Below are 57,153 nucleotides of genomic sequence, written 5' to 3'. Positions count from 1 at the left end.
GCCGAGCACTGCCAGGCCGATACCCAGGGCCTGGATAGGGCGGGTGCGGTCGCCCAGCATCAGCCAGGCCAGCAGGGCCACGAAGATGGGGATGGTGGCGTTGATCAGGGCGATGTTGGTGGCGGTCGTGGTGATGGCAGCGTAGTACAGCAACGAGTTGAACGCGGCCACGCTGAAGGTGGCCAGCGCCACCATGGAGCCGAGGTGCTGGCGGATCACCTGCCGGTGGTGCAAGACCCCGGGCAGGCCAAAGGGCAACAGGATCGCCAGGGCGATGATCCAACGCCAGAACGACATGGACAGGGGGGGTATGTCCTGCACGGTGCCCCGGGCAACCACGGCATTACCGGCCCAGAACAGGGGCGTCAGCACCAGCCCGGTGTAGGCCAGTGCCTTGGATTTCGAGAAGGACTGTGACGAAGCCAAGAGCGGTTCTCCCGTCGTTTTTCATCCGCTGGGTGAAAAAACGACTAGCATACTACTCTCCTGGCACTTCTGCCTCCGTACCAATGTGGTAGGCGGCAAAGCCGGCCATCACCACCTGGTCCACCGCCATGCCGATGATTCGGCCATTGGCACTGGAGCGGATCGGATGCTGGGCATTGGTGATCGGGTCGGCGACATAACCGAGTATTTCGCCCTCGGTGACCCGGTCTCCCAGCTTCACCTCGCTGAAGAGAATGCCGCCATGAGCAGCGCGTATCCAGTCCGAATCGTAATAGATCGGCTCCGGATCCCCCCAGACGAACATCCTGGAGATCATGCCCTGCTTTTCCATCAGGCTGGTGAGGCTGTTCACACCGGCCTCGATCTGGTGTTCCTGGATGCGATGGGATTCACCGGCTTCCAGGGTAACCGTGGTGATCCCCGCCTCGACCGCGGCAGTGCGGAGCATGCCCGGCGATCCGGTGCTGTGCACCACTGCCATGCGGTCGAAGCCCTGAGTGAAAGTAGCCACATCCGGGTTGTTCATGTCGGCCCGAAGTTGCGGCAGGTTGGTGCGTTTCAGCGAACCGGTGTGGATATCCACCAGCATATTGCAGCGGCGGATAATGTTCTCGAACAGGGAATGGGCAATCCGGTCCGCCAGGCTGCCGTCCTCGCTGCCGGGGAAGTGCCGGTTCAGGTCCCTCCGGTCCGGGAGGTAGCGGCTGCCTTGCTGGAACCCCGGCAGGTTGACGATGGGGATACCCACGACGCGGCCGTTGAGCTTGTCGGGATTGAGATCATAGACCGTACGGCGGATGATCTCGATGCCATTGAGCTCATCCCCGTGGATCGCCCCGGTCAGGCAAAGAGTGGGGCCGGCATTGGCGCCGTTGACCACCAGTACCGGCGTGGGCTGTGACAGCCCTGCGATCTGGATGCCTGGGGACCAGGCCAGTCGGGTCGAAGTGCCCGGCAGTACCTCATTGCCGAGCAGGGTAAAGCTGGTGGCCTTCGCCGGCACCGGCTCGGGCTCGGGCTTGGTCTGGGCGGTTTCCGGTGCCGCTTCCTTTTCGCTTTCCCGGCCGGCTTCGGGTTCAGGTGTGGTCACGGTAGCTGACGGCGTGGGCTCGGGCACGACTTCTTTCAGGTCAATGTTCGGGGCAACCTTCTGGGCCGGCTCTTCTTGCGTGGCCTGCTGTTTGGCGCCGGTATCGGGGCCGGACTCCGGTTCCGTTCGCGTTTCCGTTGTGGTTGATTCCAGAGGTTCGGATTGCTCTATGTCCTCGACATCCTCATCCTCCGCCAGTTCAGCCACCCGGACCTCCTTCGGGGCCGTCTCGCTGGTGGAGTTGGCAGGGGAGTCCTCGGCCAGCGCGGGCAGAGAGGAGAGACCTAGCGTGGCGGCCAGTGCCAACAGGAAGCCCGGTGTTCGGGAGGCGTCAAACAGCATAGTTCCTCAACGTTCGTGGTTTGGCGCTAAAGGATAGAGTCACATTGGCCGCGATGGATACAGCTGTGACAAAGGTTTAATGCCCGTTTCATTAATCAGAGGCTCCTTGAACCCGGGCAGGCTGCCATGATCAGGTGTGATCATTACCGAACCACTGCCCCTCCTCTTCCCGGGCACGACCATCGGCTTCCAGCTTCAACAGGTGCGCAAGCGCCGAGCGCGCGGCCAGACCATGAATCGCCGCCGGTACATCGTCGTAGGCCCTGGCAGTCAGGTCTTTCAGGCCGACCGGGGACAACTCCTTGAGGGCCTTGGCCACCTTGTGCTCACGGGACAGGCGGTGAGTGATGAGGAAGTCGATCACCGCTTCGGGACGGGCCATCAGGAAACCGTGGGCGGGCGCGATGTAACTCAAAGGTTCCGTCAGCAGCTCATAGAGTGACTCGATGTACGCCTTCATGTCGCCATCCGGCGGATTAATGACCACGGTCGAACCCTGCATGATGTGATCACCGGAAAACAACAGCTCCTGGTCCACCAGCAGGTAGCACAGATGATTCGAGGCATGGCCGGGGGTATGGAGCACCTTGAGAAGTCCGGCCCCGGTGACAATCAGATCGCCGTGCTCCGGCTGGTCGTCCGGCGCAAACGACTGGTCCTGGGAGGCACCGGCAGGCGCGGGCCAGCCGAAGACACGGCAACCGGTCTTTTCTTTCAGCGTGGCGGTACCCGGCGAGTGGTCGATGTGGGTGTGGGTCACCACCACCTGATCGATCACGCCCCCGGTCAGCTCCAGAATCCGCTCTATATGGATTGGATCATCCGGGCCCGGGTCCAGAACCGTAAACCGCTCATGCCCCAGCAGGTAAGTATTGGTGCCCGGACCGGTCATCATGCCCGGGTTTGGCGCGGTAAGCCGTACCACACCGGCGGCAATCTCCACCGCTTCCCCGGGCACGATCTCCGCCTGTGTGGATCCCTCGCCTTCCGGATCCAGCTTGGCCGCTTCATCATAAGCCGGCGAGCCGGGCTCCAGGGTGACCGGCTTGCCCTTGCGCACCGCCGGCCACGGTTGACTGGGATAGGGTTCCGGCGGATTGGCGTGGGCATAGCGCATGACCGCTTCGGTGGTGTCAAAATCGCTGAGCACCCGCAGCGTCCGGATCGTCGGCAGCCCCAGCAACCGCTTGCCGCTGCGATGCTCCTCCAGGGCCTCGGCCGGATCGATCCAGACATGATCAATGGTCTCTACCCCGTCATGGGAAGCATCCTGCCCCTCCGGCGCCGCCGCCACAAAAAACCGGGTATCAAACCTCCGCGGCGGTCCGGGTGGCGTAATCCAGTGGCTCAGATAAGCCACCCGGTCCAGGGGAATCGTCAGGGCATTTTTCTGACACAATTCTGCGAGCGAAACCTCACCCTTGAACAGCGGTATCCGCTCCTTCCGGACCGGGTGATCGGCGTCGACCAGCGACCCCTGCTCATCCAGCGCGAGCAGAATCCCTGCCTCCTCGAAACACTCCCGGACGGCAGCCAGCATATAATCGGCACCACCTTCATCCAGGCTCATGATTTGGCTGATCTCGGCATCGGCCGGACCTATGGCGTGTTCACGGCCATGGGGTTCCTGAACGTCCACCGCCCCACCAGGAAAAACAAAGTACCCGGGCATGAAAGCGGCTTTCCAGGTCCGTTGCAGGAGCAGAACCTGAAGCCCCTCGGATGTGTCTCGTAGGAGGATCAGTGTGGCGGCAGGGCGTATATCCATAGTGTTTCCGTTATGTACATTACGTCAGTGCGCGTCAGGGGGCTGGGTGGTGATCGGGGTGAGCTTTCCAAAACTGTGCGGAGCCAAGGATGGCGGAGCTCAAGCGCCACATGGACGTGCTCGAGCGGGTTTTGGAAAGCTCACCCCGATCGCCACTCGCTCCAAATGTCGATGCGCGGAGATAAGATAAAGAGCAAGATAACTGAATTTGCCACAGGGTGAACAGTAAAACCCAAGAGCGTATGATTCGCGGCAACAGCAACCCGCATCCAGACAGGTGACCAATCGTGGCCCGAATCAAACTCTCCTTCCCGGACGACGCCTTCGTCTTCGAAACCAGAATGCCCGTGCGCATCACCGACATCAACGGCGCCAACCACCTCGGCAACGACGCCCTCATCTCCATGCTGTCCGAAGCCCGGGCCCAGTTCCTCGTGGAATACGGCGTGGAAGAAAGCGACCGGCAGGACATCGGCATCATCATCACCGACCTCGCCACCATGTACCAGTCCGAATCCTTCTACCCGGACATGCTGCGCTTCGAGGTCGGCCTGATGGATTTCAACAAGTACGGCGGTGACTTCGTATTCCGGGTCACCAAGGCCGACGGCGGCCAACCCGTCGCTCTGGCCAAGTATGGTTTTGTCTTCTTCGACTACCAGCGCCGGCAAGTGGCACCCATGCCGGACAGCTTCCGGTCACGCTTCGCGGGGAGCGAATCAGGGGATTCCTGAATCCGTCGGTTCAGCAAGTGCCCGCAATCAGGCGGGCGCTTCCTGCTGGCGGAGATGGGTCATGCCCTGACGGTACAGGAAATAGGCGGTGGTGCCGGCCAGCAGGTTGCCCACCAGCGCCCCTGACATCAGCCCGGTAAGCCCGGAGATCTGCGAGCCCAGCCACAGCATCGGCAGGTACCAGGCGAACAGCCGCAGGGTGGAAATCAGCAGTGCGCGCATCGGCAGCCCGAGGGCATTGTTCACCGAGACCATCAGCATACACACCCCCAACCCGCTGTAACTCAGCGGTACCCGCAGCAGATAGTTCACCAGTATGTCCTGGACATCTGCGTCCCGGGTAAACAGCGTCGAAACCAGACCGGAAGCCGCCAGCCAGATCAGTGCCAGGGCCAGTTGCCAGACCACGATAAACCGGACCGCAATGCGCACCAGTCGGCGGATGGTCTCCACTTCACCGGCCCCCAGCAGACGCCCGATCATCGGCGGCATGGACATGGTCAGAGCCAGCACCACCACGATCGAGAAAAATTCGAGCCGGGTACCCAGCCCCCAGGCCGCCACTGCCGCCGAACCGAAACCGGCCACCAGCGCCGTGGCCAGCATGGCCGAGACCGGTGGCATCAACTGACTGACCATGGCCGGTGCCATGATGCTGCCAAGCTGTCGCAGGGCTGCGGCCAATTTCAGCTGGAGCAGATCAAACCTGAGCCAGTGGCGCCTTATCAGGGCCGGGTAGACCACCAGCGCGCCCAGCCCGAAAGCGGTAATTGTGGCCCAGGCCGCACCCGGCAGACCCCAGCCGAAAACAAAGATGTACAGCGGATCCAGGGCGATGTTGATCAGGCTGGTGGCAATCATCATGTAGCCGGGCAGTTTGGTATCGCCATTGGAGCGGCAGACGGCGTAACCGAAATACAGCATGGCTCCGGTCCAGGCCGACACCAGCCAGGGCGCCCAGTACTCCCGGATCACCGGCCGCAGGGCGGTCTCGGCCCCCAATAGGTCGAGGATCACCGTCTGAAGCAGCCATACCGACAGGCACAGGATCATCGCCAGGCTGGCACCGATAGTGACAACCAGCCCACCCAGGCGTTGGGCCCGGATCTCGTCGCCCTGGCCCAGCGTGCGGGAGATGATGGCGGTGGTAGCGATGCCGAGGCCCACATACATGCCGCTGACCAGTTGCTGCATAGGCACGGTGAACCCCAGTGCGGCCAGCGGATCGCGCCCGAGCTGACCCACGAAGGCGCTGTCGGCCAGGTGGAAGGTCATCAGGGACAGAACGCCGAACAGCATGGGCCAGGTCATGTCATAGAGCTGACGGCCTAGGCTCGTGTTTTCGGGTGTCTGGTTCAAAACAGCCTGCGTGGTTTCAGGAGTGAGTGAAAAGGCAGGAGAGTATAACGCAGATAAGATGTCGGGTCCGGGGGATCACCCCGAACCCGATCGGGAGGGTATCAGAGTGCGTTCAGGGCAGCGTCGTAGTCCGGCTCGTTCTTGATCTCGTTCACCAGCTCGCTGTGCAGCACCTTGTTGTTTTCGTCCAGCACCACAACGGCACGGGCACACAGGCCGGCCAGCGGGCCATCCTGGATGGCGACGCCGTAGTCCTGCTGGAACGAGTAGTTACGGAAGGTGGACAGGGTTTCCACATCCTTCAGGCCTTCGGCACCACAGAAGCGTGAGGCGGCGAAGGGCAGGTCGGCGGAGACAACCAGTACGACAGTGTTGTCCAGATTGCCGGCTTTCTCGTTGAATTTGCGGGTGGAGGCGGCACAGACACCGGTGTCGATACTGGGAATGATGTTCAGGATCTTTCGCTTGCCGTTCCAGTTGTCGAGTTTGACTTCTTCCAGGCCGCTGTTGGTCAGGGTGAAGGGGGGAGCGTTGTCGCCCGGTTGGGGGAATTTGCCGCTCAGTTCGATGGGGTTGCCGTCCAGGGTGACTTTGCTCATTTTGGCTCCTTGTTGAGTCCGGTTTGGGGTTTTACTGATCTACTCCTCCCAGACTAGTTTGGATGACTTTGATTGTCATTATCGCTGTTTTGGTTGGGTGCCAGTCCGGGTAGGGGCCTGCTTTCCAAAACACGCTCCTTCGCACCCCTCCGGGGTCCAGCCTGCAATCATAGATTGCAGTCGTTCGGCTGTCGCATGAAGCTTCGCTTCATAAACGCTCGGCCTCACCCCTGTGGCGCTTGAGCTCCGCCATCCATGGCTCCGCACAGTTTTGGAAAGCATGGCCCTGATCGCCCCCCGAACCTCGAAGCAGCCCGCAACGAAAATCGGAGCTTTATTTATCGAGTGGACGCACTTTGCGGCTCGAAGCCGGGAGCCGGGTGGCGTTGGACCAGGATCAGGTAGCAGGCCATGGCGATGGCGGAGCATACGGCGATGATGCTGGCCATGACCAGGGAGGTGCCGTCGTGGAAGTGGCCGACGAGGCCTCCGGCTATGGCGGCGAGGGCCATCTGGATGAAGCCGAAGAGGGCGGAGGCGGAGCCGGCCATGGTGGGGAAGTTGGCCAGGGCGCCGGCCATGGTCTGGGGGAGGACCATGCCGGTTCCGATCATGAACAGGGCCTGGGGCAGGATGACGGCCCAGACGTTGTACATTTCCTCGTATGCCAGGATAGCCATGGTGGTTCCGCCGGCTACGGCAACTATCAGTCCCCGAACGAGGATTTGATCGGTCAGGAGATGGCGACCGAGGCGCACGGCGGTGAGGTTGCCGATGATGAAGCCGGCAACCATGCAGGCAAAGTAGAGGCCGAAGTGCCGGGGATCGACACCGAGGAAATCGATCAGTACGAAAGAGGAACCGGACAGGAACGCAAACAGTCCGGCGAAGATCGCGGCGTTGGTGAGCGAATAGCCCAGGAAGCTGACGTCCGTGATGATGCGACGATAGTTATGGACCAGGGCTCGGGGTTTGAGCGGCTGCCGATGCTCCGGGCGCATGGGCTCGGGGATGCCGTAGGCGACCACCACCGCCATGATCAGTGCGTAAGCGCCGAGCGCAATGAAGATGGACGACCAGCCCAGGCCGGTCACCAGTACACCGCCGATGGTTGGTGCGACCGCCGGTGCCACGGCCATGATGCTGGCCAGGATGGCGAGGATCTTCGCGGCTTCGCGCGGGGTGTAGATGTCCCGGATCGCAGCACGGCCGAGGACCGGCCCGGCGGAACCGCCCAGAGCCTGCAGGAAGCGGCAGACCTGGAGGGTTTCAATGTTGGTGGCCAGGGCACAACCGAGGCTGGCCAGTGCGAACAGGACAAACCCGCCAATCATGATCGGTTTGCGGCCAAACCGGTCGGCAAGAGGTCCGCAGATCAGCTGGGCAATGGCAAAGCCCGCCATGTAAAGGCTCAGTGTCAGCTGGACCTGGTCGGTGCCGGTACCGAAGTCGCTGCCGATTTGCGGCAGCGCAGGCAGGTACATGTCCGTCGCCAGGGGGCCCAGGGCGACGGCCGCTGCCAATAAAATCGTTGTCCAGACACTAGTGAGTGTGAGCATCGCGGTCCTGTTGCGTTATCAAAAGAGTTCGACAGGCCGGGTTGGGATAGCCTTTCCGAAACTGTGCGGAGCCATGGATGGCGGAGCTCAAGCGTCACATGGACGTGCCGCAAGGAGCGTGTTTCGGAAAGGCTATCCCAACCTGGCCGACCTACTACGTGTTGGAAGTCTAGGGTGGAAGGAGGCGAAAGATAACGGGGCTATCGTTCATAGGATATATGAACAAAACTAATTGATTAGCCGTCAAGCTTGTTCATGGTGGCTGCAACCGCGTTCACCTGGTTTCTCAGCCACTTATGGGCCGGATCGTTCTGGTTGCGGCGATGCCAGAGCATCAGCAGCGTGAAGGGCTTGAAATCGAAGGGCAGCGGCACCCAGGCAAAATCCCGCATCAGGTGGTTGCTCATCCGCTCCGGTGCCGTTGCCAGCATATCGGTGCCCCGGAGGAATTCGGGAAGCCCGGAGAAGTTGGAGACCGTGACCACATTGCGCCGAGTGAGGCCCCGTGCCGAGATCGAGATATCGAGACTGGGTTTCTCGCCGGTGGCGAACAGCAGGGCGATGTGATCGGCCTTGAGGTAGTCCGCCAGATCATTAGGTGGCTCGCGATGGGAAGGGTCATAGAACACCACCATGCGATCGGCCATCAGCCCCCGCTGCATGATGTCCGTGGCTTCCGGCGGGTGGGGTGAAATGATCAGGTCGCACACGCCCTTGCGCAGCATATCGGCATTCGGAATGCCGGATGGAATTACCTGCAAACTGATCCCCGGTGCTTCCCGCCGCAGGATTTTGACCAGGCCCGGAAGTAACAGGTCTCTCTGGTAATCGTTGGCGGCAATGGTGAACGTGAACTCGGCAGTGGCCGGGCTGAACGGCGGGCCGGCGGAGAGTGACTGCAGGTCGTCCAGAATCTGCCGAATATGCGGCCCCGCCTGCAGGGCATAGCGGGTTGGCACGATGCCCCGACCGGATTTCACGAACAGCGGATCCCCCAGCGCCTGCCGGAGTCGCTCCAGCGTATGACTGACCGCCGACTGGGTCACGCCCAGCCGCACGGCGGCCCGCGACACACTGCCCTCGTCCAGAACGGCGAGGAAGGTACTGAGCGCGCGAAAATCCAGGTTCAATGTATCAATCGGGTTCATGAATGGCAGTGTAACCCGTGCCCGGGTGGTCGGCCATCTCTGCGCTTTGAGTGTTTATTCAAAAATGTGGGACTTCTGTAGTACGGTTAGGCGTAACGGACAAGACAACTACACGAAACGAGGCTCATTCTATGACCATGCATCTGGCGTTCGACGTCTACGGCACCCTGGTGGATCCCATGGGCATGTCCGACCTGTTACGGCAAGACGCCGGGGACCAGGCGGAATCGGTAGCCGCTCTCTGGCGTGAGAAACAGCTGGAGTTCTCGTTCCGCAAAGGCCTGATGAAAGCCTACGAAGATTTCGGCGTCTGCACCCGCCAGGCCCTGCGCTACGCTATGGCCACCCGAAAGCTGGAACTGTCCCAGGACCGGGAAGACGAACTGATGGCCGCCTATCTGGCGTTACCCGCGTTCGAGGATTCCCAGCCCGCGCTACAGGCGCTGAAGGGTAAATACCCGCTGTTCGCGTTCTCCAACGGCAGTTACCCGGCGCTGGAGAAGGTGCTGGGGCACAACAACCTGCTGGACCAGTTCGACGGCCTGGTCTCGGTCGACGACATCAAGAGCTTCAAACCGGACCCGGCCGTCTACACCTACGCACGGCGGGCTACGGGAGCGTGGGATCAGCCGTTATGCCTCGTTTCCAGTAATGCCTGGGATGTGATTGGTGCAAGGGCTGCGGGTTTGCAAGCTATCTGGGTGCAGCGCGACTCTGACAAGGTTTTTGAAGACTGGGGGATAGAACCGTCTGCTGTGATAAGTAACCTCGCCGAGCTGCCCACAACTTTGGCAAACTTACAAGGTTAGCGGAGGCGTGGGTTGGACAGGGACTTCCAAAACTGTGCGGAGCCATGGATGGCGGAGCTCAAGCGTCACAGGGACGTGCCGAAGGAGCGGGTTTTGGAAGTCCCTGTCCAACCCATGCCGCCATGCTCGGAGTCGGAAGCCTGAAGACCGGATAACCTAGTCAGACCGCTGAGCCAACCACTCTGCCATCTTTAACCAGCTCTCCTTGGGCGCCTTACTCCCAGCCAGAATCCCCATATGCCCCCCGGGCACAACCCGAAACGTCTTGTCCCCGGAACTCACATGATCCATCACCCGCTTGGCCGCCCCCGGCGTCACCATCGTATCCTCACTACCGGCAACCGCCAGTAAGTTGGCACTCACGTTCTCCAGCCGTGCAATATCCTCGCCGATCTGGATCTCCCCCTTCGACAACTGATTGTCAATCCACACCCGAACCACCGTGTCCTGAATAATCCCGCCGGGATAGGCCACCATTCGATCCAGGAACGCGGAGGTCGTGGCATGGTTGGTTACGAACTCCCGGTCCCCCAGACGCACAATCAGCTCCCAGTACCCCATCACGCTGCCGACCGGATTGGTCAGCTTGAACCCAAGGGTATTCGCCCAGCCGGGCGTGTGAAACCAGTGCGGCTTGAGGTTGTGGATGCGAAACCCCGTACGCTTGCGAACCACCTCGGCCGCCTCGGCAATGGCCTGGGACGCCACCCCCATGAATCCGGAAGCGTGACTGTCGATGGGTGAACCCAGCACAATGGCATTGCGCACATGCTGGTCCTGGCTCAGGGCAGAATAGAACAGAGTGAACATCCCGCCCATGCTCCAGCCATGCAGGGACAGCTCCTGCTCACCGCTGTGTTCCCTTACCCGATTCAGGTAGGCGGGAAGCAGCTCTGCCACATAGGTGTGAAGGTTGTAGTGGCTGTGTTCGCGCTTCGGCACGCCCCAGTCAATCAGGTAAACCTCGAAACCCTTGGCGCGCAGGAAACGGACCAGACTGCGCTGAGGGAAAAGGTCATAGATGAGCATGTTGACCGCCAGTGGCGGGATGATGACGATCGGAGTGCGGTGGGTGGTCCGTTCCACCGGGATCGTCAGATCGTCCAGTTCAATGAAGTCTTCCTGCAACGGCGGGTAGTAGCGCAGGCTGACCAGGCCGTCCGAATGGAGAGTCTCAAAGGGTGTCTGTCCGGCCTGGACCAGGCTGGCGGCCCGGAACACCCGGTCGAAGGCATTGCCGGCATAAATCGCAGTCTGGCGGGTCAGGCCCGAAGATTTGTCGAGCACTGACTTGAACGGATTGGGCATCGGGATATCCATGGAACAGTGGGTCTTACCAGTTTAGAGAAAACAGGCGGGAAGGCTAACCCCGGAAGAGGGCGGTGCCTATGGCAAAACCGTCCACCCCGCCTGGCAAACCGGTCACATCGGGCCACTGCCCATTATCGTCGGCCCTTGCTATCATGCGGAGCCATCGGACACAAAAACCAAAAGCAGGAAAGCCATGCTCAGTTTCCTACCGGCCCCGGTCAAGGGCGTACTCAATTCCATCCTCCTCGGCATCAATACTCTTTTCTGGTGCATCCTGCTGTACATCCCGGCAACCCTGAAGCTGATCATTCCGATCAAGGGGTTCCGCGTCCTGTGCACCCGCTGGATCATCGCCATCGCCGAAGCCTGGGTCGCCTGCAATATTGGCTGGATGAAGCTCACCCACGGGACCCGCTGGGATGTGAAAGGTGCCGATGAACTGGAACGGGAGAGCTGGTACCTGGTGCTGAGCAACCACCAGAGCTGGGTCGACATCCTGGCCATGCAGCGGGTATTCAACCGGCGGGCCCCATTCCTGAAGTTCTTCCTGAAGCAGCAACTGATCTGGGTGCCGGTGATCGGCCTGGCCTGGTGGGGCCTGGATTTCCCGTTCATGAAGCGCTACACCCGGGAATACCTGATCAAGCACCCTGAAAAACGGGGTGAGGACCTCAAGGCCACCCGCCACGCCTGCGAGAAGTTCCGCTTCACCCCGGTGAGCGTCATGAACTTCGTCGAAGGCACACGGTTTACCCAGGCCAAACACGACAAACAGAAATCTCCCTATCAGCACCTGCTGACTCCCAAGGCTGGCGGTGTGGCCTTTGTGCTGGACGCCATGGGAGATTCCATCGAGACCCTGGTGGACGTCACCATTGCCTATCCTGATGGCGCACCCACCTTCTGGGAGTTTCTCTGTGGCAAGGTGAAGGCTATCCGGATGGAGATCCACACCCAGACCATCCCGGAACACCTCAAGGGCAGGGACTATGCAGCCGATGCCGAGCATCGTCGTAACGTGAAGAACTGGCTGGCGGAACTCTGGCAGGCGAAGGACGCGCGGCTGGAGAGAATGCTGGGGGATCAGTAAACGGACGGGGACGACTCAGTCATCGTCCCCGTCTTCTACTTCATCGGGATGCTCGCGCTTGTAACGCTCCCACTCTTCCCAGTCATGGGGCGTGCCGGCATGGGGCCGGCGCAGATGCCTGGCATGCTCCATGGCGTTATGCCTCAGGCTGTGGTCCGGCTCTTCCTCTTCCTTGTCAAAGCCGTATTTCTTCAGGAACTCTTGCGGGCTGATGGGCATGGCGCACCTCCGTTAAAAGGCTTTGTCCTCATACCTACGATGCGCCTGCCTGGTCGGTTTTTCAACGCTCCGTGGCGTCCTTGCCGTTCTGGATTTCCTCGGCGTCCACCAGCTTGAAGTTGATCTGGCGACGCTCGTCATCCACGCCCGCAAAGGTCACATTTACCCGCTGCTCCAGCTGGAAGATCCGGCCGTTTTTGTTGTGCACCAGGCGCAGGGTGACCGGATCGAAACTGAACTTGCCCTCCAGGTCCCGGCAGCTGACAAAGCCTTCCAGACCATTGCAGTCCAGGCGGACAAAGAAGCCAGAGGGAACGGTCCGGCTGATGGTACCGGCCATGGGTTCCTCCTTGAGGGCCCTGGCATAGTCGCTCTTGAGCCAGGCTTCCAGTGAATTGGCCGCCTGGCGAGCCCGGATCTGGCTGGCCTGCAGGGCTTCAAGCTGCTGGGCACTGAGCGGCTTGATTGGAGTCTCCCAAAGACTCGATTTGATCAGCCGATGCACGTAGAAGTCGGAGAACTTGCGCAGCGGCGAGGTGAAGGTGGTGTAAGCACCCAGACCCATGCCCTGGTGCGGGGCCGCCTCGAAGCCCAACTCGGCCCGGGCCAGTTGCCGGGAGATGATCGCCTTCACCGGCACTTCCGCCTCCAGTTCTTCGGTCTGTTTCATCAGGGCCTTGAAGCCCTCGGCAGAATTGGCATCCAGGTCCGCCAGGTGCGGCGCGTGGCTTTCCAGCAGTTTTCGGATATTCTCGGCACGGTCGTCGCGCAGGCCCGGATGCTGGATGAACAGACCTCCGCCTTGTGCCTGCAGGAAGTCCGCAGCGCAACGGTTGGCCGCCACCATACACTCTTCCACAAGACGATGCGCCTCGTTCGGGACCGCAGGTTCAATCAGCCGGATCCGCTTGTTTTCGTCCAGACGCAGGCGGAATTCCGGCCGATCGGCGCTCAGCAGGGCATGTTCGCTGCGCCACTTGCGCAGGGCTGTAGCGGCCTGATGCAGCTGGTCCAGACTGTTGGCGACTACATCGGGCAGGGCCTTGATCTCGTCGTCCTCACGGCCCTCGATCAGGTGAGATACCAGATCGTAGCTGAGCTTGCCCCGGGAGCGGATCACCGCCTGGTGGAAGCTGTAATCGCCCAGGCTGCCATCGTTGTTGACCTGCAAGTCACACACCAGGGCCAGTCGCTTCACCTCCGGCATCAACGAACACAGACGGGTACTGATGGCGTCCGGCAGCATGGGCAGGGGCTCGCCGGGGAAATAGATCGCCGTGGCCCGGTTGAACGCTTCTTCCTCGGCCGGAGTGCCCGGTTTGACCACCGCGGTGGGATCGGCGATGGCGATGGAGAGCGTCCAGCCGGTGGCATTCGGTGTCGCCATCAGGGCGTCGTCCATGTCCTGGGTGCCCGGGCTGTCGATGGTGACATAGGGCTGGTCGGTACGATCCTCGCGGCCCTCCATGTGGGCTTCCAGACTATCCTCATTCAGGCTGTCCGCCTGTTTCTGAACCGAGTCCGGCCAGGCGTCGGCCAGGTCGAAGCTGGCGAGGGTGAAAGACCGCTCGATGCCTGGCTCGCCGGCCTTGCCGATGATCCGCAGCACCCGGGCCTGGCCCTTGCCATCCTTGAACGGGTGGCGGTGGATCTGGCAGTAGATGTAGTCGTCGGGCTGGGCGCCCTTGCGCTCCTTGGGCGGAATGAAAATCCACCGGTTGATGCCTGGCGTATCCGGCGCCACGAAGTGGCCCTTGCCCTTGATCAGGTAACGACCGACAAAGGTGGTGAGGTGGGTTTCCAGCACTTCGTCCACCACGCCCTGGGTCTTGCCTTTCTCCACCTCGTGCTCGGTGACGTTGATGCGGTCGCCCGGCAGCACTTTCTGCATCTCCTCGGGGGGAAGAAACACATCTCGACCCTCATCGAGGGCAACAAAGCCGAAGCGCCCGTTGGTGGCCTTCACGGTGCCGGGGAAGACCACCTTGTTTTCCTTGATATCGGTTTTGAGCTGGCGCAATTGACTGAGAGCGTCGGCGTTGAGCATGTTAAGAGGAACCTGGCTGCAAAAATTGGATGTTGGGGCGGAGTATAACGGTTATGAAAGCAGCCGTCAGATACGGTGTGGTAACCCCGCTCACTCCTAGATTTCCGCCCAGAACCTCTGCAGGTTCGCCAGGGATTTGGTCAGCAGATCAAATTCCGCCGTTTTGCCTTCACGCTCAAAGATCTGGCGGCGGGCGGTGTCGAGGTCAAAAAGCACTTCACGTTGGGCAGGGTCGCGGATGGTGCTCTGGATCCAGCCGATGGCCACCCGTCGCTGGCCCCTTGTCACCGGTTCAACCCGGTGCAGTGTGGATGAAGGATAGATCACAGCCGAGCCCGCCGGCAGCTTGTAAGACTGCTCGCCAGCGGTGGTGTCCGTTACCAGCTCGCCGCCGTCGTAACTTTCCGGATCATCGAGGAAGAGGGTGAAGGAAATGTCGGTACGGATGCGGTTCTCGCCCCGGCCCATGACCGGATCATCCACATGGTTGCCATAGGTCATCCCGTCCCGATAGCGGCTGAACAGGATGGGCGTCATCTTTCGGGGGCGAACGGCCATCTGGAAGACCGGGTGGCCGGTCAGTGCTGTCTCGACTTCTGTCCGGAGCGCTTTCGCCTGGTCCGTGGTGAATGCCATCTGTTCATTATTTTTGACCAGACGTGCGTGCCAGCCCGCGGTTTTGCGGCCGTCCTGGAACTGGCCAGCGTCCAGCGCCGCCCGAATCCGCGAAACCTGCTCTGGTGTGAGTATGTTGCCTATACACAGAATCATGGTCACTCCATAGGATAATGGGAATAATTTGCAATTAGATAACGGTTTGAAGCATCATGCCGCAACTGGTACCAGTCATCAATGTCGCTGTCGATTCGATAGCGGGCGGACGGTTAAAAGGAGCATTCTGCATGAAAGACCAGAAACTGAAACTCTGGATGGGCATCGGTGTGGCCACCGTACTGGCCGGCTCGGGCGCCTGGGCCGGGGAAGGTGGTGAATCCGGCCATGAGGAAATGGTGAAGGCTGCTGACCATGGTGGTGAAGGTGGCGAGACCCATGGTGGCGAAGGCGGTGAAAACCACGGTGGAGAGGGTGGCGAAAGCCATGGTGGCGAAGGCGGTGAACACCATGGTGGTGAAATGGGCGACGCCTTCAGTTACTTTGCTTCCGGCGGAGAAGGCGGAGAAGGCGGAGAAGGCGGAGAAGGCGGAGAAGGTGGAGCCGCCGTTTCGCCAGTGGCTTCCGATGGCGCCCAGATCGCAATGATCCACATGATGCAGGGGCATCTGATGGCCGCACGGGAGCTGATCAAGGCGGGCGAGGTTGCCGAGGGTCGTCCACACCTGACCCATCCCTGGATTGAAGTCTACCCGATGGCAAAGCGTGGCCTGGAAGCCCACGGTCAGGATCGGCTCGGCGAACGCCTGAAAACACTGGCGGAGGAAGCTGGTAAGGTCGGGAAATGGTCGGAGGTCAGTGCCGACTTCAACGCTGCCTGGAAGTCGCTGGAGCAGGCCGTTGCTGCTGTTTCCGGGGACCAGCCCGAGTCTCCGGCCACGGTGGCAAAAGTGATGCTCTCTCTGACCAAACAGGCTGTGCTCGAGTACGACGAGGCCCTTGAGGATGGTCGCTTCGTCGCGGTTCACGAATACCAGGATGGCCGTGGTTTTGTGCTGGCTGCCCGGGAATACCTCGAGCGTAACAAGGCTGGCATGGTGAAACATAACAAGGAAGCCTGGCGTGATGCCAACAAGGTGCTGGACGAGCTGCAGAAGGCCTGGCCGACAGCCATGCCGCCGGCCGCACCAGCGGTTGAAGTTGCCAATCTGTACGCCTCCCAGGCACGACTGGAACTGGCGTTGGCACCCTACCTGTACTGATGTGAAACCGGCCGGGGCGACAGCCCCGGTTCACACCCCCGGCGACACGGTGGTTTCGTCGGGGCGGGTAATACAGACCCGGTTGCGACCCTGGTCCTTGGCCGCATACAGAGCACGGTCTGCCAGTTGGAGGATGGTGTCACTGTTTTCCCCTGGCTGGCAGAGATGACCGCCGATGCTGACGGTTATCGGCAATCCGGTCTTGCGGCTTTCTTCTTCTACGCTGGCACGGATGCGATCGGCAATCTGCTCCAGGGTTGCGGTATCACAGGGAGACAACAGCACCACAAACTCGTCTCCTCCCCACCGACCGGGATGGTCATAGGGCCGCACATTGGCCTTGAGCCACAACGCGACACGACAGAGAATCTCGTCCCCGGCCTGATGCCCGTTCCTGTCATTGATGGTCTTGAAGTGATCGATATCCAGCCAGATCAGTCCAAAAGCCCGGTTATCTCTCCGCGCCCGTTCAATCTCCTCGGCCAGAAGCTCGTCGACTCCCCGGCGGTTCTTCAGGCCGGTCAGAGTGTCAATCCTTGCCAGCCGATGCAGCTCTTTCGTGCGGTGGGCAACCTGCTGTTCCAGATCCCGGGTGTTAAGCTGAACCCGGTTGGCCATGGTTTCGAAGTGGTCCACCAGGCGCCCGATCTCGTTGTCCGGTTTGGGCAGGTAGGGCAGATTGAAACTGCCCTCCCGAAGGCGCTTGACGGCATCTTCCAGTGCCAGCACGGGCCGGAGGATGCGGGACTGGATGATCAGGTGGAACAGTAGGAGTGAGATCAGCAGGCTCACCAGGAATACTGCAACCAGGGGCCAGAGATAACTGGTTGGGATCAGGGTATTGAGGTCCAGCAGGGTGATTTCGAACCAGCCAATGGTTGGCAGAAAGGCAACGCCGGCCAGATGCTTGCGGCCATCCACGGTCACGAATCCGCTTTCAACCGCACCGACCCGGCCTTCCCGCTGCTTGAGCATCTGCAGCATGCCCAGGATCTGTTGCTTGTCCTGGGGATCGTCGAACAGCAGGTCGACCGTGTTCTTCTGGCCTTCCGGCTTGATGATACTGGCGAAATCGATGTAGTTGCGGTCCCGGTAGAGCTGGATGGCACCGTTGTAGTCGACAAACAGGGTAGTTATGCCGTCCTGCCCGATATCCACGATATCCTGCAGGAAATCGTCCAGATTCAGGCCGGTACCCACCATCCCGAGTATTTCCCCCCGGGCATTGCGCATCAATACGTCAATCCAGAGTTTGGTCACGCCCAGCTCCACATCCGGATTCACGTTCAGGTGAAAATCCCGCCCTTCTTCAATGAGCTGGAAGAACCAGGCGTCCTCGGGCTTGTTGGCGTCCAGGGTGTAGCGGTACTGGTTGCCGGCGTATTCGTTCGCGGCGTTGTTGTAGTAATAGTGCCCGTTCTTGCGCAGTGCGACGAAGTAGCTGTTGTCCCGGAAATTGGAGCGAAAGCTCTCCATCTGCCGGATGGCTTCGGCCTCCAGATCAGGGTTGTCGGGGGACTGCGCCCACTGGATCAGGGTTGACGAGTTCGCCATCTGCCTCGCGAGACCGATCTCACGCTCCAGGGATTGCAGCAAACGGGCGCTGTCATAACGGACCTGTATTTCTGCGACTTGCTGGCCCCAGCGTTCGATGATGTCTTCTGACAGCTCACGGTAAGCCAGCCAGGATGCACTCGCCGCCACGATGATGAGTGTTGCAGCGAGGCCAAGGATGCGGGTTTTGAGACTCAAGGGGTGTCCTTGCCAGTGTTCCAGTTGAGACCTGATTCTCATCATAGAACACTGGCAAACGACAGTGTAGGAAAAATAGACAGAAGTCGGAGCCTGCCGTAAGTGACAGGCCTCCGTCGGCCGTTAATTGTACTCGGAGAAAACCCGGGTCTGGCCGGCACCGTTGAACATGATCACCTTGTAGTGGTCCTTGCGGTCACCGACCTCCATGCCGGGAGAGCCAAGCGGCATCCCGGGTACACTCAGGCCCCTGGCTTTCGGTGCTTCGGAGATCAGGCGCTGAATGTCACTGGCCGGTACGTGGCCCTCGATCACATAGTCACCGACAAACGCTGTGTGGCAGCTTGCCAGGGCCGGCGTGAGCCCAGCCTGGATCTTGATCGGGTTCAGGTCGTTGGTTTCGGTAACCTTCACCTCAAACCCGTTTTCCTCCAGGTGATCGACCCAGTCCGCACAACAGCCACAGGTCGGGGACTTGTACACGTGGATATTCTGGGCAGCACCACCGGCCAGGGCCGCGGTGCTGAAGCCGAGGGCGGCGGCAAGGCCGAGGGCAAGAGTATGTCTGTTCATGGTATTCACCTCAATGATGTTGGTGTTCGTCAGAGCCTGTGCTGCCGGAGCCAGTCAGCCAGAACCACCAGACAATGGCGGCCATCAGGGCAAGTCCTCCAGCATTGACCAGAAAAGTGTCCATCAGTTCTCCTCCTTGGATTCATGGCGTTCCGGCTTGTGACTGGTCTGGAACAGTCGCAGTCGGTTGGCGTTGGAGACCACAGTGACCGAAGACAGGGACATGGCGGCGCCGGCCAGGATCGGATTCATCAGGATGCCCCATAAAGGATAGAGCAGGCCCGCGGCCACCGGTATACCCAGGGAGTTGTATATGAAGGCCCCGAACAGGTTCTGATGAATGTTCTTTACCGTGGCCCGGGAAATCTCGATGGCATCGGGTACCCCGTGCAGGGAGCCACGCATCAGCGTGATGGCGGCACTCTCGATGGCCACATCCGTGCCGGTGCCGATGGCGAAGCCCACATCGGCTGCCGCCAGTGCCGGCGCATCGTTGATACCGTCCCCGACCATGGCGACGGTATGGCCTTTGCCCCGCATCTCGCTGACCACCTCGGCTTTGTCCTCGGGCAGAACTTCCGCCCGGTAATCGTCAATGCCCGCCTTGCTGGCTATGGCCCTTGCGGTTGCCGCCACATCACCAGTAACCATCATGACCTTGATGCCGGCGTTGTGTAGCCGTTTGATGGCGGCTTTTGAGTCGGGTTTGATGGCGTCCGCGACTCCGATCACCCCCAGCACCTCATCGCCAAGGGCCAGGAACAGGGGGGTGCCGGCCTCTTCCGCAATGGTATCGGCGGCCTCGGAGAGGCTGTCCAGCGTCAGGCCCTCGCCTTCAAGCCAGCGGCGATTGCCGAGGCGTACGGTCTGCCCATCCAGCTCACCCCGGACGCCTTTGCCATTGATGGCCTCGAAGCCGGAAACCTTTTCAGGTTCGACGCCCTCATCCCGGGTCCTTGCCAGAACCGCCTCCGCCAGCGGATGCTCCGAATGCTGCTCCAGGCCGGCGGCCAGGGCCAACAGCCGGTTTTCGCCGCCGTTGGCGGAATGCACGCGGGTGACCGCAGGATGCCCCTCGGTGATGGTGCCGGTCTTGTCGAGGATTACCAGATCCAGCTTGCCGGCGGTCTGCAGGGCATCCCCCTGGCGGATCAGGGCGCCATATTCGGCCGCCTTGCCGACACCGACCATCACCGACATCGGCGTGGCCAGACCCAGTGCACAGGGGCAGGCAATGATCAGCACCGTGGTGGCAGCCACCATCATGTGCACCACCGCCGGCTCCGGCCCGACGTTGTACCAGACCAGCGCCGAAAAGACGGCGATGATCATCACCGTGGGTACGAACACCGACGAGATCTTGTCCGCCAGACGACCGATGGCGGGCTTGGAACCCTGGGCCTTTTTCACCAGCCGGATGATCTGCGCCAGGGCAGTCTCGCTACCGACTCGGGTGGCCTCATAGATCATTGAGCCGTGGGTATTCAGAGTACCGGCGGAGACCTCGTCACCTTCGGCTTTGCTGACCGGCATGGGCTCACCCGTCAGCATGCTCTCGTCCACCCGGCTGCTGCCCTCGCGGATGAGGCCATCTACCGGAATCTTCTCGCCCGGACGGACCCGGACCCGGTCGCCCTTGCGCACCTCTTCCACCGGAATGTCCTGCTCCTGGCCGTCCCGGATCACCCGGGCGGTCTTCGCCCTCAGATCCAGCAGGCGCCGGACCGCCTCGGAAGTCTTGCCCTTGGCCCGCAGTTCCAGTGCCTGGCCCAGATTGATCAGACCGATGATCATCGCCGAGGCCTCGAAGTAAACGTGCCTCGCCATCTCGGGCAAAAGTTCCGGCACACTGGCCACAACAATGGAATACAGCCAGGCAGTCCCGGTGCCGACGGCAATCAGAGTATCCATATTGGCGTTGTGATGCCGGAATGCCTTCCAGGCCCCGGTGTAAAAGTGCCCGCCGGTGGCAGCCATCACGATAAACGTCAGTACCCCGAGCCCCAGCCAGGTGGTCTGATTGGCCTCGGTCACCATCATCGAGCCGAAGCCCATGCCCCAGATCATCAGGCCCAGACCCAGGGACAGGCTCACCGCCATTTTGATCAGCAGCGACTGGTATTGCTTGCGATCCTCCGCCTGCTTGCGCTCATCGGCATCGTCGGCATTCTCGATCACACTGGCGCCATAGCCGGCACTCTCGATGGCTTTCGCCAACGCCTCAGGGTCCGCCTCCCCGGTCGCTGTTGCGGTATTATCCGCCAGGTTCATATGGGCATGAGTGACACCGGATACCGACATCATCGCCTTCTCGATGGTGTTCACGCAGGAGGCGCAGGTAGCTCCCGAGACTGAAAGGCTGATCTGGTCACCCCCGGTCGGCGCTTCTGTGGCACCCTGATCCGACTCTTCCGCTTGGTGCCCGGAGTAGTCCTGGTGAGGTTGCTCGTCAGAATCCTCCGCCTTCGCCTTGCCGGCGCAACAACTGGCCGGTTGTTCACTGGTCTCTTTGACCGGCTCAGCCGGGTAGCCTGCGTCCGTCACCCGGCGCGCCGCATCCGCGACGTCGATACCCTCGGGCAATGCGACGGTCTGCTCTTCCAGGTTCACCTCCACCAAATCAGTGTCACCGGTCAGAGGTTCCAGGGCATTACGAATCTTTTTGGCACAGCCCTGACAGGATGCCCCTGAAATGGACAATGCCCGGTGCAGTTCGGTTATCTCACTCATCTGTTTACTCCTCCCCGCTGGTGGCGAGAGCCATATCATCCCAATGCTCGATCAGCCGACAGATCGTATGACCGTCCGGCGTTCCATCCGGCATTTCCCGCCAGATCCCGAGGGCACTCTTCATCCGCTCCCGCAGCTGCTGCAACTCGGCAATCTCCCGCTCGACCTCAGCCAGCCGCTTCTCGAATACCTCTCGCACCATCGGGCAAGGCGAATGGTGATCATCGGCCTGATTCAGGATCGACCGGATCTCCGGCAGCGAAAACCCCAGTTGGCGTGCCTTGCGGGCAAACCGCAGCCGGCGCAGGTCATCGGCATCGTATTGCTGGTAGTTGTTGTCCGGGTTGCGGGCCGGATTGAGCAGCCCCTCCCGGGTATAGAAGCGGACGGTGTCGGGATTCACACCGGCGGCCTGGGCGATCTCTTTGACTTTCATCGGCTCAGTCACTCTGCGTTTGGGTCGGGAGCGTTGATCCTTGAAGCTTGCGGAGCGGTGGGTGTGGTGCCTGTTCCGAAAATGCTCGGAGCCAGGGATGGCGGAGAGCAAGCGTACATGGGTGAGGCAGAGCGCTTATGAAGCAAAGCTTCATGCGACGGCCGCACGACAGTAATCTATGATTGCTGGCTGGACCCCGGAGGGGTACTCGCAGCGGTTTTCGGAACAGGCACCACACCCGGCGCGGCATGCTCCAGAATCAAATCATAAATATAGGCTAAAACCTGTGAGCAACTCACAGGTCAAAGGTTTTTTTGAGGAAGGAGAGGTCAGCGCCCCTTGGCGCGCAGGAAGGTTCCGCAGGTCTTGCACTGATCCGGCGCCATCAGCTTCGCCTGCCAGCCGATCTTGTGGCCACAGGCCGGGCACCGCAGCCGCAGCTGGAGCATGATGATCGGTGCGATCAGGGCCGCAATCAGAACCCCCAGTGAGCCCCAATTTTCGCCACTGGACAGCCCCAACTGGCTACTGAACACCAGAACCACCGTCAGCGCCACAAACGCAAAAATGAAGTAATTGCGGTTCCAGCGCTCCCACCGCCGGATTTGCGCATCCTGATCGGGAGTCAGATACTTCGCTGCCATAAAACACACGCCATAGAATTGTTCCAGACATCATGGGGATAACGACCGGCCATTACAATCCGGTGCTCTCCGGAGTGCCGAGATTCAAAAGCCCCGCCTCAAGGGCTCTCTCCAGCTCTGCGGCAGGAATCGGTCGGCTGATCAGGTAGCCCTGGACCAGGTTACAACCGTGCTGCCTGAGGAAATCCAGCTGTTCCTCGGTCTCCACGCCCTCGGCAATCACCCGGATGCCCAGGTTGTGGGCCAGATTGATCACCGCCCGGGTAATCACCGAGTCATCGTGGCGCTCGGTCACCGAAGTAATGAACGACCGGTCGATCTTCAGCAGATCCACCGGGAAGTCCCGCAGGTAGCCCAGGGAGGAATAGCCCACACCGAAATCATCAATGGCAAGATTGACGCCAAGCTCGTGGAGCCGGCCCAGCTGATTGCGGTTATGCTCAATATTCTGAATGAAGATCTCTTCCGTCAGCTCCACTTCCAGATGATTGGCGGGTACGTGCTCGGCTTCCAGGGTCTCGCGGATGTCATCCACCAGGTGCTCATCGTCCAGTTCCCGCCCGGACAGGTTGATGGCAATACGCAGGTCCTCGCAGGACGTGCCTTTCCACGCGGCGAGCTGGCGACACGCGGCCGCCACCACCCAGCGGCCGATCTCCGTGATGCGCCCGCTTTCCTCCGCCAGGGGAATGAACTCCACCGGTGACAACAGGCCGCGGCGTGGGTGTTGCCAGCGGATCAGCGCCTCGACACTGTTGATCTCGCCGGTTTCCAGATCGATCTGTGGCTGGAAATGCAGTACGAACTCATTGTTGGCCAGCGCCTTGTCCAGATCCTTGTCCAGCTCCAGGCGGGTGACTTCCCGTTCCTGCATGCCCTCGGTATAGAACTGGTAGGAATTGCGACCCTGCTCCTTGGCACGGTAGAGGGCGACATCGGCATTGCGTAACAGGGTATCGGCATCCTGCCCGCTCTGGGGGTAGATCGCCACGCCCATGGTGGCAGTAATCCGGTGGCCTTCGCCGTGGACCTCGAAGGGCGCTTCGAAGCAATGCTTGATGTGCCCGAGCAGATGGATGACGTCATCGATATTCTCCACCTGCTGCTGGCAGAACATGAACTCGTCGCCCCCGGAATAGGCCACCAGGATCCGCTCATCGCTCAGCTGGTTCAGCCGCTCGGCAACCCTGACCAGGAGCTCGTCACCGAACTGGTGGCCAAGGGAGTCGTTGAGCATCTGGAACCGGTCCAGGTCCAGCATGATTAGCGCAACCTGCCGGTTCTGGCGCCCGGCAATGCCCAGCGAGTGAGTCAGGTCCTCCATGAAGAACCGGCGGTTGGCCAGCCCGGTCAGGGTATCGGTGGATTCCAGGCGAGCCAGGTCCTCCTGGATCTCCTTGCGCTGGTCAATCTCCTGCTCCAGTTCCCGGCGGGTTTTCAGCAGTGCCCGGTTGCGCTTGAGAATCAGCTGGGCCATCAGGGTGGTCAGACTGGTCAGCAGGCCCATGAACAGGACAGCGGTGAAGGTCCGCCATGGCCAGTCGCTGCGCTGGCTCGCCACCCAGATGCTGGTGGGCCTGATGGTCAGAGTCCAATCCAGGGTCGGCAGGTCGACCGTTTCGGTATGGGCGAAAGTTCCGCTGGTCTCCGCCAGCCTGTTCAGCTGGTAGCTGAGCACACCCTTGTCCCGGATGCCCACCTGGAATGACTGCAGCACCCGGCTGGTCAGAAGTTGCTGGACCAGGGTCTCGATCTGGAAGACGCCGGCAATGAAGCCGTTGTTGTTGGCGCCGGAGCCCACCGGCGCGTAGATCACCATGCCCTTACCACCCTGTTTCAGGTCGATGATCCCGGAAATGTCATACTGGCCGGTGGTACGCGCCGTCTCCAGGGCCTGGCGACGGCGGTCGGAGAAGGCGACGTTGTAACCCACAACACTTTGGTTGCCGGAAACCGGCTCGAGCCAGCGTATGATGAAATCCCGGTCAATCCATTCGATGGCCTGGTAGACCCCGAAATCGTTGAGATAGTGGCGGGCATCAGCGCGCCAGGCGGCCTCGGTGGTTTCTGGTTCGACCTGAAGCCGGGCAGCCATCCGGTTGATGGCCTGGGCGTGGATGGTGAACTCCCGCTCAAGGTGGTCCACCATGGCGACCGCTTCGTTGGCCAGGTTGGCCCGGATCTGGTGGTTGTCCTGCTGAATCATTCCATAGCGCAACCCGGCCGCCAGGGCCAGGAACGCCAGCAGGATGAGCGCCGGGAAAACAGGGCTCAGCAGGGCGCGGGCGAGAGTGTTATTAGAGGGGGCCATTATCGCCCCTCAATGGCTTTTGGTGATGCCCAGGCGCGGGATGTCCTGTTTCGGGCAGCGGTCCATCACCACCGTAAGACCGGCGTCCTCGGCCCGGGCCGCACCCGGCTGGTTGATGACGCCGATCTGCATCCATACCACGGGAATTTTCAACTCGATTGCCTGGTCGATGACTGCATCGGTACGTTCGGGGGCCAGGAACAGGTCTGCCATGTCCACCGTCTGCGGGACGGACTTCAGGTCTGGAAATACGGTCTCGCCCAAAAGAGTCTTGCCGGCCAACCGGGGATTGACCGGGATCACCCGGTAGCCCTGGTGCTGGAGAAATTCCATGACCTCATGGGAAGGCCGGTTGGTCTTTTCGCTGGCGCCCACCAAGGCAATGGTGTGCACGTTTTCCAGGATGGAGCGGATCTGTTCCGGGGAATTGCTGGGCATGGAAGCTTCTCTGATACGGATTAACGGTGCGCCTCAAGGCACACAGACACGGATTCGGCATAGCGTAACGCGTGGGGCTTGTCGATTTCCACCTGCGCCCATTGTACCGCCTCGTGCTCCATGACAATGCTCAGCACTTCATGGGTCAGACGTTCCAGCAGCGCAAACCGGTTGCCATCCACATGAGCGATGATCTGTTTGGTGATGGTGCGATAATTCAGCGCCGCCTCAATCTCGTTCTGGTGAATGGCATCACCGGCATCGTAAGTCAGCTCAACGTTGATTACCACGTCCTGCTGGTTGTTGATCTCTTCTTCCTTGATGCCAATATAGGCGCGCAGCAACAGGTTCTTGATACGCACCCGGGCCTGTTTATTGCCGATAACGTCTGTCATACGGTCTTCCTTACCCGGTGGGGGCTCAGCGGTTGTTGCCGATCAGGTTGAGGAACTCTGTACGGGTCGCCTGGGATTTCCGGAACTGCCCCAGCATCATCGAGGTTTTCATGCGGGAGTTCTGTTTTTCCACGCCGCGCATCATCATGCACATGTGCTGCGCCTCGATCACCACGGCAACACCCTTGGCGTGGGTGACACTCTCGATAGCCTCGGCGATCTGCCGGGTCAGGTTTTCCTGGATCTGCAGACGACGGGCATACATGTCGACGATGCGTGCGAACTTCGACAGGCCCAATACCTTTCCCTGGGGCAGGTAGGCAATGTGGCACTTGCCGATGAATGGCAGCATGTGGTGTTCACACATGCTGTACAGCTCGATATCCTGGACCACCACCATTTCGTCCATGGCCGATTCAAATACGGCATTGTTGACCAGGTCGCCGAGATCCTGCTGGTAGCCTCGGGTCAGGAACTGCATGGCCTTGGCCGCGCGCATGGGGGTGTCCTGCAGACCTTCGCGGTCGGGGTCTTCGCCGAGTCCGTCAATGATGGCACGGTAGTGGCCCGCGAGGTCGTCAAGGAGTTTGCTCATAATCGTTTCCGGTTGGCTGTCACTTTCAAGGGCCAAAGCTTAAGGCAATTCGCCCCTCATCTCTACGCTTTACGCAGCTGGCGGGAGAAAAGACCACTTTGTCGGAATGCCATGCCGACAGGCACGTGCAGCCTATGGCGGGTTCCGGTTCTTTGCTTTAAAGTTTCAGGCATTCAGTCACATGTCGGGGACGACCCATGGATCACGTGATAGCCGGAACCGGGGCAGGTGCCCAGGTGCGCGAGGCGGAGAGTCTCGAGGGATGGCAGCAGGGAGGCAAGTGGTTCAGCTACGGCGGCCACGCCATTTTCAGCCGGATGGCCGGTCAGGGCGAGCCGTTGGTGCTCCTGCACGGGTTTCCCACCGCCAGTTGGGACTGGAGCAGGATCTGGCCGATGCTGGTCCAGCAACACTCGGTACTGGTGCTGGACATGCTGGGTTTTGGCTTTTCCGACAAACCCACCGGTTACCATTACAGTATCGAAGATCAGGCGGATCTGGTTCAGGGCTGGCTTGAGGGGTTGGGGCTGGGCTCGGTGCACCTTTTTGCCCACGATTACGGTTGCAGCGTGGTCCAGGAGTTGCTGGCCCGGGATCAGGAGGAGCGACTGCATTTCCGGATCGGTTCGGTCTGTTTCCTCAATGGCGCACTTTTCCCGGAGGTCCACAACCCGTTGCTGATCCAGCGGGTGTTGCGCAGTCCTCTGGGTGGCCTGATCAGCCGTGGCCTCACCCGTCGCGCCTTCGAGTACAACTTCCGGCGACTGTTTGGCCCCCAGAATCCGCCGGATCGCCAGGACCTTGAGGATTTCTGGCACCTGCTGACCTACAACAACGGCCGCGGCATCCTGCACCATCTGATCCAGTTCATGGAAGAGCGTCGCTGTCACCGGAACCGGTGGGTGGGTGCGCTCCAGTCGGCCCGCCAGCCCATGCGGCTGATCTCCGGCACCGCAGATCCGGTCTCCGGTGTCGCCATGGCCAGGCGTTACCGCGAGCTGATCCGGGAGCCGGATGTGGTCAGCCTGCGCAATGTTGGCCATTATCCCCACTTTGAAAGCCCCTGGGACGCGTTCACCGCATACCGGGATTTCCGCAAGCAGGTGGCTAGCGATTAGCCGGTAACGGGGTCCGGAATTCCGTTGTCGGGTTCAGGGGTACTGGCGGGCTCCGGTCGGCCGGCATTGATCACCTGGTTACGTCCGCGGGACTTCGCTTCATAAAGTGCCTGATCGGCCCGGTTCAGCCACACGGACCAGGTTTCGCCCCGGCTGACTTCCGCCACGCTGGCGCTGGCGCTCAGCTTGATATTGTCGAGAAACGGTTTGCCGCTGATGCCGGCAAGCAGCTGGTGGGCCAGGGTATTGGCATCCGGCTCGCCGGTCTCTGGCAGCACGATCATGAATTCCTCGCCGCCGATCCGGAACAGTTTGTCGTTTTCCCGTAATCGTTTGCGCAACCGCAACGCCATTTCCTTGAGGACCTTGTCGCCGGCCAGGTGTCCCCATTGGTCGTTGATGCTCTTGAAGTAGTCCAGATCGAGCAGGACCAGGCTCGATATCCGGTCATAGCGCTCCCGCATCTGTATCTGACTGTTCAGCACATCGGAGAGCTGGGACCGATTCAGGCACCCGGTCAGGGGATCCGTAGTTGCCAAACGGGTGAGTTCCTGCTGGAGCTTACCTACGAGCCAGGCGAAAATCCCGGCAAACAGGCAGGTCAGTCCGAGAGAGAAGGTAATACGCCAGAAATCTGCCTCCGGAAATTTCAGGAATGACACCACGGCCATGGTTGCGACAAAGACCATGTTGCTGACAACGGCCTCATTCAATGGCAACAGAAAAAACAGCGCGGTGGCCGCAGGATAGGCCCAGTACAGACCGGCATGGCCATTTATGCTGGTGGAGTAGGCGGCACAGATCACGGCCAGCAGCGGGAACAGCCTCCCTTTCAGAAAATAGCTGCCCCTCAGGCGCAGGAAGGCAATCACGAGCAGCGCATTGAGGCAGAACAGGAAAAGCAACCCGGACAGCACACGGTGGTCCTGCTTCCACTGCACCAGCACCAGCGGAGCCACGGCTATGAATGCCCAGAAGTGAAGGTGATACACCAACTGGCGCTTGAACCCGAGAACCGCAAGGGTCGGGGTTGGTGCCAGCGAACTGTCGGACGGCGTGATGTTCAAAACCTTCTCCCGGTGGTGTTCCAAGCTTACATTCCGTGAAAGCATGCAGGTCCGCTCTCGATCTCTGCTTATTAATGAAGCAGAAAGCGCGGTTTATGGCCACCATTAGTTTTGTTCAGTTGGCCGCTACTCATGCCTTTCGATACACTCCCCGGCACTGAAACAGGGAGTCTGCCATGACCGCCATCCATACCCGAGTTCCGGCCCTGACTGTCCGGGCCGGTCGCCGAGCCCTTCAACGGCTCAAAGACAAACCGTTGGCGCCAGAAGATGTCCATGTAATACCCGGTGCCGCCGGCGGTCCGAAAGCGCTCGGCATCAGCGGACTGGACCAGGCGATCTTCGGGGACTGGCTGCCCGGGGCACCGCAGGAGCGGGCCCTGATTGGCTCCTCTATTGGCAGCTGGCGTTTTGCCGCGCTGGCCTCCTCGGACGACCCCAAAGCGCAGCTGGCACGCCTGGCGGATCTCTACACTTCCCAGCGCTTTGCCAAGGGCGTGAGTGCGGCGGAGGTGACCCGCAAGAGCATCCAGTTCCTGGAGGAACTGCTTGGTGGCCGGCAGGAGTACATCCTGAACCACCCCTGGTATCGACTGAATATTGTCGTGGTGCGGAGCCTGGGTCTGCTGGAGCACGACACCCGGGGCCGGCTCGGACTGGGGCTGATGAATGCCATCAGTGCCAACATGGTCAGCCGCCGACATCTGGGCCGCTTCATGGAACGGGGCATCATTCACGATGCCCGCCTGAAAACGCCGGTATCCAAACTGGTGGACTTCCCAAGCCACGAGGTGGCCCTGACCAGTGACAACCTGCTGCCGGCCCTGCTGGCCTCGGCATCCATCCCGCTGGTGATGTCCGGGGTGCGTAATATTCCCGGTGCACCGGAAGGTGTCTACCGTGATGGCGGTTTGCTGGATTACCACCTGGATCTGCCTTACCAGCAGCCGGGTGTGATCCTGTACCCGCACTTTACCGACAAGGTGGTGCCCGGGTGGTTCGACAAGTCGCTGCCCTGGCGCCGGGGCGATGCCAACCGCTTGCAGGATGTGCTGCTGGTGGCCCCCTCTGCCGAGTACCTGCAGACGCTTCCGGACCGGAAGCTCCCGGACCGCAAGGATTTCGAGAAGTACGTGGGTGACGATGCCGGCCGGGAGCGTTCCTGGCGCAAGGCGATTGCCGAGAGTGACCGGCTGGGGGATGAATTCCTGGAGCTGGTCGAGTCAGGCCGCCTGGCAGATGTGATCAAACCGTTGTAATAGTGTTGGCTATACTGAACCGACAGAGTCGGTAAAAAGGGAGGATCCATGCCGGACCAGGAACCCAGGATTGCAAAGAAAAGCCCCTACGCCGTGCAGGTCGAAGGCGGCAAGAACTATGTCTGGTGCGCCTGCGGACACAGTGACAACCAGCCCTTTTGCGACGGGTCCCACAAGGGAACCGGATTCACACCGGTGACATATACCGCCGAGAAAACCGAGTGGATCTGGTTCTGCGGTTGTAAACGGACCGGCTCGCCACCGGTGTGTGACGGCACCCACAAGACGCTGGACTAGTCGCTGGTCTTGCCTGTGGGTGTCGCGCTCAGGCGGTACCCCATCAGACCGTGGACCGGGTCCTTGAGCGCCCTGATGCGCACGGCCACGGGCAAAGGTGCATCCCGGTTCCTGACCAGAAGATCCAGGTCAATCCGTTGTGCCTGGTTGTCGTGGCGCGTCGCCTCCAGGGTGCGTTGAAAGTTGTCCCGGAAGGGCGGCGTCACCAGATCTTGAAACGGCTGGCCGGTCAGATCCGCTGGCGCCTGTTCCAGCAGGGAGGCGCTTTGCGCCGAGATAAAGCCGATTACGCCATGGTCGTCGAGTTCGGCAATCAGGGCCCCGGACAGAGTGACCAGATCGCGACTGCGTTCCTCGCTGTCGTTGAGCGCCTGGCGCAAAATGGTCTTTTCCACCTGCAGGTTGTTGATTTGCTGATCGGCCCCCTGTTCCCTCCGTTCCAGTTCCAGGATTCGCCGTTGCAGGTCATGCAGGCGCCGGCAGAGCATGAGCGCTAACCCGGCAGCGACCAGGGTCAATGCAAGGCCGACCATCCAGGTACGGGTCCGGGCCTGATTTGCGGCCTTCCCCAGCAGCGCCGACGTGGGCACCGTGGTCAGCATCCAGTGGTAATTGCCGGGTTGGACCTCGGTGCGCAGGGCAAGGGTGGGATCCAGTTGACCTTCAGCCTGTAGCTGCAAGATGGGAATCTTGCTGTGCCGTTGCAGCGTGTCGATGCGCAACCCCAGCTGGTCCGGTAGCGTGTCCCCGAGAATGACGGGGAGCCAGCTCGCCGGCGGGGTGTCGCTGTCCAGGTAGGTCGGCGCATTGGCCAGCAACTGATTGACGATGGCCTGGTGCTGGGCACGGTAGCGCGCGTCAGCCAGCTCCCGTGCCTGGTCGGCTTTCAGATTTGCGGTCAGGGCGGTGGTGATCAGCCCGGTGACCAGGATAACGAGAGGAATCCAGAGCGCGGGCCAGAACAATGGCCCGGTGCCAGGGGCAGAACGGCTCTCCATGCGTCAGTCTCCCCGGGAGCAGCCGGTGGCTCCCGATCCAAAGCTGCGTCGATGGTTACACCATAGACCAGCCCGAGGGGCATGGGAAGAATCAGGTCGCGGTTCTCGCCGTAGTGCTATAGGTCACCAGGAAGGCCAGAAAAGCGGTCACCACCACCGAAGGACCGGCTGGCGTGTCCAGGTGCCAGGACAGCGCGAGGCCCCCACCGACGGCGACAAAGCCAAAAACCATGGCCAGCCCCACCATGTGCTCTGGTGTGCGGGCCAGCCGCCGTGCCGAGGCGGCTGGGATGATCAGCAGAGCGGTAATCAGCAGCACGCCGACGATTTTCATGGCCACGGCGATGACCAGCGAAAACATAAGCATCAAGACCAGCCGCAGCCGCTCCACCGGGAAACCTTCCACCCGGGCCAGCTCCTCATGAATGGTGCTCATCAGCAGGCCTCGCCACAGAGTAACCAGCAGCACGAGTATGACCACGGCCCCGCCATAGATCCAAAACAGGTCATCCCGGCTCATGGCCAGCAGGTCGCCGAACAGCAACCCGGTCAGATCGACCCGCACATCCGGCATGAAGCTCAGGGTGACCAGACCAATGGCCAGGGCACTGTGGGCGAGGATCCCGAGCAGCGTATCGGTGGCCAGGGCTCGGGTTCTCGAGAAGGCCACCAGAACCAGGGCGATGACCACGCAGGTGATGATGACACCGACATTCAGTGGCACGCTGATCAGGAAACTCAGGGCAATGCCCAACAGTGCGGAGTGGGCCAGGGTGTCCCCGAAATAGGCCATGCGCCGCCACACCACGAAGCAGCCGAGGGGACCAGCGATCAGGGCGACGCCCAGGCCACCGATCAGGGCGCGCCAGAAGAAGTCGTTGAGGACGCTGTCAATGATGGGCATGGTTGCAGCTGTCTCCGTGGCTATCGGCTGAGGATGGATGGCCGAGGACGACGTCTCCGTGCAGGTTGTGGCGGTGGTTGTGGTGGTGATGGTACACCGCCACCGATTCGGCCACCGATCGGCCGAAGGTTTCGATGAAGGCCGGGTCCTGGGAAATATCGGCGGGAAAGCCGCTGCAGCAGACATGCTGGTTCAGGCAGATGACCTTGTCGGTGGCAGCCATGACCAGATGCAGGTCATGGGAGATCATGATGACGCCGCACCTGAGTTCATCGCGAAGCTCCCGGATCAGTTCATAGAGCGCCGCCTGGCCGTTGATGTCCACACCCTGGGCCGGCTCGTCCAGTACCAGCAAGTCCGGTTTCCGGGCCAGCGCCCGGGCCAGTAGCAATCGTTGTTTTTCACCACCGGACAGATGATGGACCGAGGCGTTGATCAGATGTTCAATACCGGTCCGTGCCAGGGCGTTCCGGCATTCGGTGCGATTGCGGCCACTCAGGGCCATGAAACGCTTGACGCTCAAGGGCAGGGTGCCTTCCATCTGAAGGTTTTGGGGCACATAGCCGATCACCAGACCTGGCGCCCGTTGCACCTTGCCTCCGGTGATTGGCTGGAGGCCCAGCAGCGCCTTGATCAGGGTGGTCTTGCCGGCGCCGTTGGGGCCGATAATGGTGATGATGTCGCCGCGATGGACACTCAGGTTGACCCGGTCCACGGCGGGACGGTCATCGAACCGGACCGTGAGGTTGTCCAGAGTCACCAGGGGATCAGTCATGGCGGGCCTCCGACTGGCACCTCGGGCACAGGCCGGCGATCTCCAGGGTCACCTCCTCGGCCTTGAAGTTCTCGGCTTTGGCGGCGCCCTCGATTGCTCCGGAGACGACGGGGGCTGTAAGTTCCAGGACATTGCCGCAGCTCCGGCAGATCAGGAACATGCCGGTGTGGTTCTCCCCGGCGTGGGCACAGCCGATGAAAGCATTGAGAGAGGCAATCCGGTGCACCAGTCCATGTTGCTGGAGGAAATCCAGGGCCCGGTAAACCGTCGGTGGTGCCGCATTCTGGCCTTCGGCGGTCAGTTCCGCCAGAACGTCATAAGCCCCGAGGGGCTTGTGGGATTGCCAGATCAGTTCCAGGACCCTCTCCCGGGTTGGCGTCAGGCGCGCGTTACGGGCCCGGCAGATGGCCCGGGCATCAGCCAGTGCCTGGCTGACGCAGGCCTGATGGTTATGGGGGCGATAGGGAAGTGCTTGGCTTGCCATGACGGGAATCCTGGAAAGTTTGATACATTATAACATTTCCAGGGTTCCCTGCCATGATCGGGCGGGAGTGGGAAGCTAGCGGCGGGCTGAGCGTGCCAGGGATTCCAGGTATTCCAGGTTGGGAATCCACGCCTCCTCGCTCTCCACTTCGACCTTCATCAGGTCTGCCGGGCCAGTGTCGCCTTCAAGCTGGTTAACTTCCGCTTCAGTCAGGCGAGCCTGGCTCGGAATCCCCTGGGTGACCAGCGCCATGAACGGTACTTCATTGTGATGTTCGCCAATGGTGTTCAGCACCACAATCCGGCCCCGGTTGTCGCCCGGCACCATCAGGCTGCCGCCGTTGGCGGCATCGTAGGAAATCACCGGCAACTCCAGGCCTCGCCAGTCGAGATAACCGACCAGCCAATCCGGGGTGTTGGAACCGGCTTCTTCACTGGCATAGTCCACAACTTCGGCAATGGAAACGTTGGGCAGTAACAATTGCCGACCGGTCATCGGGATCATGACGCAGGGGAGGGTTTGACGGTTTTCTGGCATCGTTTCTGTCCTCAGGCGGAATCGCGTTTCTGCCGGCCTCTGAGCAGGCAGGATTTTTCAATGGTTTTGATCAGTTCCCGGGCCAATTGCTCGGGAGTGCCGGTAAAGCTGGCGCAGCCGGTGGCGGCCACGGAATCCGGCATGGAACTGTTGCCGCAACTGCTGCTTTCCTGGACCCAGATCCGGCTGCCAAAGGCTTTGAGGATGGGCGCGGCCAGGGCGCCATCGTTGCCCATGCCGGAAAAGAGGATAGCATGGCAGCGGGCCCGGTAATGGTCAGCCACATTGAGCAGTACCTGGTCGATGGACGGGCCGTACGGCCCAGGCCAGGGTTTGTTCACTTCGGTCAGCGCGCCGTTACTGTCCAGCCGCCACTCGTGTTCGACCGGCATCAGCACCACATCTCCGTTGCGGACCCGGTAGCCTTCCTGTGCCGGTTTGAGCCGGTAGTAGGCATCACGGCCCAGGACTCGGGTCAGCACCCCGGTGAAATTGTCGTCGATATGCTGGGCATAGATAAACCCCGCGGGCAGTCCCTGCGGCAGGTGATCGAGAAAGGTTTTTACCGCTGCCGGCCCGCCCAGGGAAGCACCCAGAATCCAGACCTCTTCGGCAATGGAATCGGGGGCTGCAGGCTTGATCCAGTGGGGCAGTTCGGGCTTGCTCTGTGGTACCGCTGGCTCGTCTTCGAGCTTTTCGAGCGTCGTCTCCGAGTCCAGCTCCTCCAGATGGCCAAGTTGCTTTTCCAGTTTTCCCAGAAGCCGACGCTCCCAGCGGAAATAATCGGTGCTGCCGGGCTTCGGGGCCTGATCCAGTCCAAACAGGACCGGAGCCTCGGTATTGTCCAGCAACAGATCGAACAGCGCAGGGTGGTCGGCCTCGTCTTCCAGCGTGATCAGCCAAAGATCCGCCTCGGGAAACTGCGGCTGGTATTCCAACCGCTGGGGATCTCCACAGAAGGAGATCTCGAGTCCGAACTTGGCCGTTGCGGCCTGCAGCCGGTGTCGCTGCAGGACCACATCGGACACGATTCCGACCCGGGGCCGGCCTCCCTGGCCGGCCATTACTCGGTTCCGGTCAGCCGCTTGATGGTCTCAAGCAGCTCGGTTTCCTGGAACGGTTTGCCGAGGTACTCGTTGACGCCGATTGCCAGGGCGCGCTCGCGGTGTTTCTCCCCCGTCCGGGAAGTGATCATACAGATCGGCGTTTCCCGCAGGTTGTCGTCGTGGCGAATGAAGCTGGCCACTTCGAAGCCGTCCATTCTCGGCATCTCGATATCGAGCAGGATGATGTCCGGTTTGTGATCCTGCAGCTGGGCAACCGCATCCAGGCCGTCTTTGGCGGTGAGTACTTCCATGCCGTTGCGTTCGAGCAGACGGGAGGTAACCTTCCGCACGGTGACCGAGTCGTCCACCACCATGACGGTGGTGATCTGCTCTTCGTAGCGGGCGGCTTCCCGCGCCTTCTCCAGGTTTGCCAGACGCTGGCGGTCGGACAGGATATCCGAACGCAGCATGGCCGGGAGATCGAGGATCACCACCACGTTACCGTCACCGAGGATGGTCGCACCGGAGACCCCTCGAACCGAGCTGAACTGGGGACCGAGGGATTTGACCACGATTTCCCGGCTGCCCATCAGGCTGTCCACCTGCAGGGCCATGGGCTGTTCGGCACCACGCACCAGGATCACCGGCAGTGGCAGTGCCTGGCCCTGGAGTTTGGGCTGGTGGTCACTGTTGAGCAAGCTGCCCAGGTACTGCAGACGGTACTGCTGGCCGGCATACTCGTACATCGGCGCATCCGGCTTGTAGTATTCCTCCAGCTCGTAGGTACTGACCCGCACGATACCTTCGATGGTGTTCAGCGGGATGGCGTAGAAGTCTTCACCGGTCGTTACCATCAGGGCGCGGTTCACGGATACCGTGAACGGCAGGCGCACGGTGAAGGTGGTGCCCCGACCGACAGTGGAATCGATATCAAGGCTGCCGCCAAGCTGTTTGATCTCGCTGGCCACCACATCCATGCCGACACCGCGGCCGGAAATCTGGGTGACCTGCTCGGCGGTGGAGAAGCCCGGTTGCAGAATGAACTGCAGGACTTCCCGTTCTGACAGGTCTTCATCGGCCCGCAGCAATCCCTGGCGGATAGCCTTGTCGCGGATGACCCGGGAGGGAATGCCCTTGCCGTCGTCAATCATCCGCAGCACCACGTCGCCCCCTTCCCGGGTCAGGGACAGGGTCACTTCTCCGATTTCGGGCTTGCCGGCATTCCTGCGGTCTTCCGGAGCTTCGATGCCGTGGTCGAGTGCGTTGCGCAGCATGTGTTCCAGGGGCGCGACCATGCGCTCCAGGATGTTGCGGTCCATCTCCCCTTCCGCGTTACGGACATCGAAGTCCACCTTCTTGCCCAGCTCGCCACTGATCTGGCGGACGATCCGGCGCAGGCGGGGCACCATGGAGGCAAACGGAATCATCCGGGTCTTCATCAGACCTTCCTGGAGTTCCGTATTGATCCGGGACTGCTGGACCAACAGTGTTTCGGTGTCCCTGACCCGGTCAGCCATGGTTTCCCGGAGGTCCGCGAGGTCCGAGGAGGATTCGGTCAGGGCCCGTGACAGCTGCTGGATGGCGGAATAGCGGTCCATCTCCAGAGGATCGAAGTCCTCGCCATAGTCCGGTCCGTGCTCCTGTTCGGCTCGGAACAGGATCTGGGCTTCGGTCTCGATCTCCATCCGGCGTAGCTGTTCCCGCAGACGCTCGATGGTGGCGGCCATTTCATCCAGAGTGTGGCCGAAGTCACTGGTCTGCTGCTCCAGTCGGCCACGGGTGATACTGGTCTCACCGGCCAGGTTAACCAGCTCGTCCAGCAACGGTGCCGAAACCCGGATAGTTTCCTGAACCCGCTGTACTTCCGGGGCTTTTTTCCGCGGTTGAGATGGCGCTTTGGCCGGCGCTTTTTCCGGTTTTAGTGCCGGAGCTGGCGCGGCCTCAGCCTCGGGCTCAGGTCCGGCGGCCGGGGTTTCCTCGGCCTGGGCAGGACCGGCCTCGGGCGCGGAAGGTCCCTCCGGTTCAACTGCACCGCCTTCGAAGCGACGGCGAACCTCGCCGACCAGGGCAATGATCGCATCGTGATCGGCGGTGATGGTCTGCCACTGGGCGTCGTCCGGAGCGTTGCCACCCAGGTCGATCAACCGGGTCTCGAAGGCATGGGCCTTGTCGCCAAGTTCGGTCAGCTGGGCCAGACGTGCACCACCCTTGAGGGTATGCAGCGCCCGCTGGGCTTCCTGGTTGAAATCGTGATTGCCGGGGTCTTTCCGCCAGTTCTCGAGCACTTGCTCGAGCTGGTCCATGATCTCGCCGGCTTCTTCCAGGAAGATCTCCAGTACTTCCGGATCCACAGAGTCAGTTGTGGCCGTTGCGGATGCCTCAGCGCCGGACGTGTCGGCTGCCCCATCCATTCCGGCGGACCGGAAAGCCTCGACCAGATCATGCCTGGTTTCGGGTTTATTGCCTTCTTCCAGGGCGGCCAGCATGGTTTTCAGGCTGGTATTGGCTTGTTCACTCAATTCCAGCAGGGCATGCTGGTTGTTGGCGCCGCCAATCAGGGGATCCAGCGCCTCGGCCCAGGCTTCGGCCAGCTCGGCAATGGGGTCGACATCTGAAAGTCGGGCACCGCCCTTCAGGGTATGGAGCTCCTGCTGGAGCTGGGTCACCCCGGACAGTTCCTCCGGTTCATCCTTCCACTGGGCCAGGCATTCATCGATGGCCGCGTGTATTTCCAGACCCTCGTCGAGGAAGATGCCGATCAGGTCGTTGTCGGAGGCCGTCTCCAGGTGCTCCTCCAGACCGGATTCGGCGCCAGGGCCGGTCTGCTCCCCGGAGACTTCCGGCGCCGGGGTGGCCGGGGTTTCACCGCGGATGACCGACTCCACCTGGGCTACCAGGTCGGTTGCTGGCGGGCAGGGTTTCTGGGTCGCGACCTGCTCAACCATCTGGGCCAGACGGTCATGGCAGGCAAACAGCAGGTCCGTCATTTCCTCGGACGCAGCCAACCGGCCCTCGGCAACTTTTTCGAACAGATCCTCAAGCACATGAGTGAGGTCGCCGATGGCGTTGACGCCGGCCATGCGGGCACCCCCTTTCAGGGTATGTACATCGCGCTGCAGTTCGGCGGCCACCGACGTGTCGGAGGGGTTTTCGCTCCAGGTGTGCAGAGCACTGCCGGTGGAGTTGATCAGGTCATAGGCCTCTTCGAGGAAGATGCCCACCAGCTCCGGATCCAGATGGGAAAGGTCTGTCGGAGCCTCTTCCGCCGGTTCGCGGGTAGTTTCTTCCGCGGCGTCCTGCGTTGGTGCCGTGGCTTGTTCGGGTTCTTGCTCCGGTTCGGGAGCGGCTACATCGGTAACCGGCCTTGAACCGGTGGCGCTGCCCATATAATCCTGGATCTCGGCAATGAGATCCGGGGCCGGCCTTGGTGTCTCACTGTTCTCCAGGGCCTCAACCATGCCGGCGAGCCGATCATGACTGCGGAACAGTAGGTCGGACAGCTGGTCATTGATGGACAGCCGCTGCTCGGTCAGGCCCTCGAACAGGGTTTCCAGTTCATGGGACAGGTTACCTACCGCAGGGATATCGGCCAGGCGGGCGCCGCCCTTGAGAGTATGCAGATCCCGCTGCAGCAACCTGAGGATGTCCAGGTTGCTGTTATTTTCACTCCAGTTCTGCAGCGCTTCAGCGGTGCTGTCAATCAGATCGCGGGCCTCTTCCAGGAAGATCTCGGCCAGCTCCTGATCGAGCTCGTCGTCCGATTCGTCAGTTTCCGGAAGCGGTAGCTGATCGGTTTCGGTATGCCCCTCGGGACCAGCCTCCGGCTCGTCCGGACTATCGGTGTCGAAGCTCAGGTCAATCTCTTCGAGCTCGTCGCTGAACTGTTGCTCGAAGGTCTCCGGTGTATCGGATGCATCGATGCCGGCTGTATCGACCGGCTCGCTCACGCCTTCGGCCAATGTCTCGATACGGGCCAGCAGCTCGGGATCGGAGCCGGTGGCAAGGCCGGCAGCGACCTGATCCATCATGTCGATCAGTTGCTCATGACCGGCACGGACAGTGGTGAAGAAATGCTCATCCGGCGCCTGATGGTCGTCGGCGACCGCCACATAGGCGTTCTTCAGGGCCCCGGCAAGCGCCGAGACATCGGTGAGACCGGCATCGGCCGCTCCCTCGGTCAGTTGTTCCAGTTCGTTCCGGAGCTGCGCCAGCGCGACGGTTTCGGTCGGATCGGCTGCCCACTGGTCAAGGATCTGTTCGGCGTCGAGGACAATATCCAGGCCCTCGTTCAGGAACAGGCGCACGAGTTGTGATTCGGCCTGTCGGGTCGGCTCCCAGGTGTCGTCCTCGGCAGTGGCTCGGAGGGTGGAGCGGCTGATGCTCTCAAGCCTTTCGAGGAATTCGTCGGTGCCCGCCAGTGGTGCTTGCGGGTTCTGCCGAATCTGGGCCAGACCCCGGGTCAGGAAATCGCAGGCCTGCTCAATCAGCGCGATCACTTCCCGATCAGCCCGCTTGTTCTGGGCGCGGGCTTCTTTTACAAAGCGCTCAAGCGGGGTGATGACCTCGGCAATGGGCGTAATACCGGCGGTATGGGCACTGCCCTTCAGGGTATGCAGGGCCCTGGACAGGTCGTCGGTATAGGTGACGGTGGTCTTGTCGCCGATCGCACCAAGGTAGTCCTTGAGGGTTTGCAGGTGGGTTTCGGTTTCGCTCTCGAAAATGTCGAGCAGGACCGGGTCCACACCGCTGTCGTCGGCTTCATCGGTTTCGGCGGCGGTTTCATGTTCCGTTTCGGCGGCCTCTGTGCCGGCCGGCATGGCACCGGTGTCGGGGATCTCGCCGTTGGCAAGGGTGTTGGCACGGGCCTCCAGAACCGAGGTGTCCGTCGAGGGCGCACGGCGTTTTTCGAAGTCTTCGATCAGCGGCGGCAGTGCCTCGGTGACATCTTGCAGCAGGGCGGCAATGTCGTCGTTCATCAGAATCGAGCCGTCGATGGCGCGATTGAGCATGTTTTCCACGGACCAGGCCAGCTCACCGACCATATTGGCGCCAACCATACGGCCGCTGCCCTTGAGGGTGTGGAAGGCGCGGCGGACTTCCGTGAGCGCGCTGCGGTCATCGTGCTGTCGCAGCAGCATCGGCAGGTACTCACGGATGGTATCCAGGACCTCACCGGCCTCTTCGACGAAGATCTCGAGGATTTCATCATCGATCAGGTCGTCATCGTCGCCTCCGGCCGGCGCTTCGGGAGCAGGAACGGCTTCCGTTTGTGCTGGAGTTGCGTCGGTGACCGGGGCTTCGGCGGACTCAGGGGCCTGGGTTGCCGCTGGTTGCTCGGCATCAGTGCGCCGGGTATCGGCCATGGCTTCGGCACGCTGGATGAGGGTATCGACCTGGCCGTCCGCCTCACCTTTCCGGAATTCCTGGATCAGGGTCGGAATCCGGGCATTGACCTCATCCACCAGGGTGAACAGATCGTCGGTCGGTTTGATGGTCTGATCGATAACCCGGTTGAGCAGATTTTCCACCGACCAGGCCAGTTCGCCGATACTGGTGGCGCCCACCATGCGGCCACTGCCCTTGAGGGTGTGGAAGGCCCGACGGACTTCGGTCAGGGCTTCACGGTCGTCGTGGTTCTGGCGCAGACGCGGATAGAAATCGTGGATGGTCTCCAGGACCTCCCCGGCTTCCTCAACGAAGATCTCCAGGATTTCGTCGTCCAGCAGATCGTCATCGGATTGCTTGGCTTCCTCCGGCGCGGCGACCGACTCCCCGGCAGGGCTCTCCACCTCTGCCGGCACTTCCGGCTCCGCTTCCGGGGCATTCCAGGTGGGCTCGGCACCGACCGGGAATCCGAGAGAAGCCAGGCTGTCTTCGGCGACCTGCAGTACAGCATCGTTTTCGCTGATACCCTCGGCCAGCCGTTCCAGGTAGTACTCGATACTGGTGACGGCGTCGGCCAGGGTGTCCAGCTGTTTCCAGTCCGGCACCTGTTTGCCACCGAGAAGAACATCGGTGATGTAACGCTCGGCGGATTCAAGCATGTCCGCCACGCGATCGAGAGGAATCAGCGCCAGACCGCCGCGAATGCTGTGCAGCAATTCCGGGACGTGCTCAATCTCACGGGTATCCCATTGGGACGCGATAAAGTTCACGATGGCAGACTTGACCTGCTCAAGGGTGTTGCGCGACTCCCGCAACAGGGCAGAGCTGGCCTCACCCAGTTCACGGGAGCCCAGGTTGATCGCGTCGCCGGGACGCGCCTGGTCCTGGGCCTCGACCTGACGGTCGGTGTCGAGGCCGGCCAGGCTGGCCTCGACGTACAGCAGAGCGCCGGCTATATCCATCAGGGTGCCGTCGTCCACCAGTTCCATCTGGTCGCTGAGTTTTTCCACCAGCTCGATCTGCTCGGTCACCACCTTGCGGGGAATACCCAGGCCGAGCACGGCGAGGGTGTTGGCTACCTGGCGCAGGCCGGGCAACAGATCGTCCAGTTCGCTGTTCTGGCGCAGCTCGGAGCGCACGAACAGATCGAGCTGGTCCTTGAGCTTGGCCAGCTCTTCATTCAGTGCGCTGACCACCGAGTGGATCGCCTCACGGCCCGGCCCCGATACCCGGGTACGGGCGGCATCGACGTCATCGTCCGATGGCAATGCCATGTTGAGCTTGTAGTCATTACGCAGAGCCTGGACCTGCGGCGTGTCCAGGTCCCGGGCACGGGCCACATAGTAGAGCAGGTGCTTGAACAGCGCTTCCGGGGCCTGTTGCTGCAGGACATTGCCCTGGCCGTCGGTGAGCAGACGGATTTCGGCATCCAGTTCCCGCAACAGGGACTTAACGGCTGCGTTGACCGGGTTCGCATGGGCCTGGAGGGTTTCCACGAAAGCACTGGCGGCTTTCCACAGTTCGCCGCGCGGTGTGTTCTGGCACAGGCGGGCAAGCCGTTGGATGACCTTCTGCAGGTAACTGAACTGGGCATCCAGATCTTCCTCGCGGACCACGCCCGCCAGGGCGAACTGGTACATCTGCCGGAGCTTTCGGATATGGCCGAGGACTTTCGGATCCTGAAGGCGCCGGGATGTGGTACCGCTGACACTCATCTGCGCCCGGCTGAGATCCGGCTTGAACAGCGAGGTATCGGAAAGAAGGGCTTCGCCCCGGGCTGCCCGGAGATCGTTCAGCATCGGCAGCAGCACCATCGGGAAATCATCTTCGCTGCTGGTCAGGTGCTCCAGATACTGGGGCAGCTGCAGGATGGCCTGCATCAGGATATCAACCGCCTCGTCCACATTGCTGACGGACTCGTTGAGGATCGCCTGGGTGAGCTTTTCCATCTCTTCGGTGAGCAGTGCCGCACCATAGAGTTCCACCATCTGCAGGGTGCCATGCACCTGATGGAGATAATTCAGGCAGAAGCGCAGGCGCGCGGTGTCGTCACGATTCTCGACATACGCTTCCAGTGCATGCTGGCCTTGGGTCAGCGTGTCCTGTATTTCTCCCCGAACCCAGTCGAGGGCGATGCTGTCATGGTGATTGCCCATAACCACTCCGGTTATTCTTCGTCGGCCTGGCGTTTGATCCACGCCAGAACATGTTCCGAGGGTACCCGCTGAAGGCCGGGTGGTTGCCAGTCGGTCAACTCTCCCTGGCCGAGCACCAGTAATCCCCCCGGTGCCAGTCTTTCTGCTAACCGCTTCACGATCTCCCGCCGGCGCCAGCGGCGGAAATAGATCAGCAGATTCTGGCAGAAGATGATGTTCATTCCGTGCATGGGTGCGGTGTCCAGATCCAGAACATTGAGCCTGGTGAAACACACCCGATCGCGGATGCTCTTTACGATTTCGACCGTATTCCGCTCGGCGGGGCGGAAATACCGGTCCTTGAGCACTTCGTCCATGCCCAGTAATTTCCGGGCGCTGAACTGGCCCCTGCCAGCCTTGTCGATGGCGGGCTTACTGATGTCGGAACCGGTGACCCCGAACAGGGGCTGTATTGCCAGCTGGTTCATGCACTCATTCAGTACCATCGCCAGCGTATACGGCTCCTCGCCGGTGGAGCATCCGACGCTCCAGGCCTCCAGAGCACGCTTTCTCAGCTGCTCACGCGGTCGCGTCAGGACATAATCGGACACCATCCGGAAGGCGTCGGGATCCCGGAAGAACCGGGTTTCCTGAACGGTCAGCCGGTCCACCAGGATCGCCCACTCCACCACGGCGTCCGGGCCGGATACGATCTTCTCGTAATAGGCCTGGTAGCTGCTGCAGCCGATCTCCCGCATCCGGATTCCGATATTGGTCTCCAGGAACGAGCGCCGATCGGCCGACAGGGTTATCCCGGTGCGGTGCTCCAGCAGGGTCTGCCACTGGTGGAACTGCGCCGCATCCATATCCGGAAGGCGGCGCATTGACCAGATGCCTTCGGCGGGTGACAGGTTGTCGTGCGTATGCGCCATAAACTGTCAGCTGCCCCGGGCCGTTGGTCAGCCCACCACCGGAACGTCGCTGTCTTCCTCTTGTTCTTCGTCGGCCACGTCTTCTTCCGGCAGGGTGAAGCCGGCAACAGAAGACCGCAGTTCGGACGCCATCTCGGCCAGGTTACCGATAGACTTCGCGGTCGCGTTGGTACCGGACGAGGTCTGGGAGGTGATTTCCTGGATAACGTTCATGGTGTTGGAAATGTGGGCCGCAGAAGACGACTGCTGGCGTGCGGCGTTGGAGATGTTCTGAATCAACTCCGCCAGAGACATGGATACGTTCTCGATTTCCTCGAGTGCAATACCCGCGTCCTGAGCCAGACGGGCACCACGGACCACCTCGGCGGTGGTGTGCTCCATCGAGATTACCGCCTCGTTGGTATCGGACTGGATCGTCTTAACCAGGGCTTCAATCTGCTTGGTTGCCGCAGAGGAACGTTCCGCGAGGCGCTGAACCTCGTCCGCAACCACCGCGAAGCCTCGGCCGGCGTCACCGGCCATGGAGGCCTGGATCGCGGCGTTCAGGGACAGAATGTTGGTCTGGTCGGCGATGTCGTTGATCAGGGATACGATGTCACCGATTTCCTGGGAGGATTCACCCAGACGCTTGATCCGCTTGGAGGTTTCCTGGATCTGCTCCCGGATGTTGTCCATGCCGCGGATGGTGTTCTGTACCACTTCCGCGCCTTTCTTCGCGATCGCAACCGACCGCTCCGCAACCGCGGAGGATTCGGCGGCGTTCGAGGATACCTGGTCGATGGATACCGCCATCTCGTTAACTGCGGCAGACGCCCCGGCAATTTCCTGGGCCTGGTGCTCGGAAGCATCGGCCAGGTGCATCGCGGTGGACTGGGTTTCCTGGGCGGCGCCCGCTACCCGTACCGCGGTACCACGAATCGCCTGTACCAGTCCGCGCATCTGGTCGATCGCGTAGTTGATGGAGTCGGCGATGGCACCGGTGAAGTCCTCGGTTACCGTGGCCTCTGTGGTCAGGTCACCATCCGCCAGGTCGGCGAGTTCGTCCAGCAGTCGCAGGATCGCGTTCTGGTTCTGTTCGTTCTGCTCCTGGGTCGCAGCCAGGCGGGCCTGGGCTTCGCGGTACAGGGCAAGACCGATGAAGACAACGATGGCAACCATCGCGGCCAGGATGATAAACGCCAGGGTCGGGCTGACCAGGCGTGAGGCCGGCTGGGTACGGAAGTTTTCGGCAAGAACCGACAGTTCGGAGAGCAGGATCTCGGAGTTCTGGAAGATATCGCTGGCAGCGGTGCGCACCTTGAAGAGGTCGGGAGAGGCTTCAAGGATGGCGTCTACGTTCTGGGAAACGAACTCGAACAGCTCGGCAACCGCTTCCAGGCCGTAGATGGCGTCTTCATCGGTTACCCGGGAGATACCCATGGCTTCGTTGCCGTTGAGCTGGCCGTCGAGAACCCGGCCGAACAGGCTGGCGTCGCGGCCGAACCGGTCGGCGGCGATAACTGCGTCCTCGTCACCGGACAGTACGTTGTTAACAGAACGGACGATACGCTCTGCCAGCAGCGACTGGCGCTGGGCCAGGGCGATCTGTTCGGCCGGTGCGCCGTTGTCCAGCAGGATCTGTACGATGTCGTCGTACTCCACCTGCAGCTGGGGGATGGTTTCGTTCAGCGTCCGGGCAACCTCGTGCAGGCCCAGCACGGCGTCCTGGGTGGAGAGGATGCTGTCGGCATTTTCCCGGACAATGTTCCAGTTCTGCTGAACCCCGCTTTGTTGTGCCAGCTCACTGGGTGGCAGGCCGGTTTCCGGGTTGCCTTCGGTAATGTTGGTCCAGAGCTGCTGGAAGTCATCACGGGAGCGGCGCAACTGGTCGAACGCCTCGGCGGTACCGCCGGCGGCCTCGGTCGCGTTTTTCGCAATGGCCTGCGAGAGTACCCGCAGTTCCGCAGTTTGGGCGATGTATCGCTGATCGTTCTGGCTGTCACGGTTGATGATGAACAGCACGGCAACGAGCAGGACGGTTAGTGCGATCAGTGCGGCGATCAGGCCGGCAACGAGCTTGTTGCCTCCCTGTCCCATACCCAATCTTCCGGCTCTGTTTTTCATGTTCTGGCTCCCGGCCTCTTCAAATATGTTGGCAAGTCTGTGTTAGCGGATTTCAGGCGGTCAGGGTGATGTTCCTGCCAGTGTCTCCACCCTTACCACTGCGCGACGTCCAGGAAGCGCTCGTCTGCCACCAGATCGGCAGCGGAGAACACTCTCCAGACTTCCTCGTTACGCTCGTAGCCGCCTGTAACAAACGGACGAACGCTTTCGGGGACCCCTTGCGGCGCCTCCCGGAAATTGTCGGTTGCGAAATATTGCATCCCCAGGACGCTGTCCACGATCAGCCCGCTGAACACATCCCCCTGCTCGACGACCAGAACCCGCCGGTCACGCTGACTGCGCGAGGAGCGGGGAATGTCGAAGAAGCTGGCGAGATCGACCAGGGGGAGCAGGCGGCCGCGCACGTTGGCGGCGCCCAGCAAGAATGGCCGTACACCCGGAATATGTGTGAAACGGGGAACGTGGAGAATTTCTGTCACTTCACCCATGGGGGCCACATAGTGCTCACCCGATAACACGAAGCCAATGCCGTTCCACAGCTCAACGGCTTCCTGTTGCTCCGGCAGGCCGGCGGCCATGGACCGGCTGCGCTGGGCGATATCCGTCAGAACGGCAAAAGGGGCGGCCTGGGCGGACATGCGTACTCCAAGGTTGTGAGGGTCAGGCGATCAGGCTGTTGATGGTCTTGATCAGGTCGTCTTCGTTCACCGGCTTTACCAGATAACCTTTGGCGCCCTGGCGGGTGCCCCAGACACGGTCGGTTTCCTGGTCCTTGGTGGTGACGATGACAACCGGGATGGATGCAGTCTCCGGTGCACGGGTCAGCTGGCGGGTAGCCTGAAAGCCGTTCAGGCCGGGCATGACTACGTCCATCAGTACCAGGTCCGGCGTTTCGGCGCGGGCCTTGGCAACACCATCCGCGCCGTTATCGGCGGTCAGGACTTCGTGCTGGTGCTTTTCCAGGATGGTGGAAATTTTCTTCACCTCGGTAGGGGAGTCATCAACAATCAGAATGCGGGCCATGGTTTCCTCGATGGTTCTTGATTTCAGCAGGTTTACTGTTCCGCCTGTGGCACGTACTGGCGGATGGTGTTTAGCAGCTCGTCCTTGCTGAACGGTTTGGTCAGATACTGGTCAGAGCCTACGATGCGACCTTTCGCTTTATCGAACAGTCCGTCCTTGCTGGAGAGCATGATAACCGGCGTCTTTTTGAAAGAGGAGTTGTTCTTGATCAGTGCGCAGGTCTGGTAGCCATCCAGGCGCGGCATCATGATGTCTACGAAAATGATGTCCGGCTGGGAATCGGCAATCTTGGCCAGAGCGTCAAAGCCGTCAGTCGCGGTGATGACCTCACAGCCGACCTTCTTGAGGAGGGTTTCTGCGGTGCGACGAATCGTTTTGCTGTCGTCGATCACCATAATCTTCAGATTCTCGAAGTTGTCATCCATTGTCCAACTGCCTTGCGCTCAGCGACTATCTTTATTTTGGAACGGGGGGTTTTAACACAAACCTCAAGGTTCTTCTATAAACCCCGCTCAGTTATAGAATATCGATGGCCATATAAAAAGTATTAGTTTGTGACTAAATGTACTTCTGCCCGCACAGTCACGTATCCCCTGAGGATATCTCCGGATGCATTCCCGGCTCGGGTACAATACCATCTGACGTCTCAGGATAGCATTTAACGCACGGTCCGCTCTGCTGACCGGTTCGTGTTTTTACTTCCCAGGAGCTGAAGAGACACTATGACAGTCCGACTCGGGATCGTGATGGATCCCATCGAAAACATCACGTTCAAGAAAGACAGTTCGCTCGCCATGTTGCTGGCCGCGCAGAAGCGGGGTTGGGAGATCGAATACATGGAGTTGCAGGACATGTACCTCGACGGAGGCCGGGCGATGGCCCACACCCGGGATCTGACTGTCCATATGGACCCGGAGAACTGGTTCAGCTTCGGTGGCAGCCAGGACCGGGCTCTGGGCGATCTGGATGTGATCCTGATGCGCAAGGATCCGCCGGTGGACCGGGAGTTCCTGATGGCCACCTACATTCTGGAATCGGCGGAACTGCAGGGCGCCCTGGTGGTGAACCCGGCCGCTACGCTGCGGGACTGCAACGAGAAGCTGTTCGCCACCCAGTTCGAGGACCTGACGCCGCCGTTGCTGGTCAGCCGTTCGGCGCACCGGTTCCGCGAGTTCTATGCCGAGCACGGTGATATCATCATGAAGCCGGTTGACGGCATGGGCGGTCACTCGATCTTCCGGGTGCGGGAGAACGATTTCAACCTGGGCGTCATCATCGAGACCCTGACCAACTATGGCACCCACCAGGCCATGGCCCAGAAATTCATTCCCGAGATTGTCGATGGCGACAAACGGATCCTGCTCATCGAGGGCGAGCCGGTGCCCTATGCCCTTGCGCGGATTCCGTCCCAGGGCGAGAATCGCGGCAATCTCGCGGCTGGTGGCCGGGGCGAGGGCCGGGAGTTGACCGATCGTGACCGGGAAATCTGTGCCCGCGTCGCTCCTGCGATCAAGGAGAAGGGTCTGATGTTTGTCGGTCTCGACGTAATCGGCGACTATCTGACTGAAATCAATGTAACCAGCCCCACCTGCATCCGGGAACTGGATGCGGCTTACGGGATCGATATCGGCGGCATGCTGATGGATGCCATTGAAAAGCGCCTGAAGCAGGCGTAACCGACAGAGCGAGGCGAGCAGTGCAGGACCAACGACAGGATCAGGAACAGGAATGGCAGTTCAGGTAAGCGATTTTGACCGGTTTTCCTTCACCCTGTTCATGGCGTTGGCCGTGCACGCGATTATCGTGCTGGGGATTACCTTCGCGCCGGAGCCTCCGCGCTCGTCGGCCCAGACCATGGAAATCACCCTGTCCCAGTTTGAAGACGAGAAGGCCCCGGAGAAGGCTGATTTCCTGGCGCAGACCAGTCAGCAGGGCAGTGGCACCGAAGACGAACCCCGGGAAATGACCACACCCCAACCGGCCGAGGTCAGCCAGCCGGAGCCGGCACAGGTGCAGCCCGAGCCCCCGTCCCGGCCGGAACCGGTGAAGCAGCAGGAGCAGACGGTGGTCCAGACCACCGCGCCCTCCAGCCGCAAGGTGACCGATCCGGAGGAAAAGGCCGAGCCGGAACCGCAGCCGGTACGAAAGAAAAAAAGCCTGATGGAGCGCAGCCTGGAAATCGCCAGCCTGGAAGCACGGTTTGATGCCCAGCAGCAGGCATACGCGCGTAAGCCGCGGGTTATGCGGGTCACCTCTGCCTCTACCCTGAAGTCCACCAACGCCTGGTATGTCCAGAACTGGATCAGCAAGGTTACCCGGGTCGGTAATATCAATTACCCGACCGAAGCCCGGCGGGCGGGCATCTACGGTACGCTCAGGATGCTGGTATCACTCAAGAAAGATGGCACAATCAAGGAAGTGGCTATCCTGCAATCCTCGGGCAGCCGGGTCCTGGACGACGCCGCCATCCGCATCGTACGCATGGCATCCCCGTTCGCCCCGTTTCCGGAAGACATGCGCGAGGAAGTGGATGAGCTGGAAATCATACGAACCTGGTCTTTCCAACGGCGGGGGCTGACATCCGGATGACAGCAACCAGAAAATCTCCGAACAGTCTGCAGCACCACTTTCTCGTGGCATCGCCCTGGCTGGCCGACCCCCGTTTCCACGGTGGTGTGATCTACATCTGTGAACATTCCGACGAGGGCGCCCTCGGGCTGATGATCAATTACCCCCTGGGCATCCACCTCGGTGAGATCCTGGAACAGCTGGACATGCATGGCTCCGAACTGGATCTCCCGGTGTACAGCGGTGGCCCGGTCCAGCCCGAACGTGGTTTCGTCCTGCATAGTCCGGGTACCACCTGGCAGAACACCGCCGAGGTTGCCGAGGACGTCCTGCTGACCACCTCCCGGGACATTCTGGCCGGCATCGGCCGGGGCGATGGCCCGGAAGAGTTCCTGGTGGCGCTGGGCTACTCCGGCTGGGGCGAGGGCCAGCTGGAGGAGGAACTGGGCAGTAACTCCTGGCTGACCTGTCCGGCCAGTACCGATATCCTGTTCCGGACCCCGGCTCAGGACCGTTACCAGGCGGTTCTCAAGCTGATTGGCATCGATCTGAACCAGCTGACCGAGTTCGGTGGCCATGCCTGACGCGGGCAATCGCCGGGTGATGGCGTTTGATTTCGGCACTCGGCGGATTGGCGTGGCTGCGGGGCAGGAGTTGCTGGGGACCGGTGAGCCTCTGGCGATGATCCCCGCCCGAGACGGCATTCCGGACTGGTCGGTGGTGGAAAAACTGCTTGAGGAGTGGCGACCGGACCTGGTGCTGGTGGGGCTGCCCCTGAACATGGACGACACCGAGAACGAGATGTGTGCCCGGGCCCGCAAGTTCGGCAATCGTATCCACGGCCGTTTCCATTACCCGGTGGAGATGGTGGATGAACGTCTCACCAGTTTCGAGGCAAAGGGTGAGGTCATGGCCCGGGGTGGCAGCCGGGACTTCGGCCGTCATGGTGTCGATGACCGCGCTGCGGTTTTGATTCTGGAAACCTGGTTCCGGGAACAGGATAATAGCGCCGGCTGAGACTTCCGGCTGACCTGAAACACAGTGAGGACCTGATGACCGCACAGCTTGATATCAACCAGTTGCTGGATGAGCTGGAAACGGGATTGCGCCGGATCCTGGAGGAGCGCAATGTCACCGAGCCGGTGGTGGTCGGTATACGCACCGGCGGCGTCTGGCTGGCGGACGTGCTCAGCAAGCGCCTGGGCATTGATCAGGCCTTCGGAGAGCTGGATATTTCCTTTTACCGGGATGACTTCAGCCGAATCGGTCTGAATCCGAAGGTAAAGCCGTCCAGCCTGCCGTTCGATACCGAGGGCCGGGACATCATCCTCATCGACGACGTCATCATGAGCGGCCGGACCATCCGTGCCGCCATGAACGAAATTTTCGACTACGGTCGTCCAGCCAGTATCATACTGGCCACCCTGATTGATCTCGGCGCCCGGGAACTGCCGATCCAGCCGGATGTAGCCGGTCGGGTGCTGTCCCTGGATGCCCACCAACGGGTCAAGCTCCGGGGCCCCGATCCCCTGCGCATTGAACTACAGGAAACCGGGCAGTAACCAGCGATTCCATACGGCAACACAGCAAACAGGCGACCCATGACCGCACATGACCCCTCCCCGCACCACTTGCAGCTGACCCGGGATGGTCAGTTGCGGCATTTCCTCACCCTCGACGGCCTCGACCGCGAATTGCTTACCGATATCCTGGATACCGCCGACTCCTTCATCGAAGTAGGGGAGCGGACCATCAAGAAAGTGCCGCTGTTGCGGGGGCGAACGGTGGTCAACCTGTTCTTCGAGTCCAGTACCCGTACCCGAAGCACCTTCGAGCTTGCCGCCAAGCGCCTGTCCGCAGACGTTCTGAACCTTGATATCAGCACCTCCGCCACCTCCAAGGGCGAATCCCTGTCGGACACCCTGCTCAACCTCGAGGCCATGGCCAGCGACATGTTTGTGGTGCGCCACTCCCAGAGTGGGGCACCACATTTCATCGCCGAGAGCGTGACGCCGGGGGTTGCCATCATCAATGCCGGAGACGGGCGCCATGCCCATCCCACCCAGGCGATGCTCGACATGCTCACCATTCGCCAGCACAAGCAGCGGTTTGACGGCCTGAAAGTCGCCATTGTCGGTGATGTCCTGCACTCCCGTGTCGCCCGCTCCCAGATCCGGGCGCTGAATGTGCTCGGAGCGGAAGAGGTCCGGGTGATCGCTCCGGGAACCCTGCTGCCCAAGGATGTGGAGAGCCTTGGCTGTAAAGTCGAATACGACATGGAAAAAGGCATGAAAGACCTGGATGTGGTGATCATGCTGCGGCTCCAGAAGGAGCGCATGGAAGGGGCCCTGTTGCCCAGTGAACGGGAGTTCTATCGGTTGTATGGCCTCAATCGCGATAAGCTGGCCCTGGCCCATCCGGAGTGCATCGTGATGCACCCGGGGCCGATCAACCGGGGGGTGGAGATCGAATCGGCGGTGGCAGACGGACCCCAGTCGGTCATTCTCAACCAGGTCACCAACGGCATCGCCATCCGGATGGCGGTGATGTCCATGGCCATGGGTGGCCAGGTGGCAGAACGTCAGCAGAGGGCAGAGAGGGCAAAGGCATGAGTCATATCCGTAACCAATTCTCGCCGCTGCTGCTGATTACCGGTGGTCGGTTGATTGATGGCCAGGGCCGGGAAGCCGACAACGACGCCCTGCTGATTCGGGATGGCCGGATTGCCGCCACCGGCAGCGAGGCCCTCAGTGCCGATGTCGACGACACCATCAACGCGGAAGGCTGGGTGATCGCTCCGGGCTTTGTTGATCTGTGCTGTAACCTGCGCGAACCGGGCAATGGCCAGAAGGGCAATATTGCGTCGGAAACGCGGGCCGCGGCCCATGGAGGCTTCACCACGGTTTGTGCCTCGCCGGAAACCTCACCGGTCAATGATTCCGGCGCGGTGACGCACCTGATCCGGGATGTGGCCGCCAGTCGTTCTCCGATCCGGGTGTTGCCCATTGGCGCGATTACCCGCGGGCTGGAGGGCGACCTGCTCAGCGACATGGCAGGTCTCAGGAATGCCGGCTGCGTCGCCGTGGGTAACGGTTCCCGGGGCGTGCGCAATGCCCGTATCCTGCGCCGCTGTATGGCCTACGCCCAGACTTTTGGACTGACCGTGATGTTCAGCCCGGAAAACCAGGCCCTGGCGGCAGACGGCTATGCCCATGATGGCCTGGTGACGTCCCGCCTGGGGCTTCTGGGGATTCCCGAGGTGGCGGAGACCGCCGCGGTCATGGAAATGCTGTTACTGGCGGAGGAGACCGGTGCGCGTCTGCATCTGAGCCAGCTCTCCTGTGCCCGCAGTGTCGAAATGCTGGCGGACGCGCAGCAGCGAGGTATCAAGGTCACTGCCGACGTCGCCATGCACCAGCTGGTGTTTACCGAGGATGCCCTCGCCGGCTTTGACAGCCGCTTCCATGTGCGTCCTCCGCTGCGCTCGGAAGCCGACCGGAAGGCCCTGGTGGCCGGCGTGAGGGAAGGCGTCATTGCTGCCATTGTCAGCCAGCACCAGCCCAACGATTCAGCCGCCAAGCAGGCACCGCTGGCTGCCACCGAACCGGGCCTGTCCACCATCGAAAGCGTGCTGTCCATGGGTCTGGAGCTGGTTAGCCGGGATGAGCTTGCGTTGACCGACCTGGTGCGGGCACTGACCACCGGACCGGCTTCGGTCATCGGCCGGAGCGCCGGACTGGCCGAAGGTGATATGGCCGACGTTTGCCTGTTTGATCCGGTGGCGACCTGGACCGCTGACGACAGCTCCCTGGTTTCAGTTGGACGCCATGCACCCGTCATCGGCCGAGAACTGCCGGGGGTGGTCCGGATGACCCTGGTCGAGGGCCGCAAGGCCTGGGATGCATTGCAGGCCTGAACCCGGAAATGCGGCAGGGGTCCGGTGACCTCTGTCGACACCATCACAGAATCCCCCCCTCTTGCTGAAAAGACCTTGATGGCAGGCACCTGTGCCAACGTATTCTTGTACCGGTCGACCTAAGGTCGCTCAAGGACAACGTGGCAACGCCGGCACCCGGACGTTCCGGCGCCCGACAATAATAAATCAGGAGTTATCCCGTGAAACCAGCAAACTTCCCGCATCGGGTGGCTGTGGCCGCCACCCTGTGCGCCTCCCTGTTGTTTCCTTCCCTTGGCCAGGCCCAGGAACCGGCGTCCAAGGAGATCCTCGAGCGCAGTTTTTGCGTTTTTGACCCGGTGGGGGCCAATGGCCCTCTGTTCGCCATCACTAAAACCTTCCAGCCCGTGGCCCTCAAGCGGGGCATCAAGCTGGACCTGCGGGCCTATACCGATGAAAAGGTGGCAGCCGAGGACTTCAAGGCCGGTCAGTGTGATGCCGTCCTGCTGACCGGCACACGGGCCCGCGAGTTCAACAAGTTTACCGGCAGTCTTGAGGCCATGGGTGCCGTGCCGGGCGAGGAGGAGATGCGCCTGCTGTACAACACCCTGAGCCAACCCAAGGCCCGGCCGTTCCTGGTGAACGGACCCTACGAGGTGGCCGGCGTGTTCCCGGCCGGCGCGATCTACCTTCACACCCGGGATCGCAGCATCGACTCTGTTGAAAAACTGCAGGGCAAGCGGATTGCGACCCTGGATTATGACGAGGCGTCGGTGCGGATGGTTCGGCACGTTGGAGCCTCGGTTGTAGGTTCAAACTCTGCCAATTTCGCTGGCAAGTTCAACAACGGCAGCGTCGATCTCGCCTATGCTCCGGCGGTGGCTTACCAACCCCTGGAACTGTACAAGGGCGTGAACCCGGACGGTGCTGTGGTTCGCTATGCGATTGCCTACATGAATTTCCAGGTGATCATGCACCGGGACCGCTTCCCGGACGATGCCGGCCAGATGGTTCGTGATCAGGCGATCCAGCGTCTGGACGAGGCCTACGGAATCATTGCCGAGGCCGAAGCCGGCATTCCCGAAGATGTCTGGATGAGCCTTCCGCAGGAAGATACCGCCGAGTACGACAAGATGTTGAGAAAGGTGCGCCTGTCCCTGCTGGAGGACGGTGTTTACGACGAGCGTGCCATCAAGCTGATGAAGGCAATCCGGTGCCGGGTGGATGGTGCCCGTGCGGAGTGCGCCTCCTGAGAACGAGGGCCCGCCGTGCGGGCCCGGTGCTCCTTACTGAACCGCATCCTTGAGGGCCTTGCCCGCCTTGAACCCGACGGTCTTGCTGGCGGGAATCTGGATGGAAGCCCCGGTCTGGGGATTGCGGCCGCTGCGGGCATCACGGCTGCGGATGTTGAAAGTCCCGAAGCCAATCAGGCTGACATCCTCGCCCCGGGCGGCAGCGGCGGATACCTGGTCGGTGAAAGCGGCAATGATTTCGCCCGCTTTTTCCCGGGTCATGCCGGTGCGGTCCGCGATGGCGGCAGCGAGTTCAGGTTTACGCATGGGAGAGTCCTCTTATTGTCGTTGTCGACAGAAATCTATAGTGGCTCGGCGCTGATTGTGCAAACCGGGTTGTTACAAAAACGCCGGCCAGGGGCTTCATTTGCGGCCCCCGTCTCATAAAAACCGGCCCTGACAGGCCATAATGCCCGCCGGTTACAGTTCGTAACATTTACGCCGGCTGCCGGCGATGAGTCCGCGTGATCAGAACAAGAATGTAAAAAAGGTACAGAAGTCATGACCGACCTCCGCAATTCCCCTCGATCTCCGAGCACTCTCCGGGCTCGCTTCCGTGGCCTGCTCGCCACGTTTGCCGTCTCGACCCTGGTCACCGGCTGCGGTGTGATTGACCACATGATGTACAAGACCACCGGTGACGTCATGCAGGGTTTTTCCCGCAATCACACGGTGCCTTACCTGATGCAGTCACAGGATCTGGCCATGGGTTGTGCCATGAGCGAGGCCACTGCACCCCTGTTGATGTCTTTCGGCCGGGTCACTGACGAACCGGATCAGCTGGCGGTCATGCTGTACCTTTCCTCCGGTGGCTGCGCTGAGGAGCAGGCCCGGGAGCACGAGCTGGATGCCCTGGCGGCCCTGAACGGAATGGAGGCCGAGGAAGCGGAGGATGCCATGATCCGCCAGAAACGGGCCTACGCTCTGGCCTCCCGGCGCTATTTACGGGCCTGGCAGCATCACAATGCCCATTACGGCGAGGTCGGGACCGGCGAGTGCCCGGAATTCGAGGATGAGATGGACGAGTTCATCTACCTCGCCGGCCTGCTCTCTGGCTTGCAGGCACTGAATGCCCAGATCCAGTCCACCTCGTCGATCGGAGTGCCGGCCAATATCGGTTCTGTCGTGGCCCGGGGGAGTGGTTGCCTGGCCAACGACAAGTGGTGGGGAGCGCCCATGGCGTTGCGTGCCACCGTCTGGGCCATGATTCCCGGGGCCCAGCCCGAGGGCGAGGATGCCTTTGAGCGGCTGGAGATTGCTGACGATCAGGGCGAGGCCGCAGGTGTCCGCCTGCCGCATGTGTTCCATGCCATCGCCGCCCTGAACAAGAGTGACGAGTCACGGCTTCGGGAGGTCATCCGGGAGCATGCCGAATCCCTGGAGCAGGATCCCGCCAGCGAGGACTGGCGTTTCGTGGATGCCATGGCCACCAACATGATCGTGGCCATTTCCGACCGGATGTGGGTCGAGAATACCGGGCACCGCACGCCGCTTGGTCAGCTCGGCACCTTCTGGGACGACCGGCAAAAATCGGTTGAAACCATGGATCTGGACGATCTGCTGTAAACCATCGCTTCCCGGGGATAGGTAGTTATGACCAAGGCTGGTTTTCGTCGTACCGGACTGGAGTGGTTTTCGTCCCTGCCGGCCTGCTTGCTGCTGCTGGCGGTGGTGTTGTTCTCCACCAGCAGCGACATCCACAACCGGATGTTGCAGACCGGTGAGCAGCTGTGGAGTGGTTATTACAAGTTGCGGATGGATCCGGTGGCACCGGAGTGCGATCCGGACCGGGATATCGAGGCTGCCGTTGCGTCCGAAATGGCCCAGGAGCCGGACGGCGACGACCCGATGGCAGCGTTGCTCGGTGCGGAAGAGAAAGATCCGGACGAGGTGCGCCTGGCGATCGAACGATCGGTTGACGACTGCAGGGAAGCCCATCGGGACTATCAGAACCTGAAGGACAACCTGACGCCGGGAGTCAAGGCCTACCGGGCGGTGGAGCTGTTCGTTGCAGACGTCATTGCCATAGGCCTGGAATCGCAGCGCTACATCCTGGTGATACTGGTCATGCTGTGCGCGGTGACCGCGACCCTGACCCGCCATCACATTGCCATGCGGGCCATGGAAACCCGTCTGGACTATACCGTTTCCCACACCCTGCAAACTGTTGCCAATGCCATGTTGCTGGGTTCCAGCGTAATCTTCCGCCAGTCCAGCCTTGGCTCGGAGACTTCGGTTTCCGGTGAGGAACTGCTGCTGCACAACCTGTGGATTGCCGGCTTTGCCTGCCTGACCCTGGCCAGTCTCTACCGTCTGTTCCGGATGCCGGCGGATCTCCAGGATGGAGGCAGCCTGAACAAGGCGTTCCTGGCGGTCCCGCTCTACACCGTGATGTGCCTGATCTCCGGTACCTATTTCGCCCTGATCGGCCACTCCTCCGGGATTGGCATCTACCTGGGGAAGATGATGGAGCTGGCGGACATGTTTCTGAACGTCGGGCTGTATGTCTGGGTAGGCATGATGCTCAAGCAGACCCGTCTGGCCACCCTGGTGTTCAACGTATTCCGGCCCTGGCGCATGCCACCGGAAATGCTGGCGGTGGTGGCGGTCCTGGTGGCGGCTGTGCCCACCGCCTACACCGGTGCCTCGGGGATCTTTGTGATTGCCGCGGGCGCGGTGATTTATAGCGAACTTCGTGCCGCCGGGGCCCGGCGACAACTGGCCCTGGCCGCGACCGCCATGTCCGGCTCTCTCGGGGTGGTGCTGAGGCCGTGTCTGCTGGTCGTGGTGATCGCCTACCTGAACCGGGAAGTCACCACCGATGAGCTGTTCGGCTGGGGTATCTGGGTGTTCATGCTCACTGCTGCGATGTTCACCCTGGTGGCGCTGTCAGTGAACCGCCAGAGCCCGTTTGATCTTGCGCCCTCTTCCGTGGCGTTCCCGGCCATGATCCAGGCGCTGAAACCGCTGATTCCCTACGTCCTGGTGATTGCGGTGGTGGTTCTGTTCTACCGTTTTGCCCTGGATGTGACCATGGATGAATTCTCGGCACCCCGGCTGTTGCC

Annotated in this window: 51 protein-coding genes (2 of these 51 cut by a window edge); 17 read left to right on the top strand and 34 right to left on the bottom strand. The window is 61.2% G+C overall.

The genetic code is table 11. From position 1 onward, the window contains the following. The 3 genes from ACQUTG_RS05480 to ACQUTG_RS05470 all read right to left on the bottom strand — a co-directional run. Positions 1–426: the 5' portion of a DMT family transporter gene (locus ACQUTG_RS05480; RefSeq protein WP_428918405.1), read on the bottom strand. 510 nt of this gene lie to the left of the window's left edge; the window shows 426 of its 936 coding nt (coding positions 1–426); it begins with the start codon at positions 424–426; its stop codon lies off the left edge, out of view. Between the two features lie 52 nt (positions 427–478). Continuing rightward, entirely contained in the window at positions 479–1,879 is a 1,401-nt protein-coding gene (locus ACQUTG_RS05475; protein ID WP_428918404.1) for a succinylglutamate desuccinylase, read from the bottom strand. A 130-nt stretch (positions 1,880–2,009) separates the two neighbouring features. Continuing rightward, complete coding sequence (locus ACQUTG_RS05470) at positions 2,010–3,647, bottom strand: MBL fold metallo-hydrolase (protein ID WP_428918403.1); 1,638 nt, start codon at positions 3,645–3,647, stop codon at positions 2,010–2,012. 287 nt (positions 3,648–3,934) lie between these two features. On the opposite strand from ACQUTG_RS05470, the gene ACQUTG_RS05465 reads away from it, so the two are divergent. Next, a complete protein-coding gene (locus ACQUTG_RS05465; protein WP_091998134.1) occupies positions 3,935–4,381 on the top strand; it encodes a thioesterase family protein in 447 nt (148 codons plus the stop codon). Between the two features lie 27 nt (positions 4,382–4,408). Here the strand turns inward: ACQUTG_RS05465 and ACQUTG_RS05460 are convergent, their stop codons facing one another. The 4 genes from ACQUTG_RS05460 to ACQUTG_RS05445 all read right to left on the bottom strand — a co-directional run bounded on the left by ACQUTG_RS05460 (position 4,409) and on the right by ACQUTG_RS05445 (position 9,046). Then, a complete protein-coding gene (locus tag ACQUTG_RS05460) occupies positions 4,409–5,692 on the bottom strand; it encodes an MATE family efflux transporter (RefSeq protein WP_428918468.1) in 1,284 nt (427 codons plus the stop codon). 149 nt (positions 5,693–5,841) lie between these two features. Beyond that, the gene (gene tpx, locus ACQUTG_RS05455; protein WP_428918402.1) at positions 5,842–6,339 is read right to left on the bottom strand and encodes a thiol peroxidase; all 498 of its coding nucleotides are present in this window, start codon (positions 6,337–6,339) and stop codon (positions 5,842–5,844) included. A gap of 338 nt (positions 6,340–6,677) precedes the next feature. After that, positions 6,678–7,898, bottom strand: a complete 1,221-nt coding sequence (locus ACQUTG_RS05450; RefSeq protein WP_428918401.1) for a Bcr/CflA family multidrug efflux MFS transporter — start codon at positions 7,896–7,898, stop codon at positions 6,678–6,680. Between the two features lie 236 nt (positions 7,899–8,134). Continuing rightward, positions 8,135–9,046, bottom strand: a complete 912-nt coding sequence (locus ACQUTG_RS05445) for a LysR family transcriptional regulator (protein WP_428918400.1) — start codon at positions 9,044–9,046, stop codon at positions 8,135–8,137. A 131-nt stretch (positions 9,047–9,177) separates the two neighbouring features. On the opposite strand from ACQUTG_RS05445, the gene ACQUTG_RS05440 reads away from it, so the two are divergent. Then, on the top strand, positions 9,178–9,855 hold the full coding sequence (locus ACQUTG_RS05440) for a haloacid dehalogenase type II (protein WP_428918399.1): 678 nt from the start codon (positions 9,178–9,180) through the stop codon (positions 9,853–9,855). A 156-nt stretch (positions 9,856–10,011) separates the two neighbouring features. On the opposite strand, the gene ACQUTG_RS05435 is transcribed toward ACQUTG_RS05440, so the two are convergent. After that, on the bottom strand, positions 10,012–11,163 hold the full coding sequence (locus ACQUTG_RS05435; protein ID WP_428918398.1) for an alpha/beta fold hydrolase: 1,152 nt from the start codon (positions 11,161–11,163) through the stop codon (positions 10,012–10,014). Positions 11,164–11,359: 196 nt separating this feature from the next. Here ACQUTG_RS05435 and ACQUTG_RS05430 point away from each other — a divergent pair, with 196 nt between their 5' ends. Then, positions 11,360–12,256 carry an acyltransferase gene (locus tag ACQUTG_RS05430; protein ID WP_428918397.1) on the top strand — a complete coding sequence of 299 codons (897 nt, stop codon included), beginning with the start codon at positions 11,360–11,362 and terminating at the stop codon, positions 12,254–12,256. A 15-nt stretch (positions 12,257–12,271) separates the two neighbouring features. On the opposite strand, the gene ACQUTG_RS05425 is transcribed toward ACQUTG_RS05430, so the two are convergent. From ACQUTG_RS05425 to ACQUTG_RS05415, 3 genes are all read right to left on the bottom strand, one after another. Beyond that, positions 12,272–12,475, bottom strand: a complete 204-nt coding sequence (locus ACQUTG_RS05425) for a hypothetical protein (RefSeq protein WP_410330095.1) — start codon at positions 12,473–12,475, stop codon at positions 12,272–12,274. A 61-nt stretch (positions 12,476–12,536) separates the two neighbouring features. Next, positions 12,537–14,522 carry a ribonuclease R family protein gene (locus ACQUTG_RS05420; protein ID WP_428918396.1) on the bottom strand — a complete coding sequence of 662 codons (1,986 nt, stop codon included), beginning with the start codon at positions 14,520–14,522 and terminating at the stop codon, positions 12,537–12,539. 96 nt (positions 14,523–14,618) lie between these two features. Beyond that, positions 14,619–15,293: a Fe2+-dependent dioxygenase gene (locus ACQUTG_RS05415; protein ID WP_428918395.1), complete on the bottom strand. Its 675-nt coding sequence runs from the start codon at positions 15,291–15,293 to the stop codon at positions 14,619–14,621. A 131-nt stretch (positions 15,294–15,424) separates the two neighbouring features. Here ACQUTG_RS05415 and ACQUTG_RS05410 point away from each other — a divergent pair, with 131 nt between their 5' ends. Continuing rightward, positions 15,425–16,396 carry a hypothetical protein gene (locus ACQUTG_RS05410; RefSeq protein WP_428918394.1) on the top strand — a complete coding sequence of 324 codons (972 nt, stop codon included), beginning with the start codon at positions 15,425–15,427 and terminating at the stop codon, positions 16,394–16,396. 30 nt (positions 16,397–16,426) lie between these two features. On the opposite strand, the gene ACQUTG_RS05405 is transcribed toward ACQUTG_RS05410, so the two are convergent. The 9 genes from ACQUTG_RS05405 to folE all read right to left on the bottom strand — a co-directional run bounded on the left by ACQUTG_RS05405 (position 16,427) and on the right by folE (position 26,270). Next, on the bottom strand, positions 16,427–18,148 hold the full coding sequence (locus tag ACQUTG_RS05405) for a GGDEF domain-containing protein (RefSeq protein ID WP_428918393.1): 1,722 nt from the start codon (positions 18,146–18,148) through the stop codon (positions 16,427–16,429). 123 nt (positions 18,149–18,271) lie between these two features. Continuing rightward, on the bottom strand, positions 18,272–18,721 hold the full coding sequence (locus ACQUTG_RS05400; RefSeq protein WP_428918392.1) for a DUF411 domain-containing protein: 450 nt from the start codon (positions 18,719–18,721) through the stop codon (positions 18,272–18,274). Positions 18,722–18,844: 123 nt separating this feature from the next. Next, positions 18,845–21,451, bottom strand: coding sequence for a heavy metal translocating P-type ATPase (locus ACQUTG_RS05395; RefSeq protein ID WP_428918391.1), 2,607 nt, complete (start codon positions 21,449–21,451; stop codon positions 18,845–18,847). 4 nt (positions 21,452–21,455) lie between these two features. Continuing rightward, complete coding sequence (locus tag ACQUTG_RS05390) at positions 21,456–21,887, bottom strand: MerR family transcriptional regulator (RefSeq protein WP_428918390.1); 432 nt, start codon at positions 21,885–21,887, stop codon at positions 21,456–21,458. Between the two features lie 329 nt (positions 21,888–22,216). Then, the gene (locus ACQUTG_RS05385; protein WP_428918389.1) at positions 22,217–22,531 is read right to left on the bottom strand and encodes a hypothetical protein; all 315 of its coding nucleotides are present in this window, start codon (positions 22,529–22,531) and stop codon (positions 22,217–22,219) included. Positions 22,532–22,583: 52 nt separating this feature from the next. After that, positions 22,584–24,842, bottom strand: a complete 2,259-nt coding sequence (locus ACQUTG_RS05380; protein ID WP_428918388.1) for a putative bifunctional diguanylate cyclase/phosphodiesterase — start codon at positions 24,840–24,842, stop codon at positions 22,584–22,586. A gap of 9 nt (positions 24,843–24,851) precedes the next feature. Further along, complete coding sequence (locus tag ACQUTG_RS05375; RefSeq protein WP_428918387.1) at positions 24,852–25,280, bottom strand: CoA-binding protein; 429 nt, start codon at positions 25,278–25,280, stop codon at positions 24,852–24,854. A gap of 20 nt (positions 25,281–25,300) precedes the next feature. Next, positions 25,301–25,675, bottom strand: a complete 375-nt coding sequence (gene folX / locus ACQUTG_RS05370) for a dihydroneopterin triphosphate 2'-epimerase (protein ID WP_343813469.1) — start codon at positions 25,673–25,675, stop codon at positions 25,301–25,303. Positions 25,676–25,700: 25 nt separating this feature from the next. Next, entirely contained in the window at positions 25,701–26,270 is a 570-nt protein-coding gene (gene folE / locus ACQUTG_RS05365) for a GTP cyclohydrolase I FolE (protein ID WP_343813472.1), read from the bottom strand. Between the two features lie 197 nt (positions 26,271–26,467). Between folE and ACQUTG_RS05360 the strand changes: the two genes are divergently transcribed. After that, positions 26,468–27,388 (top strand): alpha/beta fold hydrolase, encoded by a 921-nt coding sequence (locus ACQUTG_RS05360; RefSeq protein ID WP_428918386.1) that lies wholly within the window; start codon positions 26,468–26,470, stop codon positions 27,386–27,388. Here the strand turns inward: ACQUTG_RS05360 and ACQUTG_RS05355 are convergent. Beyond that, entirely contained in the window at positions 27,385–28,455 is a 1,071-nt protein-coding gene (locus ACQUTG_RS05355; protein ID WP_428918385.1) for a GGDEF domain-containing protein, read from the bottom strand. The genes ACQUTG_RS05360 and ACQUTG_RS05355 overlap by 4 nt on opposite strands. 176 nt (positions 28,456–28,631) lie before the next feature. On the opposite strand from ACQUTG_RS05355, the gene ACQUTG_RS05350 reads away from it, so the two are divergent. Next, positions 28,632–29,714, top strand: a complete 1,083-nt coding sequence (locus ACQUTG_RS05350; protein ID WP_428918384.1) for a patatin-like phospholipase family protein — start codon at positions 28,632–28,634, stop codon at positions 29,712–29,714. Between the two features lie 48 nt (positions 29,715–29,762). Beyond that, positions 29,763–30,011 carry a CDGSH iron-sulfur domain-containing protein gene (locus tag ACQUTG_RS05345; protein ID WP_428918383.1) on the top strand — a complete coding sequence of 83 codons (249 nt, stop codon included), beginning with the start codon at positions 29,763–29,765 and terminating at the stop codon, positions 30,009–30,011. Here ACQUTG_RS05345 and ACQUTG_RS05340 read toward each other — a convergent pair. From ACQUTG_RS05340 to pilG, 12 genes are all read right to left on the bottom strand, one after another. After that, positions 30,008–31,009, bottom strand: a complete 1,002-nt coding sequence (locus tag ACQUTG_RS05340) for a PAS domain-containing protein (RefSeq protein WP_428918382.1) — start codon at positions 31,007–31,009, stop codon at positions 30,008–30,010. The genes ACQUTG_RS05345 and ACQUTG_RS05340 overlap by 4 nt on opposite strands. 91 nt (positions 31,010–31,100) lie before the next feature. Next, complete coding sequence (locus tag ACQUTG_RS05335; RefSeq protein WP_428918381.1) at positions 31,101–31,913, bottom strand: iron chelate uptake ABC transporter family permease subunit; 813 nt, start codon at positions 31,911–31,913, stop codon at positions 31,101–31,103. Continuing rightward, positions 31,900–32,688 (bottom strand): zinc ABC transporter ATP-binding protein ZnuC, encoded by a 789-nt coding sequence (gene znuC / locus ACQUTG_RS05330; RefSeq protein WP_428918380.1) that lies wholly within the window; start codon positions 32,686–32,688, stop codon positions 31,900–31,902. The genes ACQUTG_RS05335 and znuC overlap by 14 nt, the downstream gene beginning before the upstream one ends. Continuing rightward, positions 32,681–33,172 carry a Fur family transcriptional regulator gene (locus ACQUTG_RS05325; protein WP_428918379.1) on the bottom strand — a complete coding sequence of 164 codons (492 nt, stop codon included), beginning with the start codon at positions 33,170–33,172 and terminating at the stop codon, positions 32,681–32,683. The genes znuC and ACQUTG_RS05325 overlap by 8 nt, the downstream gene beginning before the upstream one ends. A gap of 75 nt (positions 33,173–33,247) precedes the next feature. After that, complete coding sequence (locus ACQUTG_RS05320; RefSeq protein ID WP_428918378.1) at positions 33,248–33,709, bottom strand: chemotaxis protein CheW; 462 nt, start codon at positions 33,707–33,709, stop codon at positions 33,248–33,250. 11 nt (positions 33,710–33,720) lie between these two features. Next, positions 33,721–34,773: a chemotaxis protein CheB gene (locus tag ACQUTG_RS05315; protein ID WP_428918377.1), complete on the bottom strand. Its 1,053-nt coding sequence runs from the start codon at positions 34,771–34,773 to the stop codon at positions 33,721–33,723. Then, positions 34,773–42,296: an Hpt domain-containing protein gene (locus tag ACQUTG_RS05310; RefSeq protein ID WP_428918376.1), complete on the bottom strand. Its 7,524-nt coding sequence runs from the start codon at positions 42,294–42,296 to the stop codon at positions 34,773–34,775. Before ACQUTG_RS05310 ends, ACQUTG_RS05315 begins: the two co-directional genes overlap by 1 nt. A gap of 11 nt (positions 42,297–42,307) precedes the next feature. Beyond that, the gene (locus ACQUTG_RS05305) at positions 42,308–43,207 is read right to left on the bottom strand and encodes a CheR family methyltransferase (RefSeq protein ID WP_428918375.1); all 900 of its coding nucleotides are present in this window, start codon (positions 43,205–43,207) and stop codon (positions 42,308–42,310) included. 27 nt (positions 43,208–43,234) lie between these two features. Continuing rightward, positions 43,235–45,310: a methyl-accepting chemotaxis protein gene (locus ACQUTG_RS05300; RefSeq protein ID WP_428918374.1), complete on the bottom strand. Its 2,076-nt coding sequence runs from the start codon at positions 45,308–45,310 to the stop codon at positions 43,235–43,237. A gap of 92 nt (positions 45,311–45,402) precedes the next feature. Next, the gene (locus ACQUTG_RS05295) at positions 45,403–45,948 is read right to left on the bottom strand and encodes a chemotaxis protein CheW (protein WP_428918373.1); all 546 of its coding nucleotides are present in this window, start codon (positions 45,946–45,948) and stop codon (positions 45,403–45,405) included. 22 nt (positions 45,949–45,970) lie between these two features. Continuing rightward, on the bottom strand, positions 45,971–46,333 hold the full coding sequence (pilH, locus tag ACQUTG_RS05290; protein WP_008939836.1) for a twitching motility response regulator PilH: 363 nt from the start codon (positions 46,331–46,333) through the stop codon (positions 45,971–45,973). A gap of 32 nt (positions 46,334–46,365) precedes the next feature. Further along, positions 46,366–46,758: a twitching motility response regulator PilG gene (pilG, locus tag ACQUTG_RS05285; protein ID WP_008175635.1), complete on the bottom strand. Its 393-nt coding sequence runs from the start codon at positions 46,756–46,758 to the stop codon at positions 46,366–46,368. A gap of 297 nt (positions 46,759–47,055) precedes the next feature. On the opposite strand from pilG, the gene gshB reads away from it, so the two are divergent. The 8 genes from gshB (at position 47,056) to ACQUTG_RS05245 (ending at position 54,049) form a co-directional block, all read left to right on the top strand. Then, positions 47,056–48,009: a glutathione synthase gene (gshB, locus tag ACQUTG_RS05280; RefSeq protein WP_428918372.1), complete on the top strand. Its 954-nt coding sequence runs from the start codon at positions 47,056–47,058 to the stop codon at positions 48,007–48,009. Positions 48,010–48,061: 52 nt separating this feature from the next. Further along, a complete protein-coding gene (locus ACQUTG_RS05275; RefSeq protein ID WP_428918371.1) occupies positions 48,062–48,922 on the top strand; it encodes a TonB family protein in 861 nt (286 codons plus the stop codon). Next, positions 48,919–49,485: a YqgE/AlgH family protein gene (locus ACQUTG_RS05270; protein WP_428918370.1), complete on the top strand. Its 567-nt coding sequence runs from the start codon at positions 48,919–48,921 to the stop codon at positions 49,483–49,485. Before ACQUTG_RS05275 ends, ACQUTG_RS05270 begins: the two co-directional genes overlap by 4 nt. Then, positions 49,478–49,918 carry a Holliday junction resolvase RuvX gene (gene ruvX, locus ACQUTG_RS05265; RefSeq protein ID WP_428918369.1) on the top strand — a complete coding sequence of 147 codons (441 nt, stop codon included), beginning with the start codon at positions 49,478–49,480 and terminating at the stop codon, positions 49,916–49,918. The genes ACQUTG_RS05270 and ruvX overlap by 8 nt, the downstream gene beginning before the upstream one ends. Positions 49,919–49,953: 35 nt before the next feature. Then, positions 49,954–50,463: a bifunctional pyr operon transcriptional regulator/uracil phosphoribosyltransferase PyrR gene (gene pyrR / locus ACQUTG_RS05260; protein ID WP_428918368.1), complete on the top strand. Its 510-nt coding sequence runs from the start codon at positions 49,954–49,956 to the stop codon at positions 50,461–50,463. Positions 50,464–50,502: 39 nt separating this feature from the next. Next, a complete protein-coding gene (locus tag ACQUTG_RS05255) occupies positions 50,503–51,513 on the top strand; it encodes an aspartate carbamoyltransferase catalytic subunit (RefSeq protein WP_428918367.1) in 1,011 nt (336 codons plus the stop codon). Beyond that, complete coding sequence (locus ACQUTG_RS05250; RefSeq protein WP_428918366.1) at positions 51,510–52,817, top strand: dihydroorotase; 1,308 nt, start codon at positions 51,510–51,512, stop codon at positions 52,815–52,817. The genes ACQUTG_RS05255 and ACQUTG_RS05250 overlap by 4 nt, the downstream gene beginning before the upstream one ends. A 200-nt stretch (positions 52,818–53,017) precedes the next feature. Continuing rightward, positions 53,018–54,049, top strand: coding sequence for a putative solute-binding protein (locus ACQUTG_RS05245; protein ID WP_428918365.1), 1,032 nt, complete (start codon positions 53,018–53,020; stop codon positions 54,047–54,049). Positions 54,050–54,082: 33 nt separating this feature from the next. Here the strand turns inward: ACQUTG_RS05245 and ACQUTG_RS05240 are convergent, their stop codons facing one another. Beyond that, positions 54,083–54,355: an HU family DNA-binding protein gene (locus ACQUTG_RS05240; protein WP_428918364.1), complete on the bottom strand. Its 273-nt coding sequence runs from the start codon at positions 54,353–54,355 to the stop codon at positions 54,083–54,085. Positions 54,356–54,589: 234 nt separating this feature from the next. Here ACQUTG_RS05240 and ACQUTG_RS05235 point away from each other — a divergent pair, with 234 nt between their 5' ends. Both ACQUTG_RS05235 and ACQUTG_RS05230 read left to right on the top strand, forming a co-directional pair. Then, positions 54,590–55,654: a hypothetical protein gene (locus ACQUTG_RS05235; RefSeq protein ID WP_428918363.1), complete on the top strand. Its 1,065-nt coding sequence runs from the start codon at positions 54,590–54,592 to the stop codon at positions 55,652–55,654. A gap of 27 nt (positions 55,655–55,681) precedes the next feature. Next, on the top strand, positions 55,682–57,153 hold the 5' portion of the coding sequence (locus ACQUTG_RS05230; protein ID WP_428918362.1) for a TRAP transporter large permease subunit. It continues 592 nt past the right edge of the window; only the first 1,472 of its 2,064 coding nucleotides appear in the window; the start codon lies at positions 55,682–55,684; its stop codon lies beyond the right edge, outside the window.

Origin of the sequence: Marinobacter sp. DUT-1 (assembly GCF_050379415.1) — a bacterium.
In the GTDB taxonomy this organism is placed as follows: Bacteria; Pseudomonadota; Gammaproteobacteria; order Pseudomonadales; family Oleiphilaceae; genus Marinobacter.
The sequence above is the reverse complement of the archived record's forward strand: the minus strand, read 5'-3'. Positions and strand labels throughout refer to the sequence as shown.

Bases quoted from the DNA above. Each gene is read 5' to 3' on its own strand.
- ruvX (WP_428918369.1), top strand. From the start codon at position 49,478: ATGCCTGACGCGGGCAATCGCCGGGTGATGGCGTTTGATTTCGGCACT.
- ACQUTG_RS05250 (WP_428918366.1), top strand. From the start codon at position 51,510: ATGAGTCATATCCGTAACCAATTCTCGCCGCTGCTGCTGATTACCGGT.
- ACQUTG_RS05470 (WP_428918403.1), bottom strand. From the start codon at position 3,647: ATGGATATACGCCCTGCCGCCACACTGATCCTCCTACGAGACACATCC.
- ACQUTG_RS05460 (WP_428918468.1), bottom strand. From the start codon at position 5,692: ATGACCTGGCCCATGCTGTTCGGCGTTCTGTCCCTGATGACCTTCCAC.
- pilH (WP_008939836.1), bottom strand. From the start codon at position 46,333: ATGGCCCGCATTCTGATTGTTGATGACTCCCCTACCGAGGTGAAGAAA.
- ACQUTG_RS05400 (WP_428918392.1), bottom strand. From the start codon at position 18,721: ATGAACAGACATACTCTTGCCCTCGGCCTTGCCGCCGCCCTCGGCTTC.
- folE (WP_343813472.1), bottom strand. From the start codon at position 26,270: ATGAGCAAACTCCTTGACGACCTCGCGGGCCACTACCGTGCCATCATT.
- folX (WP_343813469.1), bottom strand. From the start codon at position 25,675: ATGACAGACGTTATCGGCAATAAACAGGCCCGGGTGCGTATCAAGAAC.
- ACQUTG_RS05475 (WP_428918404.1), bottom strand. From the start codon at position 1,879: ATGCTGTTTGACGCCTCCCGAACACCGGGCTTCCTGTTGGCACTGGCC.
- tpx (WP_428918402.1), bottom strand. From the start codon at position 6,339: ATGAGCAAAGTCACCCTGGACGGCAACCCCATCGAACTGAGCGGCAAA.
- ACQUTG_RS05375 (WP_428918387.1), bottom strand. From the start codon at position 25,280: ATGCCCAGCAATTCCCCGGAACAGATCCGCTCCATCCTGGAAAACGTG.
- ACQUTG_RS05300 (WP_428918374.1), bottom strand. From the start codon at position 45,310: ATGAAAAACAGAGCCGGAAGATTGGGTATGGGACAGGGAGGCAACAAG.
- ACQUTG_RS05320 (WP_428918378.1), bottom strand. From the start codon at position 33,709: ATGCCAGAAAACCGTCAAACCCTCCCCTGCGTCATGATCCCGATGACC.
- gshB (WP_428918372.1), top strand. From the start codon at position 47,056: ATGACAGTCCGACTCGGGATCGTGATGGATCCCATCGAAAACATCACG.
- ACQUTG_RS05440 (WP_428918399.1), top strand. From the start codon at position 9,178: ATGACCATGCATCTGGCGTTCGACGTCTACGGCACCCTGGTGGATCCC.
- ACQUTG_RS05350 (WP_428918384.1), top strand. From the start codon at position 28,632: ATGACCGCCATCCATACCCGAGTTCCGGCCCTGACTGTCCGGGCCGGT.
- ACQUTG_RS05315 (WP_428918377.1), bottom strand. From the start codon at position 34,773: ATGGCCGGCCAGGGAGGCCGGCCCCGGGTCGGAATCGTGTCCGATGTG.
- ACQUTG_RS05275 (WP_428918371.1), top strand. From the start codon at position 48,062: ATGGCAGTTCAGGTAAGCGATTTTGACCGGTTTTCCTTCACCCTGTTC.
- ACQUTG_RS05420 (WP_428918396.1), bottom strand. From the start codon at position 14,522: ATGCTCAACGCCGACGCTCTCAGTCAATTGCGCCAGCTCAAAACCGAT.
- ACQUTG_RS05270 (WP_428918370.1), top strand. From the start codon at position 48,919: ATGACAGCAACCAGAAAATCTCCGAACAGTCTGCAGCACCACTTTCTC.
- ACQUTG_RS05445 (WP_428918400.1), bottom strand. From the start codon at position 9,046: ATGAACCCGATTGATACATTGAACCTGGATTTTCGCGCGCTCAGTACC.
- ACQUTG_RS05360 (WP_428918386.1), top strand. From the start codon at position 26,468: ATGGATCACGTGATAGCCGGAACCGGGGCAGGTGCCCAGGTGCGCGAG.
- ACQUTG_RS05410 (WP_428918394.1), top strand. From the start codon at position 15,425: ATGAAAGACCAGAAACTGAAACTCTGGATGGGCATCGGTGTGGCCACC.
- ACQUTG_RS05255 (WP_428918367.1), top strand. From the start codon at position 50,503: ATGACCGCACATGACCCCTCCCCGCACCACTTGCAGCTGACCCGGGAT.
- ACQUTG_RS05305 (WP_428918375.1), bottom strand. From the start codon at position 43,207: ATGGCGCATACGCACGACAACCTGTCACCCGCCGAAGGCATCTGGTCA.
- ACQUTG_RS05345 (WP_428918383.1), top strand. From the start codon at position 29,763: ATGCCGGACCAGGAACCCAGGATTGCAAAGAAAAGCCCCTACGCCGTG.
- ACQUTG_RS05385 (WP_428918389.1), bottom strand. From the start codon at position 22,531: ATGGCAGCGAAGTATCTGACTCCCGATCAGGATGCGCAAATCCGGCGG.
- ACQUTG_RS05390 (WP_428918390.1), bottom strand. From the start codon at position 21,887: ATGAAAGTCAAAGAGATCGCCCAGGCCGCCGGTGTGAATCCCGACACC.
- znuC (WP_428918380.1), bottom strand. From the start codon at position 32,688: ATGACTGATCCCCTGGTGACTCTGGACAACCTCACGGTCCGGTTCGAT.
- ACQUTG_RS05295 (WP_428918373.1), bottom strand. From the start codon at position 45,948: ATGTCCGCCCAGGCCGCCCCTTTTGCCGTTCTGACGGATATCGCCCAG.
- ACQUTG_RS05325 (WP_428918379.1), bottom strand. From the start codon at position 33,172: ATGGCAAGCCAAGCACTTCCCTATCGCCCCCATAACCATCAGGCCTGC.
- ACQUTG_RS05335 (WP_428918381.1), bottom strand. From the start codon at position 31,913: ATGCCCATCATTGACAGCGTCCTCAACGACTTCTTCTGGCGCGCCCTG.
- ACQUTG_RS05425 (WP_410330095.1), bottom strand. From the start codon at position 12,475: ATGCCCATCAGCCCGCAAGAGTTCCTGAAGAAATACGGCTTTGACAAG.
- ACQUTG_RS05380 (WP_428918388.1), bottom strand. From the start codon at position 24,842: ATGGCCCCCTCTAATAACACTCTCGCCCGCGCCCTGCTGAGCCCTGTT.
- ACQUTG_RS05450 (WP_428918401.1), bottom strand. From the start codon at position 7,898: ATGCTCACACTCACTAGTGTCTGGACAACGATTTTATTGGCAGCGGCC.
- ACQUTG_RS05395 (WP_428918391.1), bottom strand. From the start codon at position 21,451: ATGAGTGAGATAACCGAACTGCACCGGGCATTGTCCATTTCAGGGGCA.
- pyrR (WP_428918368.1), top strand. From the start codon at position 49,954: ATGACCGCACAGCTTGATATCAACCAGTTGCTGGATGAGCTGGAAACG.
- ACQUTG_RS05340 (WP_428918382.1), bottom strand. From the start codon at position 31,009: ATGGAGAGCCGTTCTGCCCCTGGCACCGGGCCATTGTTCTGGCCCGCG.
- ACQUTG_RS05310 (WP_428918376.1), bottom strand. From the start codon at position 42,296: ATGGGCAATCACCATGACAGCATCGCCCTCGACTGGGTTCGGGGAGAA.
- ACQUTG_RS05235 (WP_428918363.1), top strand. From the start codon at position 54,590: ATGACCGACCTCCGCAATTCCCCTCGATCTCCGAGCACTCTCCGGGCT.
- ACQUTG_RS05415 (WP_428918395.1), bottom strand. From the start codon at position 15,293: ATGATTCTGTGTATAGGCAACATACTCACACCAGAGCAGGTTTCGCGG.
- ACQUTG_RS05435 (WP_428918398.1), bottom strand. From the start codon at position 11,163: ATGCCCAATCCGTTCAAGTCAGTGCTCGACAAATCTTCGGGCCTGACC.
- ACQUTG_RS05240 (WP_428918364.1), bottom strand. From the start codon at position 54,355: ATGCGTAAACCTGAACTCGCTGCCGCCATCGCGGACCGCACCGGCATG.
- ACQUTG_RS05430 (WP_428918397.1), top strand. From the start codon at position 11,360: ATGCTCAGTTTCCTACCGGCCCCGGTCAAGGGCGTACTCAATTCCATC.
- pilG (WP_008175635.1), bottom strand. From the start codon at position 46,758: ATGGATGACAACTTCGAGAATCTGAAGATTATGGTGATCGACGACAGC.